Here is a 57,157-nt window from a genome sequence, read left to right on the forward strand (position 1 = left end):
ACGCCTATCTGAAAGACGTCCTCACGCGACTGCCGACCCACAAGGCGGCCGACATCGCCGAACTGCTCCCGCATCGCTGGACGCCCAGCGCCACCTAGCTGGCAAGACGGGTTCACCGGGTGCTTACCGTGAACGCACTGCAACTCTTCGTCATCCTGGCCGGCTTGACCGGTCAGCTCCTTATTGCGAGGAAGGATCCGCGCGGCTATCTCGCTTGGATCGCCGGTAACATCGGACTGGTGTTCGTCTACTTGGAGACCAAGCAATTTGCCTTGATTGCACTGCAATTCATCAATACAGCAATCCAGGTTGCCGCCCTGATCGCTTGGGGACGGGGGAGGCGGCGCAGCGACACCAGCCCCGCACGACCGAGTGAGTCGTAACGGGGCCGAAGTGAACGAACGAAAGTCCTAACTGCCTGTGAGCCACTTGCTGCGCGCAATGATGACGCGCACACCCTTAGCGTCGGGCACATCCGGCAGCAGAACGCCCAAATCGACCGAAGTACTCTGCATTGCTTCGATGAACGTCCATGCTTGCGTCCCAGTCCCCGCCGAAAAAGCGACGGTTTCACCGGATTCGACGTTGATGTATTTCATTCCTGGCTTAACTGTCAAAGTGCGTGCAGCCAGCGACACTGGCGCGGGCGAGCCGAAGAGCAACGCCGTCCTGTTCACATCCGGTTGAGTTGCTGACGGGCTTTGCCGCACATGTTCGATCCAATTGTCCCCGCCGTCGCCACGGAATTTGTCTGAGGCCCATGCCGCCGAACTGCCTGCGAAGAGGACTGCGAGCATGAGCGGAACAAGTCGATTGCGATTCATCGTTTTCTCCTGGAACGTGACTGATGTCAAGCATTCTAGAGAGGCAATCCTCTCGCTTCGATGACCCGCAAATTACGTCTTGGTAAGACGTTCATGCCGACGGCGCGATCGGGAAACCGCGATGCTGAGCTATATAGCAAAGCGCCCAGAGCGCAGCCTGACAGGCTCCTGGTTCAAAACCACCATCGTATTCCAGCCACGATCTGCTTGTTTACGGCGTCTTGCCCCGCCGCTCGCGCAAACTCTGCGCTCCTTCCCAGTTTCCTGCTCCAAACCACGCCAATGTACGGAGCGAAGTCGCGCCGAAGTTCGTATCGCAGTCGCAAGCCGAGGCGAACATCGGCCAGCCCGCGGCCAATCTCGCGCGCCTGGTCGGTCTTCGAGTAGACGTTGGCTTCGATTTCGGGAGTGAGGGCACTTCGCTGCGAGAGGCGGACATCGTAGGTAGCACGCACACGGGCCGCAAGACGCCCGCCATTACTGACGTACAGGGTCGCTTCGACATCGAACCAGTATGGCGCGAGCCCTTGCACTCCAAAGGCAGCCCACGTACGTGTTGGTCCACCACCGAAGTCGCGGCGAACGCCTGCCTGCCAATCCCAAAATGTGGCAAATGCATGACCCCACAACGCTTCAACTTTGGCGTCTGCGGTTTGACCGAACAGTCGCTCGCCCTCGGTCTTCAACCATAGTCGGTCAAGATCCTTACCGAACCAGCCTTGCATGTCCCATGCCCATCCCGTCGCGTCGCGAGTGCGTACCGTCTCGAGCCGATCGAGCAGAAACTGATGATAGACATCGTTGTCGACCATGGTGTCGCCCGGCACGGCGATGCCTCGGCTGGGATTCTGCATTGGCACGCGGGGTTCGTCACTGGGGGTGATCACATTGACGCCTTCCTCTTGGGAAGGTAAGTCGGGCTTTTGTGTTGCAAGTACCTGCGCTTCTTGCCCATGGGCCTGAGACGGTGTGCCGTGTGGCGTCTGCGGCATGCCTGGCGTGGGCGCCTCAGACGTGTGGGCGCCTGCAAGCCGCACGGTGAGCAATAAGGCTGCGGCAACCAAACGCAGCCGTCCCTTCACTCCTGGCAACATGACGCGCTCCTTTGTCCAAGGGTCAGGCCACAACCACCTTGCGGAACATACCGGCTTCCATGTGGTACAGCAGATGACAATGAAATGCCCACTGGCCCGGGGCATCCGCAGTTACGAGGAAACTGATCTGCTTGGATGGTTGAACGTTGATGGTGTGCTTACGGACGAGCGCTTGACGCTCCGTGTTTTCAAGCTCGCTGAACATCCCGTGCAGGTGCATAGGGTGATTCATCATGGTGTCATTAACGAGAGTGATCCGCAGCCGTTCGCCGTAGTACAGACGGATCGGCTCGGCCTCCGAGAACCTTTTGCCATCGAATCCCCAGATGAACCGTCGCATGTTGCCGGTCAGATGCAACACGATCTCGCGGCCCGGAGGCCGATCGTCATAGGGCTGGCCCAGCGTTCGCAAGTCTGCGTAGGTCAAAACCCTCCGGCCATTTTGGCGCAATCTCGGCCCAGGGTCTGCGAGCGACTTGGAAGGGTTCATCGACCGCATGTCGACTTCGGGGCCGCCGTGCATACCCAGCATCGTCATTGGGTGGGAATGCTCGGGCTTACCATCGTGGGACATCGACATGGAGGGTTTCATGCCGGCCATGCCTTCATCGCCGGACTGCAGTCGCATGCCTGGCATGGCGTCGGCCGCGGTTTCGCCCCCCGCCTGCATAGAGTGGCCGAGGGGGGAATGGATGCCGTTGTCCTGAGTTTCCATCGTTTCATTGGGTGGCCCGCTGGTCATAGACATTCCGTTCATGTTCATGTCCATGCCCATGTCAGCCATGGTCAGCCAGGTTTTGGGGTCCATAATAGGAATCGCGGCCCGCATGCCGTGCTTCGGCGCGAGGGTGGCACGTGCATATCCGCTGCGGTCCATCGCCTGTGCAAATATGGTGTATGCCTCATTCCGGGGCATCTGCACCAACACATCGTAGGTCTCCGCTACACCAATCCGAAACTCGTCGACGTTCACGGGTTCGACATCTTGTCCGTCCGCCGCACAAACTCGCATGGTCAGGCCCGGGATGCGAACATCAAACGTTGTGGTGGCCGATCCATTGATGAAGCGCAAACGTACGTATTCGCCTGCCTCCGCGATAGCTGTCCAGTTAGTGAAGGGTGTGGCGCCATTGACCAAGTAGCAGTAGGTTGCAGCAGAGACATCGGCGAGGTCCGTGGGATTCATGCGCATCTGGTTCCACATACGCCGTCGAGCCAGTGCTTTTGAGAGGCCCGCCGCCCTGACGTCGGCCACAAAATCAGTGACCGTCGGTAATTGGAAATTGTAAAAATCACTCGACTGCTTCAAGTGAAGGAAGACGTTTTCAGGATCTTCGTCAGTCCAATCACTCAGCATAACGACGTAGTCCCTGTCGCTAGGTATGGGGGCCGGCCTTTGTGGCTCGATCACCAATGGGCCATAGAGGCCGAGTTGCTCCTGAAAGCGGGTGTGGCTGTGGTACCAGTATGTACCGGCCTGTCGGACCTTGAATTTGTAGACGAAGGTCTGGTGAGCAGGAATGCCGGGAAAGGACACGCCAGGCACGCCATCCATGGCAAACGGAACGAGGATGCCATGCCAGTGGATCGAAGTTTGCGTGGCCAGTGTGTTGGTGACCCGCAGCGTTACCTCGGAACCTTGTTTCCAACGCAGGATGGGCGCAGGAATTGATCCGTTTACCGTAAGCGCGTACCGTAAATGCCCCGTGAAATTGACGGGTGTGCGCCCAATTGTCAGAGCGAATTCGGTTCCGGACAGGTCAGTTGAACGATCCTGGCTTTGCAGCCCCGAAGCAGGCGTGCCGATACCGGCCCCCGTTGCCGCCAAGCCCGCCCCAGCCATTTGGCGTAGAAATTTGCGCCGCAGCGCCAAGTCGATTGAAGTGTTGTCGCCCACGATCCTTGCTCCCGTTGGAAGGTTGTGCCCCTGCGTCACGAACGCGAGGAGGACCTCCATAGCAATCCCCGGGGAGTCGTTCAGCATGAGACAGTCGTTCAGCATGAGACGTGCCCGGAATTCGCATGGACCTGCACCGCAGACCAAGCTCGTGGCCACAGAAGCACGTCCCTTGTGAATCCATTGATACCGTCATTGCGGACCGTTGTCCTCGGGGTGGTTGATCGCTATGCTGACCACGACACTGCCACGTGCCAGTTTTTTCCAACAGGATGCCGAGCATGAGCCGCCAGCACAGCCACAGAGAAGCCGCCTCCCCGCGACAAAGCGCCGATACGGCGCACGACCACAATGAGCCCACGCAACCCCACGCACACCACTGCAATGTGCATGGTCACCATGCTCACTCGGCAGGCGCGCCGCGGGCTGTCCCGGGCGACGAGGCAAGTGTTTCACCACCGGCATCCGCGTCCACGATTTACACCTGTCCAATGCATCCTGAGATCCGCCAGGATCATCCCGGCACGTGTCCTAAATGCGGCATGACGCTGGAGCCGATCATGCCGGCGGGGGAGGAGGAAGAGAATGCGGAGCTCATGGATTTCCGGCGACGCTTCTGGATAAGCTTGCCATTGACCGCGATGGTCTTTGTGCTGGCCATGGCTGGATATCGTCTCATTCCCCTAAATCCAGCATGGAAGAACTGGCTCGAGTTGGTGCTTGCCACGCCGGCCGTGCTTTGGGCTGGCTTGCCATTCTTCGAGCGCTGTGTGCAATCCTTCTTGCACCGCAGCCCGAACATGTGGACGCTTATCGGGCTGGGGACGAGCGCGGCCTATCTCTATAGCGTAGTCGCGACAGTCGCACCGGACGTATTCCCCTCGACCTTCGCGGCGAGCGGCCGGGTGGAAGTGTATTTTGAAGCGGCAGCCGTAATCATTTCGCTGACCCTGCTGGGGCAAATGCTCGAGCTGAAGGCCCGCTCACAGACATCGGCCGCCATCAAGTCCCTACTGGGCCTTGCCCCCAAAACAGCCAGGCGCATCGACGCGGACGGCAGTGAAGAAGATGTTCCGATTGCCCATGTCCATGTGGGCGATTTGCTGCGTGTGCGGCCCGGTGAAAAGGTGCCCGTGGATGGTGTCGTGGTCGAGGGCGCGAGCGCGCTCGACGAGTCGATGATCACCGGTGAGCCGATTCCAGTCTCCAAACGCGCGGGTGACCACGTCATCGGTGCAACCCTGAACACCTCGGGTGCGCTTGTGGTCCGGTCCGAGAAAGTGGGCGCGCAGACCGTTTTGTCGCAGATCGTGCAAATGGTCGCGCAAGCGCAGCGCTCCAAGGCGCCGATGCAGCGAATGGCGGACAAGGTGGCAGGCGTCTTCGTCATCGGCGTGGTCGCCATCGCTGTCATGACGCTCGTCGCCTGGGGGATCTGGGGCCCCCAGCCAAGCTGGGCCCACGGCTTGATCAACGCGGTTGCTGTGCTGATCATCGCGTGCCCGTGCGCGCTCGGGCTGGCCACACCCATGTCCATCATGGTGGCCAGCGGCAAAGGGGCCGAACACGGCATTCTTTTTCGGGATGCCGCAGCAATCGAGAACCTGCGCAAGGTCGACACGCTTATTGTGGACAAGACAGGCACGTTGACCGAAGGGCGCCCCTCATTCGATCGGGCCATTGGCCTCAATGGATTTTCCGACATGGACGTCTTGCGCTTGGCGGCCAGTCTGGACCAAGGTAGTGAGCACCCCTTGGCCGCTGCGATCGTGGCGCAAGCGCGCGAACAGGGGCTCGCGCTCGAGCGGCCGGAAGATTTTGAATCCGCGTCAGGGATCGGCGTGAGAGGACACGTCGCTGGGCGAAGCCTGGCGCTCGGCAACACCTCGCTGATGCAGGCGCACGCGGTTGCTGTCGATGCCGCCTCCACCGAGGCAGACGCCATGCGAGCCCGAGGCGCCAGTGTGATGTACCTGGCGGTCGATGGGGTCCTTGCTGGCCTGCTGTCGGTTTCCGATCGCGTGAAGACGACAACACCGCAGGCCCTGACCCAACTCAGAGCCGATGGGCTTCGGATCGTGATGGCTACCGGCGACGGAAACGTGACCGCCCAATCCGTCGCAAAACAACTTGGCATTGTTGAGTTTCGCGGCGAGGTCAAGCCTGCGGATAAGCTGGCGTTGGTCGCCACACTTCAAGAACGAGGCTTGGTTGTAGCGATGGCAGGCGACGGCATCAATGATGCACCGGCGCTCGCCAAAGCCGACGTGGGTATTGCGATGGGTACCGGTACCGATGTCGCGATGAACAGCGCCCAGGTTACCCTCGTGAAAGGCGACCTGCGGGGCATTGCCCGTGCCCGCGCCTTATCCGAGGCAACGATTGCCAACATGAAGCAAAACCTCGGCTTCGCCTTCCTTTACAACGCACTGGGTGTGCCATTGGCTGCCGGCGTGCTCTATCCTTTTACCGGACTTCTGTTATCACCCATGATTGCCGCATTGGCGATGAGCTTGAGTTCGGCATCGGTGGTCGCCAATGCGCTGCGACTCCGTGCGACCCGACTCTGATCCCAGCATTCGCCGCTTCACGAGGCTATTGCGAACAATTCTCATTCTCCCTTACAATCTCCTTATTTCGGAAGGGGAGTCAAATGCAAGGTGCTACAAAAAGCACGCATTGGGGGAAGGTTTGGCTTGCTGGGGCGCTTGCCTGGCTGTGTTCCACAACTGCGCTTGCCGGCGAATCGCCGTTCGGGTGGATTTACACGGCCGACGTTATGCCCAAAGGCCGCTTCGAATTCGAGCACCAGTCTTTCCTGCAGCGGGGCCAGTCCCAAGGATCCTATAGCGGATTGCTCAACCGCGAAGAAGTCGAGTACGGCGTGACGGACAAATTCCAATTGGCCGGCTATTTCAACTGGAGCTACGTGAACGCCAATCGGAATGGTCTTGATGGCACCACGCGTGGGCCGCTGACAGATCTCGGTCCCAATGACGATCCGACTGGGCGTTACCGCAAGACTCGCTTCGAGACTGTTTCACTCGAAGCGATCTACCAACTCATGAACCCAGTGACTGATCCGATCGGCTTGGCACTGTACATCGAGCCAGAACTGGGGCCCCGTGAGCGCGATCTCGAATGGCGCATCATCTTGCAGAAGAACTGGTTGGATGATCGGCTCATTTTTGCCGCCAATATTCTCGGTGCCCATGAGCGCGACAAAACCGCCATGGGTGATATTGAGCGTGCTTCCATGCTTGATCTGACCGCCGGCGTGTCCTATCGCTTGACCGACAACCTGAGCCTGGGCATGGAGGCGCGCAACCATCGTGAATTCCAGGGGTATCGCTATAACCGTCGTGATCACTCCGCGTGGTTTCTTGGCCCCAATTTGCACTACGCCACCAAACACTGGTGGGTAACGGCCGCGTGGCGCCACCAATTGCCCGTAGTCAAAACCTACAACGAGGACCAGGCGGACGTAGTGGCAGGCAACCGTATCTTCGGTGACGAGCATGCGCGCAACGAGTTCATGGTCAAGGTGGGGTTCCCATTTTGAAGCGCGTCCATTGATACGGAGACAGACATGAAGTGGACTCCCATGGCGGCAGTGCCGCTTGCGGTGCTGGTCGTGCCCGTCCAAGCGACGGAATACCTGACAGTTCAACAGGCTCAGGCGCAGATGTTTCCTGGCGCGAGTTTTCAGGCCGTGCCTCTCCAGATTACGGACCAGATTCGCGAAACATTGAACGAGCGCTCCGGGGTACACGAGCCATTCAATGACAAGGGGGTCTGGAAAGTGTCGACTGGCGGCTGGTTCATCGTGGATCGCGTGGTGGGCAAGCATGAAAAAATCACGTATGCCGTGGCGCTCGACGCCAAGGGAGCCGTGCGCGCCGTCGATATCCTGACGTACCAGGAAACGTATGGCTATGAGGTGCGCAATGCCGACTGGCGTGCCCAGTTTGTTGGTAAGACCGCGCAGGATGCTGTGCAGCTTGGTAAAGACATCCGTAACATCAGTGGCGCGACGCTCTCATGCAAACACATCACCCAGGGAGTCAAGCGGGTGCTGGCTGTGTATGACCTCTTACTAGCCAAGATGTGATTCGTCGCTCCAAACCGCTATTGGGGACTTTCGTTGAAGTTCGCATTGACGATGTGTATCCCCAGGACTGCGCTCACTTGGCAGAAACCGCCATCGCAGCGGCGTTCTCCGTAATCGAGCAAGCCGAGGCGTTGATGAGCTTCCAGCGCTCGGATAGCGACTTGTCACGTCTGCATGCGGCGTCGGTAGGCGAAGCGGTCCGCGTTCACCCTTGGACCATGCGTGTGCTGCGCGAGGCCCAGCGCATGCACGAGCGTACCGGCGGCGTGTTCGACCCCACCGTGGCCCGCATGTTGGTGGCACACAAAATTTTGCCCCGCCCAGCGGGGCCGACGGCGGAAGTCGACGTGCGGTTTGCGGATGTAGTGATGCTCGATGAAAATCGCATTAGTAAGCGGCGCGCACTATGGTTGGATCTCGGTGGCATCGCCAAAGGCTTTGCCGTGGACATGGCTATCCTAAGTCTGCGGCGCCACAACGTTCGCAGTGGCGCCGTTTCGGCCGGAGGGGACCTGCGCGTCTTTGGCAAGCATGCACAGCCCATCCACGTACGCAGTGCCAACGCGCCCGGTCGGCTAGAACTACTCGGTCGGCTCACCAACGGGGCCGTGGCCACCAGCGGTCACTATTTCGCAGAAAGCTTCGGACTGCCCCCTGGTACAGCATCCATCCGGTCGCAACAAGCGCCGATGGAAGCGCCTTGCGCAGAGCGAACGGTCACCGTCATTGCCCCCCGCTGTATCTGGGCGGACGCACTGACCAAGGTCGCCATGCTTGCCGGTACGACGGCGCCCGCCACGGTCCGCGCGCTATCAAGCTATCACGCACACGTTGTTGCATCATGACGCAATCCTCGCATCGACATCCCCTGAAAGGGACAGGCATTCGTCTGCATCCGTATCACTATTGGGTTGCTCTCGCCGTATTGCTAGCGGTAGCGGTGTCTGGGCTGATATGGACGGTTTTGCACGATTTGCTTCAATGGGAGGACGCACCGATCGTCCGCCAGATTCTGCAGTTGCATGGCGCCTTTGCGTTCTGCAGCCTGATTCTCTTGGGTTCCATGCTGCCGCAACACATTCGCTTCGCGTGGGTTGCGCGCCGAAACCTCGTGACCGGTACGTTGACGGGAATCGTGTTCTTGTTGCTGACCATCACCGCTTATGGGCTGTATTACGGGCCCGAAGATTGGAGTGGTCTTACGAAGACTGTGCACCTTGTTCTGGGCATTGCTGCTGTTGCGGCCGTGCCCCTCCACATGTTCATTGGACGGAAGCGACACAACGGCTACCGTGCCCCCGCGAGCAAGAATGTACGGCACGAAAAAACCTGAAGCGAATCGACGAGGCAATCGTACAAGCCTGCGCAGCAAACCGCTCGGCGCGCGGGAAAGAGCCCCGGGGGAGTAACCCCCCGGGGAGGGGGAAGCCCGGAAAGGGGGGGGGCCGGGATTGAGCTTTGGTTTATTGGTGGCCACCATCCGTGTAAGGGTCACGGGTGCCCATCGAATGCGCGCCATCGGTGTAGATGTCACGCGCTGCGCGCCCACCATCGGTGTAGGGATCGCGCTTGCCCATCGCGTTAGCGCCATCGGTATATGGGTCGCGCGCGCCAGTAGCGGTCGCCGCGTTGGCGACGTTGACACCGAGGGCCAGCAACGCTGCCCCCACCAATGCGGATTTTTTCAGGATGTTCATCGCGTTTTCCTTCTTCAAGTTGAAACAAGACACTGCTATGCCAATGCAGTGTAGAAGGCTGGGGCTGACAGAAACGTGACCCTCGTATTACAAGTGCGACAGATCAGCGAGATTGATCCGGTATGCCACCTTCAATGCACGGCACGACAGGCGTCGGCGCATGTCTCGCAGGCACGCGCGCACTGCTGACAGTGCTCGTGGGAGTGCTTGGCACACTCGGCGGCGCAGGCTTGACAGATTTTCGCGCACAGCTCGCATATTGCAGTGGCTTGGGCGCTGCCTCGCGCCATCACGCCCACGGCGGCTTCGCAGATCTCAGCGCAATCGAGATCCAGCCGAATACAGGTGCTCAATGTCAGAACGTCCTTCTCGGTCAAGCAGGCGGTGGCGCAGTGCAGGCACGCCACGCGACACGCGGCGCATTCGTCGATGCAGGCTTGGAAGTGTTGGTGAGGCATTTGGGTTCTCCTTGATTGCCGACGTGCCGGAATGGCACGCTGCATGTACAGCAAGGAAAAAGCCTGGGCCTGGCCCCTGACGGGGAAGCGTTATCGCCATGTTGTGATGCACGCACAACCTTTCAAAGGCGTCATGCTCACGCAAGACTTCGGGCAGCTTGCACGACACATTGGCCGCCATAGGGGCCGACCTGACGGATGATGTCAGCGAGCGTGCCCCCCCAAAGTTCAGCAGCGGATCGGCAGCCGGACGGTGAATCGAGTGCGATCGTGCACGCGTGTGGCAGAAATGGTTCCCCCATGGGCGAGAACGATTGCTTTGGTGATGGCCAGGCCGAGCCCCGCTCCGTCCGATTCGGGGCGTGCGCGTGACTTGTCTGCGCGGAAGAAGCGTTCGAAGAGGAAGGGCAATACGTCAGGAGCAATCGCTTCGCCGTCGTTGTCAATCGTCACCGCGAGATCTTCCTCGATTGGCGTGATGGAAACAGTCACGCAACCGTGCCTGGGCGTGTGCCGTATTGCATTCGACAACAGATTGCTAAAGGCCCGTCTAAGCATGAGTCGATCACCACGCACCTGCGCTTGTCCTTGCAATTGCAGCCGCACGGCTTTGTCCTCCGCAAACGCGTCGTAAAACTCAAAGAGGGCACGCACCTCGTCGGCTAGCTCGATTACCTCGATACTCGGCAGCGTCAGGTTGTGCTCCATCTTGGCCAAATAGAGCATGTCCGACACCATCCGAGCCAGACGCTGCAGCTCTTCCACATTTGAAGCCAGGACATCCCGATATTTCGCGGGTTCGCGAGTTTGCGAGAGTGCCACTTCAGTTTGCGTCAGCAGGTTGGTAATCGGTGTGCGTAGCTCGTGTGCGATATCGGTCGAGAAATCTGTGAGTCGCTGGAAATCGCCCTGCAGGCGCGCGAGCATGCCGTTCAACGTTACGCCGAGATCGGCGACTTCAACCGGCACCATATCGACCGGCATCCGTTCGCTCAACCGATCCGCGGTAACAGACTTCACTCGTGAAGCCATTGCGCGCAGTGGCAACAGCCCGCGCCGGGCTGCCCACCATCCGAATAGGCCGCTCGCCAAGGCGGCCAATGCGATATAGAGCGTCAACGTTTTCCGAAACGAGCGTAGGAAATGCGCATGGATCTCCGTGTTGATGCCCGCCAACACATCAAGCGCATCGCCGTCGCGCAGTGGCACTTGCATATGCACCCCTCGGTATTGCTCGTCGCCCTGCTGCCAAACGAGGGCCCCGGAATGCCGGCCTGCCTTGCGCAGCACGCCCAACACCTCCGCGAAGTCAAAGTTGGGGGTAGCAAACAGGGCCTGACCCTGTGGCGCCTGTACCCGCACAACCAGGTCCGTGCGGTGCTGCAACACGTCGTTGAGCCGAGTAGAGACCTCGGTCGCAGAGCTACTCTCAACCACGCGGCGAATGACGTTCACGTTCTCGCCCAGCGCCGTAAAGTCTTCCACGGCAAAGTGTTCCTCCATCGCCAGGGCAATCAGAATGCCAAGGCCTAACAACACGGCCGCTGACGACAAGGAGAAATACGCGGTCAGCCGCGCTGTCAATGAAAGGCGCTGCATCACTCCCCGTCCTCCGGACCTTCGAGGACATAGCCCATGCCACGGACGGTATGGATCAATTTGGGTTCGAAGTTATCGTCGATTTTGGCGCGCAGGCGTCGAATGGCGACGTCGATTACATTGGTGTCGCTGTCGAAGTTCATGTCCCAGACTTGGGACGCGATCAGGGATCGGGGCAGCACCTCGCCATGACGGCGGGCTAGCAGTTCGAGCAGCGAGAACTCCTTGCTGGTCAACGCGATTAGCTGACCGCCACGTGAAGCGCGGCGGCGGGTCAGATCCAGCACCAGATCGGCCACCTGGATGCGTTCTGCAAGCGACGGCGCACTGCCTCGTCGAAGCAAGGTCCGCACGCGCGCGAGCAATTCCGCGAATGCAAAAGGTTTCACCAAGTAGTCGTCCGCGCCCAACTCCAAGCCCTTGACCCGATCGGCGACGCTATCGCGCGCGGTTAGAAACAGCACCGGCACGGACAGTTCAGCGGAGCGCAGCGCGTGCAGGATCTGCCACCCCTCAAGATCGGGCAACATCACGTCAAGGATCACGAGGTCATAGTCGCCTGTCATTGCAAGGTGACGGCCGTCCATCCCGTTACGGGCGAGGTCAACAACAAAGCCGGCTTCCGACAGCCCCTGCTGCAAATATTCGCCGGTCTTGGATTCATCTTCGACAACAAGGAGCTTCATGTCTGTCTCTTTATTACTTATGGCGCACGAAAAGTGCGATCGGTACCTTGTAGCGTACATGGGGCAGCCTGGTTGCTGACCAACCTGACCAATATGTAATGTTTCAGTCAGGTTAAGGTAACCTTGGAGTGATTAGTCTGCTCCTGCCGTACAAATCTCATCAGGGACTTACGCAAGGGATTAAGAGATGCGCAGCAATCGTGCAATGGGCGTGGTACTTCCGAACCTTCCTCGGAGGCGATTTGTGCAAGGCTTGGCCGCTGGAGGGGTGATCGCCGGCCTGGGCTTGGGCGGGATACCCGCCCGGGCGTCGCAGGCCCCGGGCACTGCTTTTGGCTCCGCGCCAGTGCTGCGAGGCACGGAATTCGATCTGGTGATCGCCGAGACCCCGGTGAACTTTACCGGCAAGCCTGGCATGGCCACGACCATCAATGGCATGCTGCCCGGCCCGACATTGCGTTGGCGGGAAGGTGACACGGTCACGATCCGGGTCACGAACCGTCTGCCGGAGCCCACCTCAATTCACTGGCACGGCATCATCCTGCCGTTCCAGATGGACGGCGTGCCCGGGATCAGCTTTTCCGGCATCGCCCCGGGTGAGACATTTGCGTACCGCTTCAAGGTCCAGCAGAGCGGCAGTTACTGGTACCACTCGCATTCTGGCTTCCAGGAAATGACGGGGCTGTATGGCGGCATCGTCATCGATCCCGCAGGCGAGGACCGCGTGCGGGCTGATCGCGACTACACCGTCCTGCTTTCTGACTGGACGGACGAGGACCCGATGCGCGTCCTCACCAAACTCAAGATTCAAGGCGACTACTACAACTACACCCAGCCGACTGTGGTCGACTTCTTTCGCGACGTTTCGCGTGAAGGATGGACATCTGCCATGGACAAGCGGCGGATGTGGAACCAGATGCGGATGAACCCGACGGATCTGGCTGATCTCTCCAGCGCAACATTGACCTACCTGATGAATGGCGTAACGCCTGCGGGCAACTGGACGGGGCTGTTCTCCCGAGGCCAGACTGTACGGCTGCGTTTCGTCAACGGGGCTGGCAACACTTTCTATGACGTCCGTATTCCCGGCGTGAAGATGAAGGTGGTTCAAGTTGACGGACAGGACATTGAGCCGGTATCGGTCGATGAGTTCCGCTTTGGCCCAGGCGAAACGTGCGATGTGGTGGTTACCCCTACGGACGACGCCCACACGATCTTCGCTCAAACGATGGACCGTACAGGCTACGCTCTTGGAACCTTGGCTGTGCGCCAAGGTTTGCAAGCTACCGTGCCATCGGTAGACAAGGCCGAGTGGCTGACAATGGCTGACATGATGGGCGACATGGGTGGGATGTCCGGGATGTCCGGGATGTCCGGGATGTCCGGGATGTCCGGGATGTCCGGGATGTCCGGGATGTCCGGGATGTCCGGGATGTCCGGGATGTCCGGGATGGACCACGGTCAGCATGGGGCGATGCACGACAGCGCTGCGAGTTCCCTAAAGGTTCCGAGCAAGAAGGCGCGCCACGCGCGCACAGAGTATGGTCCAAGCACCGACATGCATGTCGATATGGCGCGGACTAACCTCGACGATCCCGGTATCGGCCTGCGTAACAATGGGCGACGCGTGTTAGTCCTACAGGACATGCATACCATCGGCGGCCCGATGGATTCGCGCGGCCCGCAGCGTGAAGTCGAACTGCATCTGACCGGCAATATGGAGCGGTACGCATGGTCGTTCGATGGTGTTGAGTTTGGCAAATCTACCCCTGTTCACTTCCGCTACGGGGAGCGTCTTCGTGTCATTCTTCATAACGACACGATGATGACGCATCCGATGCATATGCACGGGATGTGGAGCGAACTCGAAGCACCGGACGGAACCTTCTTGGCGCGCAGGCATACGATTCCGGTGCAACCAGCGCAGCGTATTAGCTTCCTTGTCACGGCTGACGCCTTGGGACGATGGGCTTGGCACTGCCATCTCATGCTGCATATGGACGCGGGCATGTTCCGCGAAGTGATCGTCGCCTAAGTCCACAAAAGATCATGCAAAAGCACGCTAAAGCAGCATTGACAATTGCCTTGACCGTCGTCGGCACCAGCGCCGCGTTGGCACAGGAATCCACGACTTCCTACGACACCATGGCGCCAAGCTCGAGCGCTGGAACGCAGCCAAAGGACCACAGCTCGATGCAGGGTATGGACCACGGCTCGATGCAGGGTATGGACCACGGCTCGATGCAGGGTATGGACCACGGCTCGATGCAGGGCATGGACCACGGCTCGATGCAGGGCATGGACCACGGCTCGATGCAGGGCATGGACCACTGCTCGATGCAGGGCATGGATCACGGCTCGATGCAAATGCAAGGCGGCTCTCCGCCACCTGATGCACGGGATCCGAATGCATACTCGGGTGGATATCAACTGGGGGTTGGAAAGTACGCGCTGGGCAATACCCGCCAGCTCATGATGGCCGATGAACACAATTTTGGATCGTTCTTGATTGATCGCCTGGAGTGGGTGCGCGGGACTAACTCCAACGCCGCGTCTTACGAGGCCCAAGCGTGGTACGGAAGCACTTACAACAAGGTTGTGCTGAAGGCGGAAGGCGATGTGAAAAAAGGTCGACTCGAGAAGGCGCGCACCGAGTTGCTGTGGGGGCACGCGATCACGACGTTCTGGGACACCCAGCTTGGGATCCGAAACGACGTCGGCTCGGGGCGTCCAGCGCGGAACTGGGCGGCTTTTGGCGTGCAAGGTCTGGCGCCATACTGGTTCAACATCCAGGCCACGGCATACGTTGGTAACAGTGGTCGTACTGCGCTGCGGCTGTCCACGGAGTATGAATTGCTGCTGACCCAGCGCCTCATCCTACAACCGCGCGTGGAGGCGAACCTCTATGGGAAAAATGATCCGGTTCTGGAGATCGGCAGTGGCCTGTCTAGCGCTAGCGTCGGACTGCGTTTGCGTTACGAATTCAGCCGGCAATTCGCGCCTTACATCGGCGTTGAGCGGTACCAGACGTTTGGCAACACGGCCAATATGATCAGGGCTGATGGAGGCCGCAGTGGCGAGACTCGGTTTGTCGCAGGCCTGCGAGTTTGGTACTAGTCGTTTTCTTTTTCACCACCAGTGGAGGTATTGATATGTTGAACCATCGTTACATTGCCAGCATTGTTGTCGCGGCCTCGGCCATTCTCGCCAGCACGGCTGCATTTGCGCATCCCAAGCTGTTGTCTTCCACGCCCGCCGACAAAGCCGAAGTAGCCGCGCCGGCAAAGATCGAGCTCAAGTTCTCGGAGAGTCTCTCGACGCAATTCTCGGGGGCAAATCTGGTGATGACGGAAATGCCCGGCATGTCGGGGCAAGATGCCATGAAGGTTGCTGCAAACGTCTCAGCAGGCGACGACCCCAAGACAATGGTCATCACGCCTGCCAAGCCCTTGATGACCGGGACGTACAAAGTCGAATGGCGCGCAGTTTCATCGGACACTCACCCCATGACGGGGAATATTTCGTTTAAGGTCAAGTAAAACCATGGCAGACGATTGGCTCAATATCGCCTTGCGGTTTGCGCTGTATCTGGATTTGACGATCCTGTTCGGTGTCTCGCTGTTCGGCGTGCAAGCGTTGCGGCCCGATCACCGAGCATCGGCGATTGCGCGTCGATACGTCTGCACCGTTGGAACCACTGCCGCCTTGGGCATCCTCCTGTCGCTGTGGAGCATCGTGGTGATGGCCAAAGCCATGACCGGTGCCACCGAGTATGGCGCCCTAACTAGCCATATCTTCGGCATGATCCTGACCACCACTACGGTCGGACTGGCCTGGATTGCGCGCTTGGTGGCGCTAGTGAGCTGCCTGGTCGTCGTTGCTTGGTTGGCAAAACGCCCGATACCTCATTTTGGGTTGTGTGCCGGCCTGGGCGCCGTGGCGCTCGTCACCGTCACTTGGGCTGGGCACGGGGCGATGCACGATGGTGCGACGGGATATCTTCATCTTGCATCCGATATTGCCCACGTCCTGGCCGCTGGGGCATGGGTCGGCGCATTAGCAGCGTTTGTGCTCCTGGCTTCCATGCGGCACGCGGCCTCAACGGAAGCGGTCGAGATTCTGAGCCATACGTCCAATGGCTTTGCCCGTCTTGGGACGTTGATTGTCGCCACTTTGCTCGCGACAGGGGTGTTCAACTATTGGCTGATCGTAGGCCCGACACTTGACGGACTCTTCTCTTCCCTTTATGGGCGTCTGTTGCTGCTCAAACTCGCCCTGTTTGGAGCGATGCTGGGCTTGGCAGCGGCCAATCGCTATCGATTGAGTCCACAGCTGGAGACGGCATTGGACGTAGGCGACCACTCTGACGCGGTTATAGCGCTGCGCCGAAGCCTTTGCATGGAGGCGGGACTCGCCGTAGTGATTCTCGCTGCGGTCGCTTGGCTTGGTGTGCTGTCGCCGCCGGGAACCTAGGCGATTTTGGCTGCACGAGAATAAGTACTATGACAAGACTATCGGGTATCAAGACTGTCTCAGCAATGAGGCGTTCCGTCATTGCAGGACTGGTGCTTTTGCCTGCCTTGGCTTGGGCACAAAAGACTGCATCCAAGACCCAGATTGAGGTCTGGAAGACACCAGCGTGTGGATGCTGCCGGGATTGGCTTTTGCATTTGCGGAACAACGGTTTCGAAGTGGTTGTACACGACGTCGAAGACACGGTCGAGGCAAGACAAAAAGTCCGCATGCCAGCGCGCTATGCCTCCTGTCACACCGGCCTTGTTCAAGGCTATGCGCTTGATGGCCATGTTCCGGCCCGTGAGATTCGGCGATTGCTGCGGGAGAGTCCATACGCGATTGGACTGGCGGTCCCTAGCATGCCAATTGGCGCGCCAGGTATGGACAGCCCTGCATATGACAATCGACACATGCCTTATAACGTCTTGCTGGTCGGCTTGGATGGCAACGCAACCGTATTCCAGCCGTATAAGTGAATGCGCAAAAAGCGTTTGGCGAAGTGCAGTCGGCTCCTTGCACATGTCGAGGAAATCTCCAGTCGAACCCTTGCGCAGTGAGGTGTTGCCCAATGGGTGGCACGCGTGAGAAACATGTCGGTTGCAGACCTTCCAGTCAACGTGCTGGCGACAATGGCGCTCGTCTTCGTAACATGGATTGCGCTGCTCATAGGCTTCGCCTGGTACTTGCGCAGAAAACGCGGAGCAAAGCATCCGTCAAATACACGTGCCGATGTCAATAGGCGCCGCCAAAACAAGAAATCCCGTTGTCGACGCTAACTACGCGATCATGGAGAAAAACGTCGACGTACCTAAGGACCCGCTTCAAAACTCTTTACGCGAGCGCTGGCGCATTGCGTTTGTCCATCGCAGCGAAGGCCTCGCCAGAAACTGTCGCCGAACTGGCTCGGAAGTTGGCCAGCGGCGTCCTCACAGCCTATCCGGTTCCTATGGCACCAAGCAAGGCGCCTGATTTGCAGAACGGGGCGAAGCTCTATCAAAGCCATTGTGCGTCCTGCCACGGCGTATCCGGTAACGCGGACGGCCCCCTCGCAGCGAAACTCAACCCGCCCCCGATTGCGCTGGCCGACCACGCGCGCGCGCAGGAACGCAGCGTCTTTGCCTTGCAACAGATCATCACGCGCGGCGTGGAGGGAACATCGATGCCGGGCTTTGCCCATCTCTCCGAAGACGACCGATGGGCTCTGGCCTATTTTGCTTCGACGCTGTCTTATTCAGATACTGACCGCCAGGCGGGCGCCAAGCTTTGGACTGCTGAACCGGGGCTGCGCGCGGCGGTTCCCACGCTCGACAAGCTTAGCCAGACCTCGGAGGCGGCACTTGCTAAATTCGTGGGTGCACAGACCTCTCGTGATGGTCTTGCATACCTGCGAAGCTCACCGGACGTACTGGCCGCATCGACCACCGATAGTCTCTCAATCGCCAAGGAAAAGCTGAAGGAAAGTGTCACTGCGCTTGACAAGGGAGACACGCGGGCCGCATCGCAACTGGCTTTGTCCGCATATCTTGATGGGTTCGAACCAGTTGAGCCTGCGTTGGCTGCCAAGAACCAGGCTCTCTTCCTGGACATCGAGAAGACGATGGGACTCTATCGAAATGCCGTCGCGAATGGCCAGGCAGAGCGCGCGCATGACATCGCAGCGCAACTGCAGTCAAGGCTGGACGAGGCGCAGGAAGCGCTCGCAGGCGCCAATGACGCATTCTCGACCTTCCTTGGCGCCTTTACGATCCTGCTTCGTGAAGGGCTTGAAGCGCTGTTGGTAGTCGTAGCCATGCTGGCGTTCCTCAAGAAGGCCAATCGCACTGACGTCCTTCCCTACGTTCACGCGGGTTGGGTCACTGCGCTGGGAGCCGGTGGATTGACGTGGGCGGTAGCTACCTACGTCGTTGATCTGAGCGGCGCTAGTCGCGAAATGACCGAAGGCTTCTCCGCGGTCTTCGCGGCGGTCGTCCTACTCGGCGTCGGCATGTGGATGCACCAGAAGAGTCTGGCGGGACGCTGGCAATCGTACGTGAAGGAAAAGCTGTCGTCGGCATTGAACAGGAAATCGGCGTTTATGCTCTTCCTGCTATCGTTCGTCACGGTCTACCGGGAAGTATTTGAGACCGTGCTCTTCTACGCGGCCCTGTGGTCCGATGGCAACGGTGCCTACATGCTCGCGGGACTCGGTTGCGGTATTGCTGTGCTGGCAGTGATTGCGTTTCTGCTCCTGCGATCGACGGCGCGTTTGCCGATTCGACAATTTTTCGCGTTCAGCTCCGCCTTGGTTGGCGTGCTTGCCGTGGTCCTGATTGGCAAGGGCGTGGCGGCACTGCAGAAAGTTGGCCTGTTGCAAGTGACGCCGCTCTCTATGCCGCGTATCGATGTCTTGGGCGTTTACCCCTCTGTGCAAACCATTGCCGCGCAAGTGGCTATTCTCCTCATCATCGTTGCCAGCGTGACCTATAACTTGCGATCGCAACGTACCGCGAGGGTGTGAGCCCCTGTCAGGCGCGAAGCTTTGTTCGTCGACCATTTCAAAGTCAGCGATTTGGCCCAAATGTGGCGGACTTTTTGCGACTACCTTCCATTCGCGGCAGGATCGATGGACGGCATGGACATGTAGGGCTGCCAAGGATGTCACGCAACTGTCGTGCTGTGCGGGCTGAGAAAAAGCCAACCTTCTGGAACTCGGCGATCGCCAAGCTGGCCAATTGGAATGCCGCCCTCGACCTGTTCCGCGAGGACTACCGGGTGCCGCTGGTGCCCTCGGAGTCTGCGGCCTGCCTGGCGGTGTCAATCGAGCTGACCGCCCCAGCTTTGCTGTTGCTGGGACTGGCGACCCGCGCCGTGGCGATGCGACAAGGCAACGCGCGCTGTCGCTACGGCCCATCATCCGCAAACGTGGCATCGACAAAGGCCCGCAACTGCGTCAGGTCGGTCCTGGCATAGGCCGCCGTGGTCTGCACCGAGGCGTGGCCGAGCAGCGCCTGGGCGGCCGGCAGCGGCACCTGGTGGTCGACCACCAGTGTGCGCGCATAGGCATGGCGCAGCCAGTGCGGGGAGGCCGCGCGCAGTAAGAGCGCCTGCGCCGGCTCGCGCGCCTGCAGACCATCGGCCACGGCCGCAAAGATCGCCTTGACCTCCCGGTACAGGCCTGCCGACTGTAGCGCTTCGCCCTTGTTGCCGTGGATTACAGGCAGCGCCTCGTGCGCCGGCGGCTCGGACGGCAGGCCGCGTGCTTGTCGGTAGGCGCGCAATACCGTCACGCACGGCACCGGCAGCGGAATGGCCCGTGCCTTGCGCCCCTTGCCGCAGACATAGAGCGTCCACCGCCCGGGCGCCTCGGCCTCCAGGCGGGGCAGTGCGATCTCTGTCGACCAGGCCAGTTCCGCCAGGCGCACGCCGGCGTAACGATACAGCGCCCAAATCGCGCGCCGCCGCTGCGCCGCCAGCGTGTTGGTCGTGTTGGCGGCGGCAAACTCCGGCGCCTCAAGCCAGGCATCGCACGCGGCCAGCAGCGCTGGCGGGATCAGCCGCGTCGGCGCGAAGCCGGCCCGGGTGCGGCTGCCGGCGGACAGGCCCGCGGCCGGATTGGCATGCAAGTAGCCGGTGTCGTACCAGTAGCCGTAGAGGCTTGCCACCACCGCCAGCGCGCGCGTGCGGGTCGCTTCTGACAAGGGCGGCGCGGCGTCCTCCCTGCCGGTCTCCCCGTGCTGCAGCGCGTGCCGGTAGCCGAGCAACCGCTGGCGCGTGAGGTCCGAGAGCGGCCCAAGCTCGTGCGCGCCGCACCAGCGCATCAGGCGGCGCAGTTCGGCGCCATAGGCGCGCAACGTGTGGGGCGAGCGCCCGGTTCGGTCGCGCAGGAAGAGCGCCAGCGCCTGTGCATCGTCGGCGGCGCCGAGCGTGTTGGCCGCCGCGTGCGGCTGGGCGAAGCGGCCGGCGCGCGTGAGCCACGCGTGGTCAGCAGGGCCGTAAGCGGCCAGCCACGGGTTCGCCGCGACAGCTCCCCTCGCTTCCGCGGCGGTCGGCACCGTTGCTTCGCTCGCTAAGGCGGCGGTGGACCGGATGCGGCGCCGGTGCGTGTGCAGCAGCCGCGCGAGGACCGTCTCCGGGCGGGGCGCCAGATCCGCCGTCACCGTGCGCAGGCGCCCGCGCTCCCAGTATTCGACTGCCCCATCGTGCGCCAGCAGCAGCTTGAGCACGGTCGGCTGCGCGGCCTTGGCGTCGGCCAGCGAGCCATAGCGGCGCTTGACGCGCGCCAGCGTCCAGTGCGCGTAGACCGGGTGCCCGAGTGCCTCCGCCAGGTAGGCGAGGGCCGCCGCGACGGTGGCCGGCAGTGGGCGCGGCGGCACCGCGCCCGTATCGATCCAGTCGGCCGGCTTCATGACTGGGCGGTCCGCTTGGCGGCCGCCTTGCCCGTCGATCTGGGCACGCGCGTCTTGGCCGCTGGTGGCGCCGCGGCCAGGGTCGCACGCAGCAGCTCGTCGAGCTGGGCGCGCTGGCTGGCGGTGACGGCCTTGAGTGCGCTCGCCTCGCCCGCGGCGGTCTGGCGCGCGGCCCGCTCGCTGGCCAGGTCGGCGTCGAGTCGTGCGCGCTCGTCTTCCAGCGCGGCGATGCGCCGCTCGGCGAATTTGAGTTGGGAGGCCAGTTGCGCGCGCTCGGCCCGCACCGCGTCGCGCTGGTGCGCGGTTTCCTGCAGGAGCTGCTTCGACAGCGCCTCGTAGCGCGCCTGGGTGGTGGCGATCGCCTCGGTGTGGGTGCGCTCGCCCGCCGTGGCGCGCTCCTGGGCGGTCGCCAGCGCCGCCTCGAGCTCGCCCCGGCGTGCGGCTTGCTCATCGGCGCGCGCGCACGCCGCCGCCTGGGCGGCGCACGCTACGGCCAGCGCGGTGTCGCGCGCGGCGAGCTGGCCGCGCACCTCGCTCAGTTCGGCCCGCAGCAGCTCGACCCGCAGTTCGGCCTCGGCGCGGGCGGCCTCGGCGGTGTCGGCTGTGGCTTGCGCCTCGCGCTTCAGGCGCACCACGTCGTCGAGCTGCACCGCGACCGCGGCCTGCCACAGCGCGCGCATCGCTTCGGCGATCTCGACCGGAATCTCGGGCAGGGCGAGGTCGGCCAGGCCCGAGCGCACCACCTCGGCCTCGATCGCGTTGAGCGTACGCGACAGCGTTGCAGGGTCACCGCCGCCCAGGCGGTCACGCAGCTTGCGCACCGACACCACGCGGCGAAAGCGTGCGGCCGTGGGCGGCGCCGCGTCGCCGGCCTCGGTGAGCATGGCCAGCACGGTGGCGCGGATCTGGTCGGGGGTGGCGGCGAGGCGGGGCATGGCAGTTTCCGGAGGCGCATTTCAGCCTATCTTACGCACATACCTAACGTTAGAAAAGCCATTTATGTGTTGCTTGGGAAAACCAAAGACGGATAAATCTAGTTATCTTGCGGAAACAATGGCTTCCAGCCACAGGGCGCGCTTGGCCGCGCGGCGGGGGCGGTCAACGTTCCAAAACCAAGGGGAAAAGGACCAGTCAGCAAGTGACTGATTTGACTAGGGTTTTAGGGTGGGCATCACCCTGGAACCCGCATGGCTGCTACGGGTGGCTACCCCGGTAAATTGCGGCGAAATCAAGGGGACCCCTGATCCAGACATTCGTCTATTCGCTGGCCTGGCCGCATATCCAGTGGGCGGCGATGCTGGTGGTGCGGCTGCGCCCGGGTGCGGGTAACTAGTCGCTGGACGAACTGTAGGGGGCGAGCACTAACCGTCTCGCGCGGCGGCTTGCGAACCATAGGTCGGCCCGCGGCCGGAAAAATGCTTGACCTTCCCTGCCGTGGGAACGTCCATATTAACCATGGGGGACAGAAGCCCCTGCGGCGTGGCAGGACCAAGTCGGCAGAGAGCATCGGATTTTCCGCCGGAGGTTAGTCAAATGGGCGTTCCGGGGCGCACGTTGTATGAAGAGGTCTTTGCGGTGTTCGAAAGGGCATGCCAGGAAAGCGATTTCGAGCTGGCCGAGGACCTCCTGCTCGCCCTAGAAGCGATGGATCGCCGGCAGGAAGCTCATCGGCAACTCGACCGCGCCTACCTGCTGCTAGCCGATCTCTGAGAACGGGAGTCCCCCGACTTTGGTTTCTACCTGCTTGCCATCGGCTGGCCAATGCCCCTGGGGACAGCAGTGGTCCTCTTCCATGCCTTAGCGTGCAATATTTTCCGTTTTCTGAAGTGACCCCTTCTTTACGGAGTCCCGCGTATACCAGTCGTTCTTCTCGACAACCGGCTCTTTGCGATAGTGCCGCATGACCCGAAGAAAGCACTCGAGAGGCTGTTCTTCTTTCGTAACCATCGGGCCTAACGTCGTCGGAGACAATTGCACGTTCCGGCTAATTCGAGAAACATCGTCTATTTTGCAGAAAGCGGCCGCTAACCGATCGAGCGGGGGAGTATCCGAAGGTCTTGCGAGCGCCGAGGCAATTTCTTCCATGTGCGCCGGGCTGCAAGGAAACTCATGTCGATCGGACAGTGCGCTCACTTTGGCTTGCAGAGCCGGGTTCGTGCCCTCGTGAAGGTACGCAAACAGGTTGTAATCCAGGTAAATTCTCATGCGATGGAGTTTGCGTATTGTTAAGCGCGCTCATACGTTTGGGAAATGCTGGCCGAACCTGAAGTTGGCGCATTCGCGCTGCACGTGGCTTGGGAGCAGTGGGAGTCTTACTTCTTCGACATTTGAAGGATTCTGAGCACGATGAGTGCGAAGGCAGTCGCGACGATGGCCGTCACCGCATGGCCCATGCCGGCGGCCACGCCGATCGCGGCAGCAATCCAGATGCTCGCGGCAGTTGTGAGCCCCCTGACGTGTGTCTCATTGTCCGGCTTCAGGATCGCCCCTGCACAAAGGAATCCGATGCCTGACGTGAGACCCTGAAGCACGCGGCTCATGTCGGCAAGCTGCACGCCCGCCTGGAGGGGAACCACGACAAAAACGCATGCCCCCAGCGCGACGAGCATGTGAGTGCGCACGCCTGCGGATTTTCCCGAGCTCTCCCGCTCGTACCCCAGCAAGCCCCCCAAAACGATAGAGACGGTCATTCGAACGACGGCACGTACTGCCTCGGCAGCATTAGCGAGATCGGAGAATTCCGAGCTCAATGTGCGGATGATGTCGTTCATTGCGGAGCGTCTCTGGGTGTGTCCTGAAAATGGCCAAGACAGTCTATGTCGCAGAAGATGACTGTCAGATTGCCGAGCTATGACACAACCGGATTCGCTGGCCCGGGGGCAAGATTAACAACGTATTACATTTCGGCAATAAAGCCTGACAACGGAAGGGCAACCTTAGAATGCCGGCCATTAGTGCTCGTTTTCGCGCCAGTGTGTCCACTCGAAGTGCGCGACATTCTCCTCCAGCCCCCGAACCGCATGACCGATTCTTCAATCTCCCCGTCCCAACCCGCTGGTCTCTCGAGGGCGCTGGACAATTTCCTGACACGCCACCGCATCGGCGTTTGGCGTGTTGTCGTAACGTTTGTCCTGGCAAGTCTGGTCTTTGGCCATTCTCGCTGGGACGGTACCTGGGTGTCGCCGCTGCTGCTGACGCTGGGGATGTTGGGGGTGAGCCTGGCCACGGTCGGGCGGCTCTGGTGCGCGTTGTACATTTCCGGGCGCAAGAACAATACCTTGGTGACCTCGGGTCCATATTCACTGTGTCGCCATCCGCTCTATGTCTGCAACTTGCTAGGCATTATCGGACTAGGGGCGATGACCGAGTCGCTGGCGGTTACCGCAGTCCTGGCGCTCGCATTTGCGCTGATGTACCCGGCTGTCATCCGGACGGAAGACCGCTTTCTGGCTTCCGCCTTCCCGGAATTCGCCGAATACGCACGCCGTACACCAGCGTTCTTTCCCCGTCTGTCGCTGTATAGGGGGGAGTCGACATGGACGGTCCATGTGTCTTCCTTTCAACGCAATATTGCGGACTCGGTCTGGTTTCTCGGCCTGTCGGTGGTCGTGGAGTCGTTTGATTTGTTCCATGACGCCGGCGTCCTCCGGGCGGTCGTGACGCTTGCCTGATGCGGGCAACTCCGCATACACGTACAGCCATGCACTACGCTCACGTCTCCGATTCTGTTGTCGAGAGCATGCTCGTGATGCTGGTCGGCCTGATCGTCCTGTATGTGGGGTTCGCTGTCTATTTGCGGTGGAAGCATGGGCCCGCCCCCAAGCGTAAGACTGATGAGGGGCGAAAGCGGCACCCCAAAACGAGCAGGCGAAAGCGATAATCGTAATCTGCTCTTAATGCTGGTGATCGAGGATTCATGTAAACTTCGGCGACGGCCCAGCCGTTAGTACTTCAACCCCAAGCCCCCCGCACAGTCTCCCAAGGAATGCGACGTTTCGTTCTGATCTTCGTGCTGCTCATTTTGCCGTTCCAGTTTTCCTGGGCGGCAGCGGCACGCTATTGTCAGCACGAGAAAGCCACGGCCACTTGGCACCTTGGGCACCACGAGCATCGTCATCAGCAGCCGGAAGGTAAAACGGATGCCGAGAAAAAGCCATTCGTGGATACAGACTGCGGGGTATGCCATCTGGTCTCCCTCCCGTTCGTCTATGGACAGACGCAGGACGTGTTGATAGCGAATCGGGTAGAAGTGACCGATACTCAACATGCGTCCGAGTTCTCGTCTCTGAATGCCAGGGCTCCCGACCGTCCTCAGTGGCAGCGTCTCGCTTGATCGGCGAGACGACGACTCTTTTTCTCCTTTCGTCTCTCGCCGAATTCTCCTGGTCACATACCTTGGTGCAATTCGATGCGAAGACTATTTCTGCCGCTCGGGCTGGCGGTAGCATTTCTCAGCCCAAACTTTGCCGTAGCGCAATCTGACACCGGCACGTCCATGGTGCCCGTCTTCCCAAGGGAAGCGGCGGGACCGTTGACCCTCGAGGCCGCGTTGTCGCTGGCGGCAGGAAGCAATTTCAACCTGTCCGCCGCCGCCAAGGAACTCGATTCCACAGAAGGTGGGATCATGCAGGCCCGGGTTATTCCGAACCCGGAACTCCAGACGCTGGTCGAGGACACGCGGAAATCCACCCGTACATCCACCGCCCAGATGAATATCCCCATCGAACTGGGCGGCAAGCGCTCGGCTCGTATCAATGCCGCGGAAAGGACGCGCGAACTGGCGCAGGCAACGCTGGCTGGCGTTCGCGGTGACATTCGGGCGCAGGTAATCGAGAGCTTTTTTTCCGTCTTGATCGCACAGGAACGCGTCAAGCTGGCAACTGGCTCCGCGGATATCGCTGCGAGGGGCGCGCAAGCCGCTTCACGCCGCGTCGCGGCCGGCAAGATCTCCCCGGTTGACGAAACTAAGGCACGTGTCGAACAGGCCAACGCCGAACTTGAATTGGCCGAAGCAACGGCGAGCCTGCAGTCCGCCCGTCAGGCGTTGACGGCGTTGTGGGGCAATGCATCGCCGCAGTTTACCGAAGCACAGGGCAATCTGGACGCGCTGCCATCCAGGCCGGCGCCTGAACTCCTTCTGAAGGAGCTGGAAAACTCACCGCTGGTGGCCGCAAGCCGCGCTGAACTTGACCGCCGCCAGGCATTGGTGGGCGTTGAGCGCAGCCGCCAGTATCCGGATCTGACAGTCAGTCTGGGTGCCAAGCGAGATACAGAAGCCAACCGCAACATGGCGGTGATCGGTGTGGCGATCCCGTTGCCGATTTTTGACCGGAATCAGGGCAACTTGTATTCGGCCATTCGCCAGGCGGACAAGGCCCAGGATGAATATCTGGCCAATCGCATCAGCCTGACCCGAAATCTCCTGATGGCATCGAACCAGCTGTCGGTATCGCGCGCCTCGGCACAAACGCTGAAGCAGACCGTCTTGCCAGGCGCCGAGCAAGCCTTCAACGCGGCGACCATTGGCTTCGAGGCCGGCAAGTTCAATTATCTGGACGTCCTGGATGCCCAGCGCACGCTGTTCCAGGCACGCATCCGCTATCTCGGCGTGCTTGGACAAACCTATCAGGCGGCGACCACGATCGATCGCATTCTGGGACGTTAAGACGGGATTCATAAAACATGGCTATTTCGAACAAACAAAAGGCTGCCATTGCGGCCATCGTACTGGTGGGCGGCGTCGCGACTGGTGGCGTTCTGCTGAGCGGGCGCTCTGCGCCGGAAGAGCAGGGTGGGCACTCGGAATCCAAGGGGCATGGCGACACCGAGCACCATGGCAAGCAGGCGGCGGAAGCCGACCACAAGGATGACAAGTCACACGGCGACGGCGAGCATCACGAGGTCAAGAAGGGCCCCAATGGTGGCGCGCTCTTTTCGCGTGATGGCTATGACGTCGAAATTGGCACGGCCGAATCCAAGGGCGAGGCCCGTATTCGGCTCTGGGTTAGCAAGTCTGGGAAGGCGGTGGCAAATGGCGTGGCAGCGACAGGCCAGCTCGTGCGGGCTACGGGCGAGTCTCAAGCGCTCAAGTTCGTGGTGTCTGGCGACGCGCTGGAAAGCCAACAGCCAGTTGCCGAGCCCCATGTCTTTGACGTGACCGCAAATGTGACCTTGCCCGGTTCGTCTTCGCCACTCGCCGTGCGGCTCTCGAAAGAGGAAGGCAAGATTGAGTTGACAGCGGACCAGCTGGCCAAGACAGGGGTAGTGGTTCAAACCGCGGGCTCGGCAAAGGTCCAGGCTGGCGTCCAGTTCCCCGGCGAAATCCGTTTCAACGAAGACAAGACAGCCCACGTGGTGCCGCGACTGGCTGGCGTCGTAGAGAGCGTTCCGGCCAATATTGGGCAACAGGTTAAGAAGGGACAGGTTCTCGCGGTCATCGCGAGCACCGGACTTTCTGACCAGCGCAGCGAACTGCTCGCAGCACAGAAACGTCTGGATCTGGCGCGTGTCACTTATGACCGCGAGAAGAAGCTCTGGGAACAGAAGATCTCTGCGGAGCAAGATTATCTGAGCGCCCGCAACGCGCTGCAGGAAGCGCAGATCAGTGTCCAGAACGCGCAGCAGAAGCTGACCGCCATTGGCGCCAGCAACAGCTCGACGGCACTCAATCGCTACGAGCTGCGCGCACCGTTCGACGGCATGATCGTTGAAAAGCATATCTCGCTTGGGGAAGCGGTGGCGGACAACGCCAACGTGTTCACGCTGTCGGATCTGTCGTCCGTCTGGGCCGAGTTCGTGGTGTCTGCCAAGGATGTCGAGCGGGTGCGCATCGGCGAAAAGGCGTCGATCAATTCGGCATCGTCCGATGTGAAGGCAGATGGCACCGTTTCATACGTGGGTTCGCTGCTGGGCGAGCAGACGCGGACGGCGAAGGCCCGCGTAACATTGACCAATCCACAGATGGCTTGGCGACCGGGTCTCTTCGTCACGGTCGACGTATTCGGTGCTGATGTCGAGGTGCCCGTTGCGGTGAAGACCGAGGCCGTCCAGGACGTCAATGGCGAGAGCGTAGTCTTTGTCGCGGTTCAAGGTGGATTCGTGCCGCAGCCGGTGAAGGTCGGCCGGACAAACGGCAAGGTCATCGAGATTGTCGAGGGCCTGAAGCCGGGCGCACGTTACGCCGCCGCCAACAGTTTTGTTCTGAAGGCCGAACTTGGCAAATCCAGCGCCGAACACGGCCATTGATACGGGGGAAACAGCAATGTTTGAACGTATCATTAGTTTCGCCATCCAGCAGCGATGGCTGGTCCTGCTCGCCGTGTTTGGAATGGCCGGGTTAGGGATTTTCAGCTACAACCGACTACCGATCGACGCGGTCCCTGACATTACCAACGTTCAGGTTCAGGTCAATACCTCGGCACCAGGCTATTCACCGCTCGAAACCGAACAGCGTGTTACGTATCCGATCGAGGTCGTGATGGCCGGCCTGCCGGGACTCGAACAGACGCGTTCCCTGTCCCGCTATGGCTTGTCGCAGGTGACGGTCATCTTCAAGGATGGCACGGACGTCTATTTCGCGCGCCAACTCGTCAACCAGCGCATCCAGGAAGCCAAGGACAATCTGCCTGAAGGCGTTGTGCCGGCGATGGGGCCTATTTCGACCGGCCTCGGGGAGATCTATCTATGGACCGTTGAAGCCGAAGAGGGTGCTCGCAAAGCTGACGGGACTGCCTATACGCCGACAGATTTGCGCGAAATCCAGGATTGGGTGGTACGGCCGCAACTGCGTAACGTGCCCGGTGTCACCGAGATCAATACTATCGGTGGTTTCAACAAGCAGTACCTGGTCGCGCCGAGTCTTGAACGGCTAGCGTCGTACGGGCTGACGCTGACCGACGTCGTCAATGCGCTGAACAAGAACAACGACAACGTGGGTGCGGGCTACATCGAGCGTAGGGGCGAGCAGTATCTGGTTCGTGCGCCGGGTCAGGTTGCGTCCGAAGACGACATCCGCAACATTATTGTCGGTACAGCGCAGGGGCAGCCGATCCGCATTCGCGACATCGGGGATGTGGAGATTGGCAAGGAACTGCGTACCGGTGCGGCAACCGAGAATGGCAAGGAAGTTGTGCTGGGCACGGTATTCATGCTCATCGGCGAAAACAGCCGGGCTGTGTCAAAAGCGGTCGATGAAAAGGTCGCTTCCATTAACCGTACGATGCCGGAAGGTGTGAAGATCGTAACGGTATACGACCGGACACGTCTGGTCGACAAGGCCATTGCGACCGTCAAGAAGAACCTTCTTGAAGGCGCGGTGCTCGTCATCGTAATTCTGTTCCTTTTCCTGGGTAACATCCGCGCGGCGCTGATTACCGCGACGATCATTCCGCTGGCGATGTTGTTCACCTTCACGGGGATGGTGAACTACAAGATCAGTGCGAACCTGATGAGCTTGGGCGCGCTCGACTTCGGCATCATCATCGATGGCGCGGTGGTGATTGTCGAAAACTGTGTGAGGCGACTGGCGCATGCGCAGGAACACCATGGCCGGCCATTGACGCGCTCCGAGCGGTTCCATGAGGTGTTTGCCGCAGCGAAGGAGGCGCGTCGCCCACTGATCTTCGGTCAGCTCATCATTATGATCGTCTACCTGCCGATCTTTGCGCTGACGGGGGTGGAAGGCAAGATGTTCCACCCGATGGCGTTCACGGTCGTCCTGGCGCTGCTGGGCGCGATGATTCTGTCCGTGACGTTCGTTCCGGCTGCGGTCGCCTTGTTCATCGGCGAACGGGTGGCCGAGAAAGAAAATCGTCTCATGCTCTGGGCGAAGCGTCGCTACGAGCCGCTGCTGGAAAAGTCGCTCGCGAACACGGCCGTTGTATTGACGTTTGCCGCGGTGTCAATTGTTCTGTGCGTGGCCATTGCGGCCCGCCTGGGCAGCGAGTTCATCCCCAATCTGAACGAAGGCGACATTGCCATCCAGGCGCTGCGCATTCCTGGCACGAGCCTGTCGCAGTCCGTGGAGATGCAGAAGACGATCGAGACGACCCTCAAGGCAAAATTCCCCGAAATCGAGCGCGTGTTTGCGCGGACAGGTACGGCGGAGATTGCATCCGATCCGATGCCGCCGAATATTTCGGATGGCTACATCATGCTCAAGCCTGAGAAGGATTGGCCAGAGCCGAAGAAAACACATGCCGAACTGCTGTCCGCCATCCAGGAGGAAGCCGGCAAGATCCCCGGGAACAACTACGAGTTCTCCCAACCGATCCAGCTGCGGTTCAACGAGCTGATCTCCGGGGTCCGCTCGGACGTCGCAGTCAAGATCTTCGGCGATGACAACAACGTGCTCAGCGAGACGGCGAAGAAGGTATCGGCCGTGCTGCAGGGCATCCCCGGCGCGCAGGAGGTGAAGGTAGAACAGACCACCGGCTTGCCGATGCTGACGGTCAAGATCGATCGGGAGAAGGCGGCGCGATACGGGCTTAACATGAGCGACGTGCAAGACGCGGTGGCAACGGGCGTCGGAGGCCGTGATTCCGGAACCTTCTTCCAGGGCGATCGTCGTTTCGATATCGTGGTCCGCCTGCCCGAAGCTGTGCGCGGCGAGGTCGAGGCTCTGCGCCGATTGCCGATTCCGTTGCCAAAAGGAGTGGACGCGAGAACGACGTTTATCCCATTGAGCGAGGTGGCGACGCTGGAAATGGCGCCCGGCCCGAACCAGATCTCGCGCGAGAACGGCAAGCGCCGCATCGTGATCAGTGCCAACGTTCGTGGACGTGATATTGGTTCATTCGTGCCCGAGGCGGAAGCGGCTATCCAAAGCCAGGTCAAGATCCCGGCTGGCTACTGGATGACATGGGGTGGCACCTTTGAGCAACTGCAGTCCGCCACCACCCGCCTGCAGGTGGTAGTGCCGGTGGCGCTGTTGCTGGTCTTCGTACTGTTGTTTGCGATGTTCAACAACATCAAGGATGGCTTGCTAGTCTTCACGGGCATTCCCTTTGCGCTGACTGGCGGGATTCTTGCCCTGTGGATACGCGGCATTCCGATGTCCATTACTGCAGCGGTGGGCTTCATCGCGCTGTGCGGGGTGGCGGTGCTCAATGGTCTGGTGATGCTGTCGTTTATCCGATCGCTGCGCGAAGAAGGGCATTCCCTCGACAGCGCGGTCCGAGTTGGCGCCCTGACGCGACTGCGTCCGGTGCTGATGACGGCCCTGGTGGCATCCCTGGGTTTCGTGCCGATGGCCATCGCCACCGGTACGGGCGCTGAGGTGCAACGTCCCCTCGCAACGGTGGTAATCGGTGGCATCTTGTCGTCCACGGCGCTGACCCTACTGGTGTTGCCGGTGCTCTATCGACTTGCTCACCGCAAGGATGAGGACGCGGAAGATACTCGCGAGCCAGTCACTCAGACGCATCAACCGGATCAAGGCCGCCAGCCTGCATGACGTAAATCCTTGGGCGGTCATCGTACCGCCCAATTTTTATAGGAGTTTCTATGGGCGCAGGTCACTCACACGACCATCCCGGTGGCAACGAGCGATCGCTCAAGATCGCCCTTGCGCTGACCGGTACGTTCCTGATTGCCGAAGTGGTCGGTGGTGTCATGACGAAGAGCCTGGCGTTGATCTCCGACGCCGCGCACATGCTCACGGACACCGTCGCACTGGCCATCGCACTGGCTGCTATTGCGATCGCCAAGCGACCCGCGGACAAGAAGCGGACATTTGGCTACTACCGTTTTGAGATTCTTGCCGCGGCCTTTAACGCATTGCTGCTGTTCGGTGTGGCTATCTACATCCTGTACGAAGCCTACCTGCGGCTGAAATCGCCACCTCAGATTGAGTCAACCGGCATGTTCGTCGTGGCTGTGCTGGGCCTGATCATCAATCTCATCAGCATGCGCATGCTGTCCTCCGGGCAAAGCAGCAGCCTGAACGTGAAGGGTGCTTATCTGGAAGTCTGGAGCGATCTGCTCGGGTCGGTTGGCGTCATCGCCGGTGCGATCATCATCCGCTTCACGGGCTGGGCGTGGGTCGACTCCGCCATTGCGGTGCTGATCGGCCTCTGGGTACTGCCTCGCACGTGGATCCTGCTGAAGTCGAGCCTGAATGTGCTGCTCGAAGGCGTACCCGATGACGTGGATCTGGCAGAGGTTGAGAAGCAAATTCTGGCGACGCCCGGGGTAAAAAGCTTCCATGACCTCCACATCTGGGCACTTACCAGCGGCAAGGCGAGCTTGACGGTTCATGTCGTGAATGACACGGCCGTCAACCCGGAAATGGAAGTGCTACCGGAATTGAAGCAGATGCTGGCTGACAAATTCGATATCACGCACGTGACCATTCAGTTCGAACTGGCACCATGCGAACAAGCGGATGCAGCTCAGCATTTCAATGCATCGCCAGCACTGGTCGGATCGAAGTCGCTTGCTGCAGGAGGAAACTAAGGTGCGGGTACTTGTTGTAGAAGACGAACCGCGTACTGCGGAGTATTTGCAGAAGGGATTGTCGGAGTCGGGTTTCGTGGTCGACATCGCGAACAATGGTGGCGATGGGCTCCACATGGCGGAAGAGACCGACTACGACGTCATCATCCTGGACGTCATGCTGCCAGGTATGGACGGGTGGACGGTCATCAAGTCCATTCGATCCAAGTCCGAGACACCCGTACTGTTTCTGACGGCGCTGGATGATGTGGCGGATCGTGTCAGAGGCTTCGAGTTGGGGGCAGACGATTACCTGGTCAAGCCCTTCGCCTTTGCCGAGCTCCTTGCCCGTATCCGGCGTTGCTTGCGCCAAAGCACCTCGAAGGAGTCCGAGCGATTGCGCATTGCCGATCTGGGGTAACCGTCCTTTTTGTGCAAAATCTGGCGGTTTCTCCGAAAAGCCTTTATTCATAAGGCTCCCAGGTCTTTGCCGACAATTGTCTGCTGCCCCCGTGTGACTTCAGGAGTACGATGTTCGCCCGCGATTTCGGATCGCGCCACCTTGGCGGGGGCAGAAGATGCCGGGCTTGGAATTTCGCTATGTGGGAAAGGACTCCTTGCCCACGCGGTTGTCAGAGTTCGATGTCGACCGCTACTTCGCGCTGACCGAGAGCGACATTGCCGCGATCAACCAGAAATTCCGGCGTGACGGCCGCGCCGGAGCCGCCATCCAACTCGTCTTTCTTCGCGCCGCCGGTCATACCCTCGACCAGCTCAACACCCTGCCACGACAGTTGCTGCGCTACATCGGCGCACGGTTGGGCGTGCCGACGCCTACCATCGCTTCGCTGCGCACGATTTATCAGCGATACAAGACCCTTTACGAGCATCAGGTTTGGGCATGCGACTACCTTGGCCTGACGCGACTTGATGGAGACCAGTGGACTGGGCTGGAAGCCTGGATGCGGCAGGACGCCGCCGAGTCGCTGACAATCGAGGAGCTGCTCCAGCATGCCTACTTCTGGCTGTACGAGCGAAGGATTCTGATCCCTTCCACGCGCGCACTGCAGGATATTGCCCGGTCCATTTGGACCGGCATCGAGCGCGAATTGCTGGCCATGATTGAGGCAGTTGTCCCGCTGGCGCAGATCACACAGGCGGAAGCCGCTGTGTTCGCTCAGCACGCAACATCGGGCACGACCGTGCTCGAATGGCTCAAGACTCCGCCAGCCCGGCATAGCCCGTCGACTATGACCGAGACGCTGGCCAAGATCCACTTCCTGAAGGCGCTCGGCGCGGATCGCTGGGCGTTCGATGCGATCCCCATTGAAAAGCAGCGCGCCTACGGCCAGCGTATCCAGGCACGCCGCCCCGCCAAAGTCCGCGAACTGAAGACCTCCACGCGCACGATCGAGCTGGTGTTCTTCCTGCGCGTGACCTTGCTGGAACTGACGGACGCGATGGCTTACCAATCTGGGCGGCGCGTGTCCGACCTGGTCCGGCGGGCATACAACAAGACCACGGCCAAGCAAGTGCGCTCGGCGGTCGAATACCGGCAGCAGTTGGTCGACATCAAGGCGCTGGTTGACGATACCCGCCGCTCGGCGGAAGCCCGGCTGGCCGACATCGGTAAGCTGCTGCAGGGCTTCTCAGCCAAACCTCCCGCGAGCCACGCAGCCAGCGTGCGCGAGATGCTCACGGAAGACCAACACCGTATCCGCAATCTCCTGACTGCCCTACGGGGATTGGAATTTGCCAGCAACGGCTCCGATCCTGCCGTGCAGCAACTTGAATTCATCGGCAGCTTGCACGATCAAGGGGCGACAGAGTTGCCGCGCGACTGCCAGGTGCCGGTCAGTGCCAGTTGGCGTGACATGGTCAATGGCGAAGACCGCAAGCGTGCGATGCGCGCCATGGAGGCCTGCGCGATGATGGGCTTGCGCAGGGGGCTGCGCCGCGGCACGGTGTGGATCAACCACAGCCTGTCGTTCCGGGAGCGCGACCAGTTGCTGATCGCGCCAGCGCAGTGGGACACCGAACGTGACCGGTATCTGTCCTCGCTCGGCTTGCCGAACCAGGCGGACACCTATCTCAACCGGCTGATGGACCACCTGAAAGCGGGTCTCGCTGGACTGGACGAGGCCCGCGAAGCGGGCCATTTCACCATTGACGCAGACGGCGTGCTGCACCAGTCGCAGCTCGAAGCGGCGGACACCGACGGCATCCCCACCCGCACACGGGACCTGCTCTTCAGGGATATCGGCAACGCGCAGTTCGCCGACATGATCCTGGAGATGGATGCGCGTACCAATTTCAGCGAAGTGCTGTTGGCCCGCAAGGCCAGAGACTCGCACGAGTTGATCGCGCTCTACGCCGGGCTCATTGCCCATGGCACCGAGCTGGATGCCAAAGGTGTCGCGGCCATGATCCCGCAACTGGACCCCGCGCACGTCTCCACCGCGATGCGCGCCCTGGAGATGCCTGGGCGGCTGCGCCGTGCGAACGAACGGGTGGTGGAATTCCAGCGCACGCACCCGATCACCGAACTGTGGGGGACGGGCCAACTGGCGTCGAGCGATTCGATGAGCCTGGATACCTCGCCGCACCTGTTCTACGCCCGCGCCGACCCACGCCGCCGCACCCATGCGGTTGGCATCTATACGCACGTGCTGGATCAGCACGGGATCGTCTACAACCAGCCCATGGTGCTCAACGAGCGCCAGACTGGCGTCGCGATCGAAGGTGTGATGCGCCACAACGAAACCCGTACCGACGGCGGGTTGCTCCGTCTTGCCGTGGATACCCATGGATACACGAACGTGGGGATGGCGGTGGCCAAATTGCTTGGCTTTGACCTGTGCCCATGGTTGCGCAACCTGTCGGAGCGCAAGCTCTACTTGCCGCGAAGTCTGCAGGTGCCAGACGGTTTGGCGGGGGCCGTCTCGCCCGACATCTCGCTCAAGGCGATCCGTGAGGGCTGGGACGGTTTGCTGCGCCTGGTGGCCTCCATTCACTCGGGGCGCGTGAGCGCAATCGTGGCGCTGCAGCGATTTGGCAGCGCGGCCCAAGGCGACCCGATCCACCGGGCAACTGATCACCTGGGCAAGCTGCTGCGCACGCTGTTTCTGTGCGATTTTTTCAGCAACACCGAGTTTCGGCGGGAGCTGCGCACGCTGCTCAACCGGGGCGAATCGGTGCACCAGCTCCAGCGGGCCATCTACTCCAGCAAGATGCAGCACGATCGTGGGCGGCGTCAGGACGAGATGATTGCGATTTCCGGGTCGCTGACGCTGCTGACGAACTTGGTGATTGGCTGGAACACGCAGCGCATGCAAATCACGGTCGATGCCTGGCGTGGCAAGGGGCAGCGGATCGACGATGACTGGCTACGCCGGATGGGACCGGCGCACTTCGCGCACGTGAATTTCCGGGGTATCTTGAGCTTTCCGATTCACTTGTACCAGGACGCGCTGCTTGAGGTGCCCCAGCGGCGCGCAGCATCGTAACCTCAGCCGACCCAGCGCTGCCCGTCCACGCCAACGGGAGCGCATACCGTCGCGCGCGGTCAGCTCCAATAGGTGTCGGTCAGCGGATCGTGCAGCGTCACCTCGATAAAGCAGTTGCAGAGGTCCGCGTTCTCATGCATCTCCGCGATCAGCTCCTCGATAGCTTGCTCCAACTCGGGGCCGGCGGCGAACGGCATGACGATTTCGTAGCGGGGGCGGCGTTTCTCGAACACGCGCATCTGGTACTGGGACAGGCAGAACTGCTCGATCCACCGGCGGGCCTTGGACATGCCGCGCACGAATTTGCTGTTGCGCTCGATGTAGATGTCCACCGTCAACCGCGTTTCCTGCGCGTCGGTGGTGGTGCCACCGACAGCGCCGTTTCAATGCGGTGCTGCGCGAATGGGTCGGCCGCGTCGATGTAGCGCATGGCTGAGCGCACGTCCTTCCAGCCGACGTATTCCATCAGCATCTTGAGATCCCACTGGTTCGCGTTGGCCCAGGTCGCGAAGCCGCGCCGCAACGAGTGGCTGCTGTAGCTGTCGGGCGCGGGCAATTCCGCTGCACCGAAAAGCGCGCGCAGCAACGGCACGAAGCTGCCGGCGTGGAGCGCTTCGTCCCCAACATTCCCCCACCGGTCGATCCGGCGGAATACCGGCCCGTCGGTCATTCCTGACGCCGCAATCCACGCCTCGAAGGCAGCCACCGGGCATAGGCGCGAGAGCGCCGGCGCCTTGAATGTGGTGCCGTGCTGGGCGCGATCTGCCTTGGTACGCGGCAGAAACACGGTCATGCCGCGGCCGGTTTCGACCTCGATGTGTTCAACGCGCATCCGGCCCAGTTCGTCGGACCGAAAACCCCGCCAGAAGCCGATGAGCACGAGCGCCTTGTCGCGGGCGTGTGTGGCATAGGTCCGCACGTCGCCGGTAGCGCTGGCATGCGCAAGCCGCGCGTCCAGCCAGGCGACCAGTTGCTCAAGCTGCGTGAGCTGCAGGGGCTTGGCGCGCTTCTCGGTTGCGGGGTGCAGTGCGGCTATGCCCTTGAGCACCTTGCGCACGTGCGGCGCCTTGGTCGGGTCGGGAAATCCCTGGCTCTGGTGCCATTGCCCGAGCGCCGCCAAGCGCGTCCGCAACGTGTTGAGTGACAGCGTATCGGCGTGTTTGGCGAGGTAGCGTGCGATCGCGTCGGCGCTGGCCGGCAGAAAGCCACCCCATTCGACTTCGAAATGCCGGATCGCCGATTGGTAGCTGCGCCGCGTGTTGTCGCGGGTGGCAGCTTCAAGATAGCGATCGACGTCAGACATCGCGAATCAATGCGTGTGGCGGTGGTGGATATCCGGGTAATGCGGATGCTTGTGGGCCAGCACCTCATGCCGGTGGGCGTGGACATGCGGCTCCTTGCCATCCCAGGGAAAGTCGTGCTCGTGTTGATGGTGTTCGTCGTGTCGATGCGCGTGCATGTGCTCCATCGGCTCGTGCATGTGTTCGTGCTCGTGCCGCTCGCGCAGGTGGAGCCAAACACCGATCGCCATCAGCACCCCGGCAATCCAGAACGACGCGCCCGGAACCTCCGGCCAGATGACAAACGAAATGACGACGCCGAACAGCGGCGCTACCGAAAAATACGCCCCCGTGCGCGCGGTCCCCAGGTGCCGCAATGCGATCACGAACAACGCCAAGCTCACACCATAGCCAGCGAAGCCGATCAGCATGGCCGAAACCAGAGGCCATGCGGCCGGCAACGCATGGCCTGCGGCCAGCGCGAATCCTGTATTGCAAGTGCCGGCCACCAGGCCCTTCAGGCACGCAACCAGTACCGCGTCGTTCGAGGAGACGTTGCGCGTCAGGTTGTTGTCGATAGCCCAGCAGGCGCAGGCCGCCACGATCAGCAGCGCGCTCGGCGACAGGCTGGCCGCATCCGGCTGCCACGACAGCAGCACCCCGCCCGCGACGATGGCAACCATGCCCAGCACGATCTGCCGATCCGCGTTTTCCTTGAAGACGATCCACGCGATCAGCGCGGTGAAGACGCCTTCGACGTTCAGCAGCAGCGATGCCGGGGCGGCGCTGGTATCTGGAATCCACCATGGACATTCCGGAGCCGCACGCCTTTACGGTCGAGCTCACCATCAGCGGGCAAGCGTACAGCGTGGTATTCGAGGAACACGAACACACCGAGGCGCACACGGGGCACGCGGCCCACCACCGCGACCACAACATGCGCGCCGCCTACGTGCACGTGCTGGCGGACGCCTTCGTCTCGGTGCTGGCCATCATCGGCCTGCTCCTGGCCAAGGCGTTCGGCTGGCTGTGGATGGACCCGCTGGCAGGCGTGGTTGGCGCGCTCGTGATTGCCAACTGGTCGTACGGGTTGATCCGCGATACCGGCGGCATCCTGGTTGACATGAACCCGGACAAGAACATCGGCGGCCGAATCAAGGCGGCACTGGAAGCCAACGGCGACACCTTGCTCGACCTACATGTCTGGCGCATCGGCCCTGGCCACCTTGGCGCCATCGTGTCGGTGGCGACACCGCAGGCGCAACGGGAGGCGCAGTTTTATCATGCGCTGCTGTGCCGGTTCCAGGCGTTGTCGCACATCACTGTAGAGGTTCACCCCTTGTCGGCTGGGTGACATCGTAACAACCCCGAGTGTGCAAGTTGCATCGCCCGCAAAACGCGGGCGATGCGAGATTGCGGCCTCTTCTTTCTATATTCAGCGGCAGCCTCTGCTGCGTTGAAACAAGATACGTCCGCGCATCGGCATATGCATGCCGGGCACCAAAATCATCATGCTTCCCTTGCCCACATTCGCTTGCATTCGCACAGCGGCGCTCGTGCTCGCCATGTCCGCCCCCATCACGTCGCATGCGCACGGCATTGCCGGTAACCGCTTCTTTCCGGGAACCCTGAATTTCGACGACCCCGCTGTCGCCGATGAGCTTTCGCTGACAACCGGTTTGGTGCAACAGCCAGTCGATAGCACCACCGTCACCAATCGAGGCGCCACGGTATCGTTCGCCCGGCTGCTGACACCCACCGTCTCCATCGGCTTTGACAGCGGCTTCATCCGGCGCAATTGGGACAACGCCCGACAATCTGGCGCCACGGGCACCAATCTGACACTCAAATCCAGGATCTACGAAGGCGATTTGAACGAAACCCTCGTCGCGGCCTCGTTGACCTACGGCTTGCCGCAGACCGGCGCCAAGCGTGTCGGCGCCAGCACCGCCGCAACGATCGCTCCCAACCTCTACGTGGGACAAGGATTCGGCGCCTTGCCGGATAGTCTGTCATGGCTACGACCTTTCGGGATCACGGCGGGCGTCAGTGTTGCCGTTCCCACCAGCAAAGCCTCTGACAACCTCAGCTATGACCCAGTAGCCCGGCAGTTCAACAATGTCAGGACATCCAACGTCACCACCGTGCATTGGGGCTTCGCGCTGGAATACAGCACGCTCTATCTGACGGATCGATTTGTCCCTGGTGTGCTCCCCAAGGAAGAGCCATTGCACCAATTCATCCCGCTGGTCGAATTCGCTTTTGACTCACCGCGGGGGCAAAAGACGCGAGGGACGGTCAACCCTGGCATCGCCTATGTCAAGGACACCTGGCAGGTTGCAGCCGAGCTCGTGCTGCCGCTGACGCATGGTTCCACCCGAGGGGTGGGTGCGAACATCCAGGTGCTGTTCTTCTTGGATGACTTCATGCCTGCGCTATTTGGAAAGCCGCTGCTGGCTCACTAGGCAACACCGATTCAAGGGCTGGTCGTAGAGGGGGTCATGCCAAGATGAGGCCAGTTCGCTATCATAAGCCTTCAAGTAATGAAGGCGGCGCGAATCATACGTTTCAGTAATTAAGGATCACGGCGCTTTCGTCCGCTGGCCAACGCGTCCTGGTGTTGCCTTCTTCAACTCGCTCACCAGCCGGCGCGTTGTTTCCGCTTCGGTTTCGGCGCGCTCAGCCCGCCGTAGCGCCTCCTCCAGCAACGACTGGGTCTGCACCAGTTCTTCGGCCGTTTCACGCTGCCGCGTGGCGGCTCCCTCCGCCTGCTGCCGCACTGCGCCCAGTTCCATGCGCAACGTGCCGATCGCATTGGCATGTGTCACGGCGCTTTCTTGCATCGCGGTACGCGCGGCCACAACCTGCGCACGTAGCTCATCGGCCAGCTTGTCGCTTTTCTGACGGGCGGTGCGCTCCTGGTCGATCTCGCGCAACGCACGTTTCTCGTGGCTGGCGGCACGCTCTTCTGCTGCATCCGCGCGGGCCCGCTCACGATCGAGCTGCGCGCCAAATTCAACCCGAGCCTGTGTGAGCTGCTGTGCCGCCTCGTCCAACTGCCGGCGGGTCTCCTGCAGACGCGCTTCGGTTGCTGCGTGGCCCTGGCGCTCAGCAGACAGCATTTCTTGAAGCGCGGCAAGCTGCCCGCGCACCGAGTCCAGCTGTGCCTGAATGACCGCGGTCGCTTGTCGCGCGGTTTCGCTTTCCGCAGTGGCTTGGTCGCGCGCGGCTTCGGCGGCGTGCGCCTGGTGGCGCGCTTCGGCCCGCAGTGCGGCCAGTTCGGTGGCCGCCGCGGACGAGGCCGCTTGCCAGATGGCCAACACTGCCTCGGCGGCAACCTGCTTCAAGGCCTCGGGGAGATCTGGGTGGTCGATCGTCACCCGTGTTTTGTCGCGCAGGTCCTGCCAGAACCGGTTCAGCACGTGGGAAGGTGTGCTCATGCTGCCCTTGCGCACCAGACTGTAGAGCTTGTTGGCCGTCGGTGTGACGCCATAGCGGAAAAACAGCAGCGCGCAGACTTCGCGGTACAGCTCCCGCGTCTCGGTGAAACGGCCGCGCAGCGCCGCGATATCGGCCTGCAGCGCTTGGTCTTCGGCGGTGGATGCGGGGTCAAGCGTCATGACGGGCCTGGATTTCAGTTCGAATGAGTCAATAATATGCCGTAAACCGCGTGATTTCATAATTTCAAGTACAAACTTGAGACATAAGTACGCTTCTGTCTAGACTATACTGCGCACTGGCCCCGCACAATACGCCTCGCCCGAGGTGACCTCGCAGGCGGTTGATTGTCCTACGTTGAATCACTATGATTGGTTTCTAATCGACATGATTGGATGACGCCGAACCTCATGAATCTCTCCGATATGCCCTCCACCGGTACCGGCTGGGATCGCCTTGAAGCCGCCTTCAAGGAGGAGCGTCCCCTGCAGCCGATCCGCAAGATCGTCGTCAAAGGCTCGGTCGACATGGTGTTCCGGCGCGCGGACACGCCAACGCTGGTCGTTGCCGGCGAAACGGCGGATGCGGTGACCTCGGTCCGGACCGCCTACAAAGGCGACAAACTGGTGATCGAGCGCGAAGGCGTGTCGATCCGCTTCGGCAGCAGCCACATGACCTTCCACGGCACGGTCGGCTCGGTGGTCTTGGGCGACATCGTGAACGGCAAGCCCACCGGGCCGGCCATTTCCCTGCACCAGCCGCGCGCGGTGGTCGGCATCGCGCTGCCCGAGTTCCCGGCGATCAAGATCAAGGGCAGCGGCGATGTCACCTTGCTCGATCTGCAGCAAGACGCCTTGGACCTGGAAATCCCGGGTTCGGGCGATATCACCGCCAGCGGCCACGTCGCCCGCTTGCACGTGCAGGTCGTGGGCTCTGGCGATGTCGATGCCAGTGCGCTGATCGCCGAGTCGGCCGACCTGTCGGTGGCGGGTTCCGGCGACATTGACGCCTTCGTGCGGACCGAGGTGCGCGCCCGCGTGGCCGGCTCGGGTGACATCGTCGTGCGGGGCAACCCGCTGCGCTGGGACGACCACGTGGCTGGCTCCGGCACGATCAAGTTTCGTTGACGGCGGCAGGCCCAGCACTCCGCTGCATTGACCCGATTTCAGGAGGACGCCATGTCCAAAGCCGAAACCCGCGTATTGACCGCACATGTCCCAGTGCCGCTGGCCGAGAAGGTGGACCAGTTGGCCGACCGCCTCGAACGCTCGCGCGGCTGGATCATGAAACAGGCACTGTCGGCCTGGATCGCCCAGGAAGAGGAGCGCGACCGCCTCACCCGCGAGGCGCTGGCCGACGTGGACGCCGGCCGCGTCATTGGCCACCAGGCCGTGCAGGCCTGGGCGGACAGCCTGGGTGCCGGTGAGCCGGTGCCGCGCTGATGGAACTGCAGTGGACCAGCAAGGCGCAGGAAGACCTCACGCGCCTGTATGAGTTTCTCGCGCCGGTGAACAGGCCGGCCGCCGCGCGCGCGGTGCAGGCTTTGGTCAAGGCGCCAGAAATCCTGCTGACCAACCCGCGCGTGGGCGAGCAACTGTTCCAGTTCGAACCGCGCGAAGTGCGGCGCATGCTCGTCGGCCAGTATGAAATGCGCTACGAGATCCGGGGCGAGAGCATTTACCTGCTGCGGCTGTGGCACACCCGCGAAGACCGATAACAGGGAGCAAGACCATGCTGGAGTACCGACTGACGCCGAACCATGCCGGCGTCGCATTGTGGTGGGATTTCGCGGCGCTGGAGCGCCTGCACGGCTTCATCCACTACGTCGTGCAGGAAAGCGTCTACATCGAGGACAAGGAAGGCTTCGTGCTCGGCTTGGCGTACGACGTGCGCAAAGCCTATTCGGGGCAGCGCAGCGTGGACCAACGCGGCGATACCAAGGACGACCGTTGCCGTATCTACGGCGTCGAAGTCCTGTGGCCCGTACTCCTGACGCAAGTCGGGGTGCTGCGCCAGGCCATGGCCTTCATCCCGACCAACAAGCTGGACCAGTCGATCATGTTCGAGCTGGAGCACGTGGTCGAATCGGCGGTGCGCGCCGCCACGCCGGTGTTGGCCGATGAAGTCATCCACCGCACGCGGTCCGCTGCGAGCGCCACCTATGTCCACCTAGACAGCGTGCTCGATAGCCGCTGCCGGTACTTCATTGCACTGCCGCCCAAACAGCGCCTCAAGATGCTGCCCAAGGTGATGGCGACGTTCGACCCGATGTACGGGATCTTGGCCAAGTCGGATATCACGTTGCGCCCCGATGTCATCCCACCCACCGCCTTCGTCGACAGCGACGAAGACTGGCCGGACTTCGAGTGGTGAAACGCCCGCACGCTAGGACGGCGGCCCTGCATCGATGACCCATCCCGTTCCATCGTTCAACGGTCCCGCGGTGGCCATCGAGCAGTTGCGCATCCCGCCAGCGCTCTCGGGCCTTCACGGCGCCAACCGCGCACGCGAAGCGAGCCGCCAAATCACGGCGGATGACGACCTGGCCGCCGTGGCTGCGTGGCTCGCCCGCTATGCCGGCGTGCCCGGCACGGTCGCCACCTACCGCAAGGAAGCCGAACGCCTGATACTGTGGGCGATTCTCCAGCACGGCAAGCCGCTGTCTTCACTCACCCACGAGGACCTGCTGCTCTACGAGCGCTTCCTGGCCGACCCGCAGCCAGCTTGGCGTTGGGTGATGGCCTCACGCAAGAAGCTGGCGAGAAGCTCGCCCGACTGGCGCCCCTTCGCCGGTCCACTGTCGCCCACGAGCGTGCGGCATGCGATGACGATCCTCAACGCGCTCTTCGCCTGGCTGGTGCAAGCCGGATACCTCGCCGGGAATCCGCTCTCGCTCGCGCGCCGTCGCAGCGCCAAGACAGCCCCGCGCGTGACGCGCTACCTCACGCATGCGCATTGGGACATCGTCAAAGCCACGATCGAAACCCTGCCCGTCGCGACGGAACGCGACCGGCTGCACGCGGCCCGTTGCCGGTGGTTGTTCTCCGTGCTGTATTTGGCCGGCCTGCGCTTAGCGGAAATCGCCTCCACGCGCATGGGCGCCGTGTTCTCTCGCCGGGACGCGGCGGGCGTCGAGCGCTGGTGGATCGAGGTGCACGGCAAAGGCGGCAAGACGCGCCTGGTGCCCGCCACCGATGAACTGATCGCGGAGCTGGCGCGCTATCGGCGCATCTGCGGCCTGCCGCCGTCACCGCAGATCGGCGAAACACGCCCTTTGCTGCTGCCCGTGATCGGCCCGGAAAAGCCGTTATCGCGCGCGGCGATTCACCTGATCGTCAAGGAGGTGTTCAAGCTCGCGGCCGACCGCGTGCGTGCACAGGGTCCCGAGTTTGGCGCGCAGGCTGACGTGCTCGCCAGCGCATCGTCCCACTGGCTGCGCCACACGGCCGGCTCGCACATGTCCGACCAACAGGTGGACCTGCGCTTCGTGCGTGACAACTTCGGCCATGCGTCGCTCGCCACGACGAGTGTCTACCTCCACGCGGAAGATGACGCACGCCACCAGGCAACGCAAGCCAGCCACCGGCTTGGCTGGAACTGAGCGTACCCAATTCTCGATGGCATGCTCCACGCGCGGCGGCTGCCGGCATCACCCACGAAAACGGGCAAATCGCCATGGCAGCCAGCGCATCGAAGGCGCCACCATGAGCTGGCCAACGAAGCGTGGCGACGCCTTCTACGTTGGCTTTCGGGCCGAATGGCTCGGCTAGTCGGCTGGGCTCAGGTGTTCCAGTGGCTCCAATGATTGGCGCATCCGCTCCAGTGCCGCGAGCCAGTCGCCAAGCTCCATCAGCACCGCGTCGACTTGTTCAACCAGTGTCGGTCCATCCGTGCTGTAGGCTAGGCTCGCGTCGTTAATCACGGTATGAGCCATGCCGTGCAGGCGCAGCAGATCGTCGCGCAACCCGTCCGGCGCGCATCGTGCTCGAATCCCATCGAGCAACTCCACCGCATGCAGAATGGTGCGGGTATCGAACGACTGCCGGAGCCCCTGCAATGCTTCGCTGTCGACATCCCCGTAGGGGGTCTTGGTCTCAGGCATGGCGAGCCCTGCGGACAGCGCGGGCGGGTCCCGCGAACAACCCATCGCGAATCCAGGCCTCCGGTACGCGCTCTAGGTGCAGCTTGTAGTCACCAAAGCGCTTGATGTTGTGGGTCAGATAAGGACTCAGGAATTCGATGTCGGCGACGTTCACTTTGATGCCCTCGCTGACCATCGTGCGTAGGGCCTGCATCAGGTCTGCGGTGTTCTGGAGGATCACGGCCGAGGCGATCAGGTCGTTGTAGCGCAGGCGTTTCTGCTGCTCCTCGGGCTCGTTTTCCGCGATCACGTCACCACCGAACGAGAACCACTTCGCAAAGCCGTTGTACGACTCGATCTTGTTGGTGGTGGCGGTCACTTCCTGGCGCAGCTCGCGACTGCCGACCCATTCGAGCAGGTACACGGTGCGCACGACGTTGCCCAGTTCTCGCGCGGCCAGGTAGAGGCGGTTCTTGCGGCTCTCCGAGCCCAATCTGCGCAGCAGCAGCGGCGAAGAGATGGTGCCGGCCTGGATCGACAGCGCCACCTGCATCAGGTCCTGCCAGTGAAAAGCGATCAGATCCCAGTCGACCACCGCCGAGAACAACGAATCGATGTGCTTGTATTTGACGCCGGCATCGGGCTTGTACAGATCCAGTTCCTTCCAGTTGCGAATGCGGGGCATCAGATTGATGCCAAGCAAGTGGGTGAAAGCGAAGACCGCCGCCGACTGCCCCTGCGTGTCGGCGTGCACGGTGTCGGCCTCGACGCTCAGGTTGGCCTTGAGCAGCCCTTCGATGACATAGATGGCTTCCCACACACCAGGCGGGATGAAGTGCCGAAACACCGCGATGTAATTGTCGGCCACATGCCGGTAAGCCACGGCGCCCATCTTGTGGTAACGAAAATGATAGCCGGCCAGCAGATTGTTGTCGTAGAAGTCGTATTGGGTACCGTCGGCGGCCACCGTTTTGCCGTCGCCCCAGTGTTTAGGCAAATCCAGGCGCAGGTACAGCTCGATCAGCTCGCGCTGCGCGGTCTCCAGCTTCTCCAGGCTCATGTGCCGCCGGTTGACGAACGACATCATATGGGGGGTGACGCGATCGCCCATATGGCGCGCAGCTTGAGTGGGTCCGAGATTGCAACCCATCGCGAAGATCGTCAGCAGATAGCGTTCGGCGGCGTTGCGGATCTTAGGATCGTTGCCGGAGAGCGGCCCGAAGTGCCGGGTGAACTGGGTCCAGTGCTCGATATTGGCCAGCACGTCGAGCAGGTTGCGCGTCGGCATGCGGCGGATCAGCGCCTGCTGCAAGGCAACGGCCGAGGGCGGAGTTTCGCGCGCAGCGGTGCGCTTGAGTAAGGGTTCGCCGTCAGCGCTGATGGTGACGTGCTGGCGCTTGTCCGGAAAACTTTTGTCCAGCGTCTGCGCGGCGTCGGCCAGCCACTGCTTGAGGTGCGCGACGAACTCCTGCGCGTTGGCCGGCAGATCCAGCTTGGCGCAGTACTCTGGCAAGCGCCGCTCGCACTCGCGCCACGGCAACAGGTGGCCCCGGTAGTCGGCAAAGGCGTCTGACCCCACCACGCACAGATCACCCGAGCGCAACTCGTTGACCATGTGGGACAGCACGCACAACTCCAAGTAGCGCCGGTTGGTGGGCGGACCCTCGTGGTGCGCTCGCCGGACCAGCTTGCGCCAGCGCTCGGAGGCAAAACTGAGATCGACTTCAGCAGCGATCCACTCCCGGTGCAGTGATTCGTTTTCCAGCGCGACCTCCAGCCCGGCTAACAACGTGCGTGATTGGCTGGTCGACTCCCACTCCAACACGCGGGCGAGGCGCAACATCACCGAACGGTGGGCGCGGAAGTGCCGCCACAACAGCGGCAGATAGTTGTTGCCGCTGAAAGCCCGCACTTCGGCGCAGCGCTCGCGCAGGGGCTCCAGGTCGCCATTGGGAGCCAACAGCTTGCGCACCTGCGCGCCGATTCGGGCATCGTCACCGCCATCGGCGACGATATCGACGACACCGTCCAGCACGGTGACAAGGCCTTCGAGCTTGGCGCGCTGGCGAGACTGGATGTATTCCAGTTCGTCCTGGGCCCGCTTGTGGATCGCGCCCATACGCCGGATAAACATTTCGGCGAGATCGTCGCGACTGCGCACGCGCATGTGAGCAAGCAAGGCCACGATCAACGTATAGCGCTTCTCAGGCAGCGTTTCCTTGAGGTTGGCTGCGTCCAGGCCCATGGCCTGGTTGGCCAGCGAACGTAGCTTGGTGGCAGGCACGCCTTCCAGGACGCCGGATAGGTCGCCAAAAGAATCCAACCACTCCAGATGCTCGATCAGCAGGTTCAGGTGTTTGCGCGAGGGCCGCCGGGCATGTCGCTTGATGTTGTTGTAGGCGGTCTGCCGGTTGGCGAATTCGCGCGTGAGAAGCTTGTCCAGGCGCTGCCGATCCTCTTCAGAGAGCCGGCGTGCGACCCGCCTGAACATTGCGTTTTGGGTGCGGGCATGGATTTGCTCGACGATGGTGTCGAGCGTTGAGAACGCAGGCAGTTCAACCTGCTGCAAGATCAGCGCATCAATAGTCGCGTTGATAATGTCCACCGGCTGATCCATCGTCTCGGCCGCTTCACGTGCAGCGCGGATGGTGACCTCATTGGCGTCGGTGCCAATGTAGGGTTGCACGCCGAGGAATTGCCGCACGACGACGTAATGCCGGAACAGCGTGGGAGAGACTTTGCGGTCGTAACCGAACGGCGTATCGGGGTCCAACCCCGCGCAAACTCGCACGTGATCGACTACGGCGGTGGGAATCGCATCAAGATAGGGGAAATAGTGCAGTTGCTGGAAGATCTTGAGCAGCACCAAGAGACCTAGGCGCGGACTCTGGCCGCGGGTCGAGCGGGTTGCCCAGTCCAACTCCTCAGCGGTCGGCGTGTAGCAGGCCTGCAGCTCTTTCGTGGAGAAGACCTTTGGGAAACGCGGGTAGGCAGTGCGCTCGACGGTGGCCATACAGGGATCTCCACAATCGCTGAAGGGCCGGCCAGTCTAGCCGACGGCAAAGGCGGAAATCCAGAGGCTCTTTATAACCAAGAGGCATGCATGCAAACTTCTACATAACTGGCGGGCTTATGATAGCGAATTGGCCTTATCTTGGCATGACCCCGTGACCGGGCACTTTGGTCGCATTGGGAAGTTCGCACCGGGCCGTTACTTAACATAATACTTGTTATGTGATCCATAGTGCACAAATGCGGTTTCATTGCGAATGCTGCGTCCACGTGACGCGCGGCCGCAATCTGTGCTTGAATCGGCACCTGATTGCCCAGGAACCGACCTTCCATGACCAGCTACAAAGACATCGTCAAACAGATTGCCGCCCTCCAGAAGGAAGCTGACGCTCTCAGGCAGCAGGAAATGCAAGCGGCAATCGTGGATATTCGCGAGAAGATCGATCTGTACGGGCTCACGGCATTGGATCTCGGCTTCAAGGGCGATGGCACGGCGAGAAGCAAGCCCCCGGCCAAATACCGGGATGAGGCGGGTAATTCCTGGACGGGACGTGGCAAGAGGCCGGGATGGCTGGTTGCCCATCTGAGTGCTGGCCGCCAGATCGAAGAGTTTCTGACCGCCTAATGTGATCTGGCTGCCGAATGACGTGGGCGCCGGCACCGCCTTCTCGTTGACAAGGGCTTCTTCGCGGCTAGCTTGGTCCAAGAAGACATATGCCCTCCCCTGTGGAGGCGGGGTTTCGGCGAAGCCGAGATGTGGTCGAAGCTGTACTTCAGTATATAGCAGGCCGTAAATTGCGATGGACACACTTTGGCTGAACAATCCGGAACGCGCTTACGCTGATTGGCAGGAGCGGGAGGCCGAAGGCGTCGACGGCCAGCACTTCTCTGCACGCTCGCGTGCCCAGCATCAGGCGATGTTCGAGAAGTTCCTGCGCTACCTTCGCGAGACGGGCCGCGACCTGGCCAACTACGGAGATGAGCACGTAGCGGCATTTTGTGAATCGGTCGGCGCCCGATCGGCCGCGACAAGGATGCCGGACTGGCGCCTTTGCGCACCATGGCCTCGCGGGCGCGCACGGTGACTGCCGACAAGCTCGATGAACGCATGCCTGTTGATACCGTGCCAGTCGAAGTGGCGGACCTTGCCGCGACCCTGAACGGCATGTTGGAGCGCCTGCAGAACGATTTCCGCCGCTTGTCGGACTTCTCGACCGACATCGCCCATGAACTGCGTACGCCTATCACGAACCTGCTCACGCAGACGGAGGTCGTGCTATCCCAGCCGCGCGAGGCCACGAAGTATCGCGATGTGCTGACCTCCAATGCGGAGGAACTGCAGCGCCTGGCACGCATGGTGTCCGACATGCTGTACCTCGCCAAGATGGAGCACAGCCTGACGCTGCCAAGCGCCGAAGACATCCGCATCGCTGACGAAATCCGCGCGTTGTTCGATTTCTATGACGCGCTTGCAGAAGACAAGGCTGTCCTGCTCGAAACGCGGGGCGATGGACACGTCACAGGAGACCGGCTCATGCTGCGCCGTGCGTTGAGCAACCTGCTCTCCAACGCCATCCGGCACACCCCGCGACATGGCCGCGTGGTCGTCTCGGTCAGTGATGATCGCGACGGCATGACGGTTTCGGTAGACAACGACGGCAGCGAGATCGCGCCGCAGCTGCTGCCATTTATCTTCGAGCGCTTTTTCCGGGCGGACAAATCGCGCGCGCGGCCCGAGTCGGAAAGTGCCGGCCTTGGCTTGGCCATCACCAAAGCGATCGTTGCGGCGCACGGCGGCACCATCACCGTTGCGCGCATTGACGGGCGCACACGGTTCTCTATCCGCCTACCGCGTTGCATCGATGCCGCAATATTGTCTGTATAGTTCTTTGCACACTGCGGCGACTACTGCCAAGCCGGGCTTGGCGGGCATTTTGGGTCGCAAACCGAAACAGCCGCCGGTTTCGCGCGCCACTCCGATGGACTCAAACGATGAGGATCGGCGCTTCATCGTACTCGGAATACGATCCTGCCATTGACAGGATGCCCATCGGATGAGACCGCTTGCCAGTCAACGCGATAGGAACCAGCCATGAGAGGTTGAGTCGGCTGAATAACGACCGTCTTGGCGTCTCCGCCACGCGATACTTCAGCCGGAATCTTCATCGGCCCGTGAAGCGCCCGGCCCGGCAGCCACGCCATAACTAGATTACCTCCCGAAGGCGGGAATACAAGTTCCTCTGAAAATCTCAATTCGATTCGCTTTGGGGCGGCCACTTCAGAATTGTTCGCTGGTCTCGATGAAACCAGCTTTGGATGGCCGAGAGCGATCTCGCTCAGAATCGCGAACAGGACGGTGACTGAGCCTCGCAATGCGCGGCGACTTGCGGACATGGCGCACCTCCGTTTCTTGGGAATGTGCATTTAGCTTAAGTCGTTGCACACGGAGCCTGTTGATGCAGGTCAGACCACCCACGAGCAACTAGCGTGCGATGAGATGGTAATCGGTGTCCCAAAACAGCACGATATGGCAATGCGTACCGAAGTTGTTGGTGCGCGCGGTAGCGCCCGCTGGGTGATGTCACGACGCATAGAGGTGTACGGGTTCGGCACCGGCTCGACACCGTCCACCAGAGGCTAGTTCTAGACCACTTTGCTGTGGCGCTGCTACGTTGGTGATTTGCTGCCCAATGCGATCCGGCACACCCCCGCGACATGGCCTTGTGGTCGTCGTGGCGCACGCGCGTCTCCACGTGCCGACCGCATTCCGCCGAGAGCGCGAACACTTCGGTTCACCATGGGCCACTGGCGGAAAGCGCACATGACCGCCACATGGCGGTCCGATTACGGTTCGGACAGATCTGGCCATTTGCGACTCAACGTGCCCCGCCTCTTTGGCACAAGGCGCCGTCCTTGCTTTCTCGTGGGTGCGCATGCCATGTCGGTACGCCAACCACCCAGGAGAACGACGATGTCTCACCAAACCTATCAAGAATGTCTCGACGCCTGTAACGCGTGTCAGGTCACATGCTTGCACTGTGCTGTGGCTTGCCTCAACGAGCCAAGCCCGGCGGAACTTGCCGACTGTATTCGCCTGGATCTCGATTGCGCGGAGTTGTGCCAGACTGCCGTTGGTTATATGGCACGCGGCAGCAGCCAAGCCAAAGCCGTTTGCGTATTATGCGCAACCATCTGTCAGAAATGCGGCGCAGAGTGCGCGAAGCATGCACACGACCACTGTCAAACTTGCGCACGTGCGTGTGAGGAATGCGCGCAAGCCTGTCGAGCTATGCAATAACGGCTTTGAACCCCAGTTCAATTGGAAGGAGCAAATGGCGCTGATAGGTCACATCCGCCGTCACGTGTTACACCATCCACGAATTGCCGGTTCGGTGCGCTGCCATTGGAAAGCGGCCTCAAAAGCACAATGCGCGCACATAGCACGAGGAATTTTCATTGTTGTTCATGCGCCCCGCCCTTCCCTCGTCTGCCTTTCTCCTTCTGCTTGAAAGCTGCGCTGCTCTGGCTGACGTTCAGCCTGCCGCGCCGCGCCCCACCAACGCAGTGCAGCCACACTACCAAGCAGCAACACAGCCGCCGCTGCCCAAAATGGAGCGAACGTATTCCATCCAAACAGGGTACCGGCACTCACCGAACCTAGTGCCTGCCCCAGGTTGCCTGCGGCTGCCTGCCTTGCCAACAGCGACCCAGCGAAACTACGGTCACCTTCCAGCAACTCATAAGACAGCACCGGTCCAATCATGCCGACGCCGGTAGCCACCACGGCGATTAGCAGCCCAAGCGCGGCGGCATCGGGCACCAGTGCGGCAAAGCCCAGTGCCACCGCTGAGCCGGCAAATGCGCCGGCAACCCAGCGATGGTCGATATGCTTGCGCACTGCCGGAAGCAGCAGCAAAGCCTGCGCGGCGAGCATCGCCAGGCTGCACGTGACAAACATCACCGCAATCATCGAGTTGGGTAGGCGCAGTGTCTGGCCACCAAACAGGCTGAAGCCGACTTCGAAGGTACCTGCGGCAAAGGACGCCAGCAGGGCTAACAGCATCGATACAGCAACGAAGCGCTTGCGCTGCCGGGTCATCTGCACCGAGCCGCTGTCGAGCAAGATCGGCTTGGTCGTGCTCAGGCAGCGGCGAACCGCCAACAGAAGTGGCAGTCCGACCGATGCGACCACCAACGCGGGCCAGTTGACCATACTGGGCATCTGGCCTGCAGGCATGCCCATCAGCGGCCCGGCAAGCCAACTACCGAACGCGGGGCCCGCGAGAAAGCCAACGAACGATGCACTACCGATCAGCACAAAGCGCCGACTCCTGTCCTCGGTATTGCTGATGTCGGTCACATAGGCCTGGGCACCGGGCACGATAGCCGCTGCCCCCGCCCCGGCGATCAATCGACCGCCATAGATCGCCATGAGACTGGGTATTAGCGCGACCATCGCGGTTCCCAGCACAAACATAGCGAAGCCGGTAGTCAGCGCCGCCGCCCGCCCACGATGATCCGACTGGCGGCCCCACCACGGCGCAAAGATGAACAGCGCGAGCGTGTAGATTCCTCCCAGCATGCCAACGTGCCACGCCAGCGTTTGCCGCGTCGCACCAGGCAGGTACTGCGCCAGATACAACTGCAGCAACGGCAGCCCGACTCCATAGCCGAGAGAGACAACAAATACCAGAGCAAGCAGCACGACCAACGCTGGCCTGACGGCCCGCGCATCGAGGGGTGCGGGAGTGGCGGACGATTGATTAAGCATGATGCCTTCAGCCCGCGCCGTGAGCGGCCACCGGAGCGGTCACGCCGTTGTGGACCGTCGCCGCGCTTGCGCGTCGGATTCCAGTCAGCCGGGTTCGCTTGAGCATTAGCGCGTTAATCGCCACTAGCGCAGAGCTGCCCGACATGGTAATCGCCGCCACCTCGGGGCTGATCGTGAATGGGTAGAGTACGCCGGCCGCCAACGGGAACGCCACTACGTTATAGGCGACCGCCCACCACAGGTTCTGATGCATCTTTCGCAAGGTCGCGCGGGACAGTTCAATCGCACCGACCACATCCAGCGGATCGCTTTTCATCAGGACCACATCGGCACTCTCCATCGCGACATCGGTGCCCGCACCGATCGCGAAGCCCACGTCGGCTTGCGTCAGCGCCGGAGCATCATTGACGCCATCGCCCACCATGCCGACCTTCTTGCCCTGCCCCTGCAGTTCCTTGACCTTTGCGGCCTTGTCGCCCGGCAGCACGTCGGCCAGCACGATGTCGATGCCCAATTCCTTCGCAATGCGCTCAGCGGTCGAACGGTTGTCACCGGTTAGCATTGCGACCTGCACCCCGCGGCCATGCAGTGCCTTGATCGTCTCGGCCGAAGACGGCCTCACTGCGTCGGCGATCGCGATCAAACCGATCAGGCGACCGCCGTGTGCGACGTGCACCACGGTGCGGCCTTGGCCCTGCAGACGGTCGGCATCTGCCTTGAGCGCGCCAAGGTCAACGCCATTGGCCTCCATCAACCGCCGATTACCGAGCAGGGCCAGCCGACCGGCCACCACCGCCTGCGTGCCCTGCCCATCGATGTTGGTGAAATCCGTCACCGCTTCGGAGGCCAGTGCGCCGGCACGCTTGAGGATCGCGACCGCAAGCGGGTGTTCGGAGAGCTTTTCGACCGAGCCTGAAACGCGCAGCAGGTCGTCTGGCGTTACGTCCCGGGCCACCGCTATATCGACCACTTCCGGCTCGCCAAGCGTCAGGGTGCCGGTCTTGTCGAAGATCACCACATTTAGCCGTGTCGCGTCCTCCAGCGCCGCAGCATTCTTGAACAAGATGCCGTTCATCGCGCCCAGGCCGGTACCCACCATCACCGCCATCGGCGTCGCCAACCCCAGTGCATCTGGGCAGGCAATCACAAACACCGTGATCGTGAGTGTCAGTGCCAGCAGTACCGGCTGCCCGAGCACGAAGTACCAGACAGCGAAAGTGGCCACACCGATCAGGAAGGCGATCACGACCAGCCATTGTGAGGCCTGGTCGGCCAGCAACTGCGCTGGCGCTTTGGAATTCTGCGCCTCCTGCACCAGTTTGACGATCTGCGCCAACGCGGTGTCGGCACCCACCTTGGTCGCACGATAACGGAAGCTGCCGCTCTTGTTGATCGTCGCGCCAATCACCTTGTCGCCCACCATCTTCTTCACCGGCATCGACTCGCCGGTGAGCATCGATTCGTCCACCTGAGAACCGCCCTCGAGCACCTCGCCGTCAACCGGAATCTTGTCGCCAGGACGCACCAGGACGATGTCGTCGAGCAGCACTTCGGCGGTCGCCACAGTCACTTCCTTGCCGGCGCGCAAGACAGTGGCCTTTGGCGGGGCCAAATCCATCAGCGCGCGGATGGCTTCCGACGCTCCTGCGCGCGCGCGCATCTCCAGCCAGTGGCCCAGCAGAATGAACACCAGCAACACCGACACAGCCTCATAGAACTGCGCACCGCCGAAAATGAAGGTGCTGCCGACACTGAAGACGTAGCCGGTGCCGACGCTCAGCACCACCAACACCGCCATGTTGAGCACGCCATTGCGCAACGCACGCGCGGCGGCGACGAAGAACGGCCACGCGGGGTAGATCACCGCAGCGGTGGCGAGCAGGAACAGCCACAGCCCCAAATCCAAGCCGAACGGTGGCTTCAGCTTGATGAAATCCATGCCCATCGGGGCATACAGGAAGATCGGCACCGTAAACGCCAGGCAGACCCAGAAACGGTTGCGCATGTCGCGCGCCATCCCCTTGGCATCCATACCGGGGCCATGGCCCATCTCGTGGGCCATTGCATCCATGCCACCGTGAGCCATCGCGGCGTGGTCGTGCGCGACGGGCGCCTCCGCTGTGGCCGGCCCACCAGCGGCATGTACGTGCCGCTCAGGATGCTCGTGCTGAATATGGCCGTGCGCGTGTGCCGGCGCCACAGCATGCTCCATCGGCCCGCACATGTGCCGGGGCAACATTTCGCCCGCACAGTGGTACCCGCAGTCCTGGATTGCCGCCCGGATGCGTTCCGGATCAATGCGCCCCTGGTCGTACGTCACCGTGGCCGATCCGGCCACCGCGTTGACCGAGACATGCTCAATGCCCGGCATCTGCGCTAGGTGCTTTTCGACGCCGCGCGCTGCCAGCGGCGATAGTAGCCCTGCCACCTCGAATGTGTTGGTTGTGCTCATGAGGGAATCCGTTGTTGGGGAATCGAACGCAGTGCGATGAAGTGCAGTGCGACAGCGCCACTCAGCAGCGCGGCGAAGAAGCACCACACCGAAATGAACCAATGGGCATAGAAAACGTAGGCGGTGAACGAAGCGGCCAGCGTGAGCGCCCCGAACACCTTGACCCAAACATGGCTGGAGAGCAACAGGCTCACCGTCGTGGAAAGCAGGTACAGCGTCATCGACGCGACAATGTAGAAATGCGGGGACTGGTAGTCCACATGGCCTGCCATCGGGCGCGCCTGAATCGGGTTGACCACCAGGCTGTACAACAGGTATGCACCCACAGCCAGACCCATAACCACAAAGGCCAACAACCCTCGGCGGCGCGGACCCCGGGGCTCTAGCAGCCATGCCGCTAAGGGGACGTACACCGGCCACAGTACGTGGGAGAAAAATGAGTACACCTGCGTAGCAACAAAGTTAAGCCAAGCGGGGCCACCAAAACTGAGCCAGACCACCCCCTCGACAAGCTGCTGGATCGCAAACAGCAATGGGATGGCGGCATAAGGGCGCTCCGCCGGGCAGCGCGCCATACGCAGCGTCACGGTGCCGATTGCCAGCAGTAGCGTGCCGGAGCCAAAGCTGGCCGTCGCGGAAAAGCACATAGCGCTAGTTCCCCCAATCCCAATGCGGTCGACTGCGGTACAGATCACGCCGTGTCATCGGCACAGGCCATTTACCCGGGTGGCGATTGGACGCCAGGATTTGATAGATGCCGGAGCCACCGGCCTCGAACTCCAACGCGCAGGCCGCCATGTACAGGCGCCAGACGCGATAGGCGGCTTCTCCAACTTCAGCGATCGCCGCATCGCGCTGAGCCTCCAGGCGATGCACCCAGTGCCGTAAGGTCATCGCGTAGTGCGGGCGCAGTCCCTCGACGTCATGGATCTCAAAGCCCGCGCGCTCCATGCCGAGTTGGATGTTGCTGATGCAATCAAGCTCGCCGTCGGGAAATACATAGCGATTGATGAACTCGGTGGCAGCTGTCTTGTTCCACCCTTCCTCGTCGTGCGTGATGCCGTGGTTCAAGAATAGGCCGCCCGGCTTGAGCATCCGACGCACCACCGCATAGTAGGCCGGCAGGTTGCGCAGGCCGACGTGCTCGAACATCCCGATGCTGGAAACCTTGTCGTAGACACCCTCGCCTTCCAGATCACGGTAATCGCGCAACTCCACCGTGACGCGATCCTGTAACCCTTCGATCCGAATGCGCTCGCGGGCGTATTCGAGCTGTCGCTCGCTTAGGGTGATGCCGTGGGCGTGCACACCGTGCTCGCGCGCGGCCCAACATACGAGCGCCCCCCAGCCGCAGCCGATATCCAGCAGCCGTTCGCCGGGCCGCAGGCGCAGCTTGCGGCAAACGTGCTCAAGCTTGTTGCGCTGCGCCGTGTCCAGCGAATCGGAGGGCTGCTCGAAGTAGGCGCAGGAGTACACCCGCTCCTCGTCCAGCCACAACCCATAGAACTTGTTGGACACGTCATAGTGGAACGAGATCGCGGCGCGATCGCTGTGGCGCGAATGCCGGTGCGCGAAGCGCCGGGCGACCCGGGATGCGAAGCCCGCATCCGGTTTGATCTCACCCAGGTCCGGAGCGGGCAGCATTAACGCGTCCTTTAACAGCGCGAGCTTGTCGCGCCACGACAACTGGATCGACTCGAAATGGTTCTTCAACCGGAGCGCGCCGTACAGGTCTCCCTCGATGTCGAGCACGCCCCGAAAGTACGCGTCAGCCAATAAAAGGGGACTGCGCGCCACCACCAACTGACGCAACAGGCTGGGGTCCCGCACCACCAACGTGAAATCGACCGCCGTATCGTGCCCGTGCAGCGTGTCGTTCCACAGCCGCAGTGCGGGCGGCTTCTCCATCCCAGCGAGC

General features: G+C 61.4%; 49 protein-coding genes and 5 pseudogenes (1 of these 54 cut by a window edge). 33 read left to right on the forward strand and 21 right to left on the reverse strand.

The features are described from left to right. Positions 1 to 8 precede the first annotated feature (8 nt). A complete protein-coding gene (locus CFE42_RS21800; RefSeq protein ID WP_296159608.1) occupies positions 9 to 98 on the forward strand; it encodes a hypothetical protein in 90 nt (29 codons plus the stop codon). Between the two features lie 30 nt (positions 99 to 128). Next, positions 129 to 383 carry a nicotinamide mononucleotide transporter gene (locus tag CFE42_RS21805; RefSeq protein ID WP_004635277.1) on the forward strand — a complete coding sequence of 85 codons (255 nt, stop codon included), beginning with the start codon at positions 129 to 131 and terminating at the stop codon, positions 381 to 383. A gap of 27 nt (positions 384 to 410) precedes the next feature. Here CFE42_RS21805 and CFE42_RS21810 read toward each other — a convergent pair whose 3' ends face one another. From CFE42_RS21810 to CFE42_RS21820, 3 genes are all read right to left on the reverse strand, one after another. Then, on the reverse strand, positions 411 to 824 hold the full coding sequence (locus CFE42_RS21810; RefSeq protein WP_004635279.1) for a CzcE family metal-binding protein: 414 nt from the start codon (positions 822 to 824) through the stop codon (positions 411 to 413). 173 nt (positions 825 to 997) lie between these two features. Beyond that, positions 998 to 1,918 carry a copper resistance protein B gene (locus tag CFE42_RS21815; protein WP_004635281.1) on the reverse strand — a complete coding sequence of 307 codons (921 nt, stop codon included), beginning with the start codon at positions 1,916 to 1,918 and terminating at the stop codon, positions 998 to 1,000. Between the two features lie 22 nt (positions 1,919 to 1,940). Next, positions 1,941 to 3,920, reverse strand: a complete 1,980-nt coding sequence (locus tag CFE42_RS21820; protein WP_004635283.1) for a copper resistance system multicopper oxidase — start codon at positions 3,918 to 3,920, stop codon at positions 1,941 to 1,943. Positions 3,921 to 4,096: 176 nt separating this feature from the next. Here CFE42_RS21820 and CFE42_RS21825 point away from each other — a divergent pair, with 176 nt between their 5' ends. The 5 genes from CFE42_RS21825 to CFE42_RS21845 all read left to right on the forward strand — a co-directional run bounded on the left by CFE42_RS21825 (position 4,097) and on the right by CFE42_RS21845 (position 9,259). Then, the gene (locus CFE42_RS21825) at positions 4,097 to 6,385 is read left to right on the forward strand and encodes a copper-translocating P-type ATPase (protein WP_012435844.1); all 2,289 of its coding nucleotides are present in this window, start codon (positions 4,097 to 4,099) and stop codon (positions 6,383 to 6,385) included. Between the two features lie 83 nt (positions 6,386 to 6,468). After that, the gene (locus CFE42_RS21830; protein WP_004635287.1) at positions 6,469 to 7,377 is read left to right on the forward strand and encodes a DUF6662 family protein; all 909 of its coding nucleotides are present in this window, start codon (positions 6,469 to 6,471) and stop codon (positions 7,375 to 7,377) included. A 27-nt stretch (positions 7,378 to 7,404) separates the two neighbouring features. Then, complete coding sequence (locus tag CFE42_RS21835) at positions 7,405 to 7,926, forward strand: FMN-binding protein (RefSeq protein ID WP_004635288.1); 522 nt, start codon at positions 7,405 to 7,407, stop codon at positions 7,924 to 7,926. Next, positions 7,923 to 8,771 (forward strand): FAD:protein FMN transferase, encoded by an 849-nt coding sequence (locus CFE42_RS21840; RefSeq protein ID WP_012435843.1) that lies wholly within the window; start codon positions 7,923 to 7,925, stop codon positions 8,769 to 8,771. Before CFE42_RS21835 ends, CFE42_RS21840 begins: the two co-directional genes overlap by 4 nt. Continuing rightward, positions 8,768 to 9,259, forward strand: a complete 492-nt coding sequence (locus tag CFE42_RS21845) for a hypothetical protein (RefSeq protein ID WP_004635293.1) — start codon at positions 8,768 to 8,770, stop codon at positions 9,257 to 9,259. Before CFE42_RS21840 ends, CFE42_RS21845 begins: the two co-directional genes overlap by 4 nt. Positions 9,260 to 9,389: 130 nt before the next feature. On the opposite strand, the gene CFE42_RS21850 is transcribed toward CFE42_RS21845, so the two are convergent. From CFE42_RS21850 to CFE42_RS21865, 4 genes are all read right to left on the reverse strand, one after another. Next, positions 9,390 to 9,623 (reverse strand): hypothetical protein, encoded by a 234-nt coding sequence (locus tag CFE42_RS21850; protein WP_004635296.1) that lies wholly within the window; start codon positions 9,621 to 9,623, stop codon positions 9,390 to 9,392. 131 nt (positions 9,624 to 9,754) lie between these two features. Beyond that, on the reverse strand, positions 9,755 to 10,081 hold the full coding sequence (locus CFE42_RS21855; protein ID WP_004635299.1) for a four-helix bundle copper-binding protein: 327 nt from the start codon (positions 10,079 to 10,081) through the stop codon (positions 9,755 to 9,757). Between the two features lie 228 nt (positions 10,082 to 10,309). Continuing rightward, the gene (locus tag CFE42_RS21860) at positions 10,310 to 11,680 is read right to left on the reverse strand and encodes a heavy metal sensor histidine kinase (protein ID WP_004635301.1); all 1,371 of its coding nucleotides are present in this window, start codon (positions 11,678 to 11,680) and stop codon (positions 10,310 to 10,312) included. Beyond that, complete coding sequence (locus CFE42_RS21865; protein WP_004635303.1) at positions 11,680 to 12,366, reverse strand: heavy metal response regulator transcription factor; 687 nt, start codon at positions 12,364 to 12,366, stop codon at positions 11,680 to 11,682. The genes CFE42_RS21860 and CFE42_RS21865 overlap by 1 nt, the downstream gene beginning before the upstream one ends. A 187-nt stretch (positions 12,367 to 12,553) precedes the next feature. Between CFE42_RS21865 and CFE42_RS21870 the strand changes: the two genes are divergently transcribed. From CFE42_RS21870 to CFE42_RS21900, 7 genes and pseudogenes are all read left to right on the forward strand, one after another. Next, a complete protein-coding gene (locus tag CFE42_RS21870; RefSeq protein WP_296159542.1) occupies positions 12,554 to 14,401 on the forward strand; it encodes a copper resistance system multicopper oxidase in 1,848 nt (615 codons plus the stop codon). Positions 14,402 to 14,415: 14 nt separating this feature from the next. Beyond that, a complete protein-coding gene (locus tag CFE42_RS21875) occupies positions 14,416 to 15,483 on the forward strand; it encodes a copper resistance protein B (protein ID WP_296159545.1) in 1,068 nt (355 codons plus the stop codon). Between the two features lie 35 nt (positions 15,484 to 15,518). Further along, positions 15,519 to 15,905, forward strand: coding sequence for a copper homeostasis periplasmic binding protein CopC (copC, locus tag CFE42_RS21880; RefSeq protein WP_004635311.1), 387 nt, complete (start codon positions 15,519 to 15,521; stop codon positions 15,903 to 15,905). A 4-nt stretch (positions 15,906 to 15,909) separates the two neighbouring features. Further along, the gene (gene copD / locus CFE42_RS21885; protein WP_004635312.1) at positions 15,910 to 16,839 is read left to right on the forward strand and encodes a copper homeostasis membrane protein CopD; all 930 of its coding nucleotides are present in this window, start codon (positions 15,910 to 15,912) and stop codon (positions 16,837 to 16,839) included. A gap of 29 nt (positions 16,840 to 16,868) precedes the next feature. After that, entirely contained in the window at positions 16,869 to 17,357 is a 489-nt protein-coding gene (locus CFE42_RS21890; protein WP_080633406.1) for a DUF411 domain-containing protein, read from the forward strand. 380 nt (positions 17,358 to 17,737) lie between these two features. Further along, positions 17,738 to 19,378 carry a cytochrome c/FTR1 family iron permease gene (locus tag CFE42_RS21895; protein WP_238563843.1) on the forward strand — a complete coding sequence of 547 codons (1,641 nt, stop codon included), beginning with the start codon at positions 17,738 to 17,740 and terminating at the stop codon, positions 19,376 to 19,378. Between the two features lie 182 nt (positions 19,379 to 19,560). Continuing rightward, positions 19,561 to 19,737: pseudogene (locus tag CFE42_RS21900) on the forward strand (DoxX family membrane protein); the annotation flags it as partial. 23 nt (positions 19,738 to 19,760) lie between these two features. Here CFE42_RS21900 and CFE42_RS21905 read toward each other — a convergent pair. Together CFE42_RS21905 and CFE42_RS21910 are read right to left on the reverse strand one after the other, a co-directional pair. Continuing rightward, the gene (locus tag CFE42_RS21905; protein WP_004635319.1) at positions 19,761 to 21,266 is read right to left on the reverse strand and encodes a tyrosine-type recombinase/integrase; all 1,506 of its coding nucleotides are present in this window, start codon (positions 21,264 to 21,266) and stop codon (positions 19,761 to 19,763) included. After that, positions 21,263 to 22,201, reverse strand: a complete 939-nt coding sequence (locus tag CFE42_RS21910; protein ID WP_004635320.1) for a DNA-binding protein — start codon at positions 22,199 to 22,201, stop codon at positions 21,263 to 21,265. The genes CFE42_RS21905 and CFE42_RS21910 overlap by 4 nt, the downstream gene beginning before the upstream one ends. A 598-nt stretch (positions 22,202 to 22,799) precedes the next feature. Here CFE42_RS21910 and CFE42_RS21915 point away from each other — a divergent pair. Continuing rightward, positions 22,800 to 22,976, forward strand: a complete 177-nt coding sequence (locus CFE42_RS21915) for a hypothetical protein (RefSeq protein ID WP_004635326.1) — start codon at positions 22,800 to 22,802, stop codon at positions 22,974 to 22,976. 602 nt (positions 22,977 to 23,578) lie between these two features. Here the strand turns inward: CFE42_RS21915 and CFE42_RS21920 are convergent. Next, entirely contained in the window at positions 23,579 to 24,037 is a 459-nt protein-coding gene (locus CFE42_RS21920; protein WP_004635330.1) for an MgtC/SapB family protein, read from the reverse strand. A 249-nt stretch (positions 24,038 to 24,286) separates the two neighbouring features. Between CFE42_RS21920 and czcN the strand changes: the two genes are divergently transcribed. The 8 genes and pseudogenes from czcN to CFE42_RS21960 all read left to right on the forward strand — a co-directional run bounded on the left by czcN (position 24,287) and on the right by CFE42_RS21960 (position 36,205). Next, positions 24,287 to 24,937, forward strand: coding sequence for a heavy metal efflux RND transporter CzcN (czcN, locus tag CFE42_RS21925; RefSeq protein WP_020206397.1), 651 nt, complete (start codon positions 24,287 to 24,289; stop codon positions 24,935 to 24,937). Positions 24,938 to 25,251: 314 nt separating this feature from the next. Continuing rightward, the gene (gene czcI, locus CFE42_RS21930; protein WP_137924345.1) at positions 25,252 to 25,599 is read left to right on the forward strand and encodes a CDF family cobalt-zinc-cadmium transporter CzcI; all 348 of its coding nucleotides are present in this window, start codon (positions 25,252 to 25,254) and stop codon (positions 25,597 to 25,599) included. Positions 25,600 to 25,674: 75 nt separating this feature from the next. Continuing rightward, entirely contained in the window at positions 25,675 to 26,931 is a 1,257-nt protein-coding gene (gene czcC, locus CFE42_RS21935; protein WP_004635338.1) for a heavy metal efflux RND transporter CzcC, read from the forward strand. A 17-nt stretch (positions 26,932 to 26,948) separates the two neighbouring features. Then, entirely contained in the window at positions 26,949 to 28,511 is a 1,563-nt protein-coding gene (czcB, locus tag CFE42_RS21940) for a heavy metal efflux RND transporter CzcB (RefSeq protein ID WP_004635340.1), read from the forward strand. A gap of 16 nt (positions 28,512 to 28,527) precedes the next feature. Beyond that, entirely contained in the window at positions 28,528 to 31,719 is a 3,192-nt protein-coding gene (czcA, locus tag CFE42_RS21945; protein WP_004635342.1) for a heavy metal efflux RND transporter CzcA, read from the forward strand. Positions 31,720 to 31,769: 50 nt separating this feature from the next. Continuing rightward, complete coding sequence (locus tag CFE42_RS21950) at positions 31,770 to 32,720, forward strand: cation diffusion facilitator family transporter (protein ID WP_004635344.1); 951 nt, start codon at positions 31,770 to 31,772, stop codon at positions 32,718 to 32,720. Between the two features lies 1 nt (position 32,721). Then, positions 32,722 to 33,114 (forward strand): annotated as a pseudogene (gene czcR / locus CFE42_RS21955) (heavy metal homeostasis two-component system response regulator CzcR); the annotation flags it as partial. A gap of 163 nt (positions 33,115 to 33,277) precedes the next feature. Further along, positions 33,278 to 36,205 carry a Tn3 family transposase gene (locus tag CFE42_RS21960; protein ID WP_004635349.1) on the forward strand — a complete coding sequence of 976 codons (2,928 nt, stop codon included), beginning with the start codon at positions 33,278 to 33,280 and terminating at the stop codon, positions 36,203 to 36,205. 59 nt (positions 36,206 to 36,264) lie between these two features. Here CFE42_RS21960 and CFE42_RS21965 read toward each other — a convergent pair whose 3' ends face one another. From CFE42_RS21965 to CFE42_RS21975, 3 genes and pseudogenes are all read right to left on the reverse strand, one after another. Next, a complete protein-coding gene (locus tag CFE42_RS21965; protein WP_004635352.1) occupies positions 36,265 to 36,543 on the reverse strand; it encodes a hypothetical protein in 279 nt (92 codons plus the stop codon). After that, positions 36,540 to 37,508 carry a site-specific integrase gene (locus CFE42_RS21970; RefSeq protein ID WP_004635353.1) on the reverse strand — a complete coding sequence of 323 codons (969 nt, stop codon included), beginning with the start codon at positions 37,506 to 37,508 and terminating at the stop codon, positions 36,540 to 36,542. Before CFE42_RS21970 ends, CFE42_RS21965 begins: the two co-directional genes overlap by 4 nt. Before the next feature lie 6 nt (positions 37,509 to 37,514). Further along, positions 37,515 to 38,276, reverse strand: a pseudogene (locus CFE42_RS21975) (DMT family transporter); the annotation flags it as partial. On the opposite strand from CFE42_RS21975, the pseudogene CFE42_RS21980 reads away from it, so the two are divergent. Further along, positions 38,276 to 38,839, forward strand: a pseudogene (locus CFE42_RS21980) (cation diffusion facilitator family transporter); the annotation flags it as partial. The pseudogenes CFE42_RS21975 and CFE42_RS21980 sit on opposite strands and share 1 nt — an antisense overlap. A 136-nt stretch (positions 38,840 to 38,975) precedes the next feature. Further along, positions 38,976 to 39,950: a hypothetical protein gene (locus tag CFE42_RS21985; protein ID WP_004635358.1), complete on the forward strand. Its 975-nt coding sequence runs from the start codon at positions 38,976 to 38,978 to the stop codon at positions 39,948 to 39,950. Between the two features lie 117 nt (positions 39,951 to 40,067). Here the strand turns inward: CFE42_RS21985 and CFE42_RS21990 are convergent, their stop codons facing one another. Further along, positions 40,068 to 41,105 (reverse strand): DNA-binding protein, encoded by a 1,038-nt coding sequence (locus tag CFE42_RS21990; protein ID WP_004637342.1) that lies wholly within the window; start codon positions 41,103 to 41,105, stop codon positions 40,068 to 40,070. Positions 41,106 to 41,333: 228 nt separating this feature from the next. Here CFE42_RS21990 and CFE42_RS21995 point away from each other — a divergent pair, with 228 nt between their 5' ends. From CFE42_RS21995 to CFE42_RS22015, 5 genes are read left to right on the forward strand one after another with little or no spacing between them, the layout of a single operon-like run. Next, a complete protein-coding gene (locus tag CFE42_RS21995) occupies positions 41,334 to 42,050 on the forward strand; it encodes a head GIN domain-containing protein (protein ID WP_238563858.1) in 717 nt (238 codons plus the stop codon). A gap of 51 nt (positions 42,051 to 42,101) precedes the next feature. Then, positions 42,102 to 42,365, forward strand: a complete 264-nt coding sequence (locus tag CFE42_RS22000) for a ribbon-helix-helix domain-containing protein (RefSeq protein ID WP_004637345.1) — start codon at positions 42,102 to 42,104, stop codon at positions 42,363 to 42,365. Further along, complete coding sequence (locus CFE42_RS22005; protein ID WP_004637348.1) at positions 42,365 to 42,640, forward strand: type II toxin-antitoxin system RelE/ParE family toxin; 276 nt, start codon at positions 42,365 to 42,367, stop codon at positions 42,638 to 42,640. Before CFE42_RS22000 ends, CFE42_RS22005 begins: the two co-directional genes overlap by 1 nt. 14 nt (positions 42,641 to 42,654) lie before the next feature. Continuing rightward, positions 42,655 to 43,296 (forward strand): hypothetical protein, encoded by a 642-nt coding sequence (locus CFE42_RS22010; RefSeq protein WP_004637349.1) that lies wholly within the window; start codon positions 42,655 to 42,657, stop codon positions 43,294 to 43,296. Positions 43,297 to 43,330: 34 nt separating this feature from the next. Beyond that, entirely contained in the window at positions 43,331 to 44,524 is a 1,194-nt protein-coding gene (locus tag CFE42_RS22015) for a tyrosine-type recombinase/integrase (protein ID WP_004637351.1), read from the forward strand. Between the two features lie 165 nt (positions 44,525 to 44,689). Here CFE42_RS22015 and tnpC read toward each other — a convergent pair whose 3' ends face one another. Next, positions 44,690 to 45,025 carry a Tn3 family transposase post-transcriptional regulator TnpC gene (tnpC, locus tag CFE42_RS22020; protein ID WP_012430353.1) on the reverse strand — a complete coding sequence of 112 codons (336 nt, stop codon included), beginning with the start codon at positions 45,023 to 45,025 and terminating at the stop codon, positions 44,690 to 44,692. Further along, a complete protein-coding gene (locus tag CFE42_RS22025; protein WP_004637366.1) occupies positions 45,018 to 48,017 on the reverse strand; it encodes a Tn3 family transposase in 3,000 nt (999 codons plus the stop codon). Before CFE42_RS22025 ends, tnpC begins: the two co-directional genes overlap by 8 nt. Before the next feature lie 330 nt (positions 48,018 to 48,347). On the opposite strand from CFE42_RS22025, the gene CFE42_RS22030 reads away from it, so the two are divergent. Beyond that, positions 48,348 to 48,641: an H-NS histone family protein gene (locus tag CFE42_RS22030; protein ID WP_004635133.1), complete on the forward strand. Its 294-nt coding sequence runs from the start codon at positions 48,348 to 48,350 to the stop codon at positions 48,639 to 48,641. 397 nt (positions 48,642 to 49,038) lie between these two features. Continuing rightward, positions 49,039 to 49,901 (forward strand): annotated as a pseudogene (locus CFE42_RS22035) (heavy metal sensor histidine kinase); the annotation flags it as partial. A gap of 122 nt (positions 49,902 to 50,023) precedes the next feature. Here CFE42_RS22035 and copC (CFE42_RS22040) read toward each other — a convergent pair. Further along, positions 50,024 to 50,410, reverse strand: a complete 387-nt coding sequence (gene copC, locus CFE42_RS22040; RefSeq protein WP_009277764.1) for a copper homeostasis periplasmic binding protein CopC — start codon at positions 50,408 to 50,410, stop codon at positions 50,024 to 50,026. A gap of 577 nt (positions 50,411 to 50,987) precedes the next feature. Between copC (CFE42_RS22040) and CFE42_RS22045 the strand changes: the two genes are divergently transcribed. Further along, on the forward strand, positions 50,988 to 51,314 hold the full coding sequence (locus CFE42_RS22045; RefSeq protein WP_012435756.1) for a four-helix bundle copper-binding protein: 327 nt from the start codon (positions 50,988 to 50,990) through the stop codon (positions 51,312 to 51,314). Positions 51,315 to 51,479: 165 nt separating this feature from the next. Here CFE42_RS22045 and CFE42_RS22050 read toward each other — a convergent pair whose 3' ends face one another. The 4 genes in view from CFE42_RS22050 to CFE42_RS22065 are tightly spaced (at most 7 nt apart) and all read right to left on the reverse strand, a layout consistent with a single transcriptional unit that may run on beyond the window. Beyond that, complete coding sequence (locus CFE42_RS22050; protein WP_004635140.1) at positions 51,480 to 52,787, reverse strand: MFS transporter; 1,308 nt, start codon at positions 52,785 to 52,787, stop codon at positions 51,480 to 51,482. A 7-nt stretch (positions 52,788 to 52,794) separates the two neighbouring features. After that, the gene (locus CFE42_RS22055) at positions 52,795 to 55,239 is read right to left on the reverse strand and encodes a heavy metal translocating P-type ATPase (RefSeq protein ID WP_004635142.1); all 2,445 of its coding nucleotides are present in this window, start codon (positions 55,237 to 55,239) and stop codon (positions 52,795 to 52,797) included. Beyond that, complete coding sequence (locus CFE42_RS22060) at positions 55,236 to 55,886, reverse strand: DUF6629 family protein (RefSeq protein ID WP_004635145.1); 651 nt, start codon at positions 55,884 to 55,886, stop codon at positions 55,236 to 55,238. Before CFE42_RS22060 ends, CFE42_RS22055 begins: the two co-directional genes overlap by 4 nt. A 4-nt stretch (positions 55,887 to 55,890) precedes the next feature. After that, on the reverse strand, positions 55,891 to 57,157 hold the 3' portion of the coding sequence (locus CFE42_RS22065) for a cyclopropane-fatty-acyl-phospholipid synthase family protein (protein ID WP_009241691.1). Its footprint extends 77 nt past the window's final position; only the last 1,267 of its 1,344 coding nucleotides appear in the window; its start codon lies off the right edge, out of view; its stop codon occupies positions 55,891 to 55,893.

Origin of the sequence: Ralstonia sp. PBBBR1, assembly GCF_002256165.1 — a bacterium.
Taxonomy (GTDB): domain Bacteria; phylum Pseudomonadota; class Gammaproteobacteria; order Burkholderiales; family Burkholderiaceae; genus Ralstonia; species Ralstonia thomasii.

Excerpts from the sequence above, each read along its gene's own strand:
- CFE42_RS22000 (WP_004637345.1), top strand. The coding sequence starts at position 42,102 with ATGTCCAAAGCCGAAACCCGCGTATTGACCGCACATGTCCCAGTGCCG.
- czcB (WP_004635340.1), top strand. The coding sequence starts at position 26,949 with ATGGCTATTTCGAACAAACAAAAGGCTGCCATTGCGGCCATCGTACTG.
- CFE42_RS21865 (WP_004635303.1), bottom strand. The coding sequence starts at position 12,366 with ATGAAGCTCCTTGTTGTCGAAGATGAATCCAAGACCGGCGAATATTTG.
- czcC (WP_004635338.1), top strand. The coding sequence starts at position 25,675 with ATGCGAAGACTATTTCTGCCGCTCGGGCTGGCGGTAGCATTTCTCAGC.
- CFE42_RS21960 (WP_004635349.1), top strand. The coding sequence starts at position 33,278 with ATGCCGGGCTTGGAATTTCGCTATGTGGGAAAGGACTCCTTGCCCACG.
- CFE42_RS21855 (WP_004635299.1), bottom strand. The coding sequence starts at position 10,081 with ATGCCTCACCAACACTTCCAAGCCTGCATCGACGAATGCGCCGCGTGT.
- CFE42_RS21825 (WP_012435844.1), top strand. The coding sequence starts at position 4,097 with ATGAGCCGCCAGCACAGCCACAGAGAAGCCGCCTCCCCGCGACAAAGC.
- CFE42_RS21950 (WP_004635344.1), top strand. The coding sequence starts at position 31,770 with ATGGGCGCAGGTCACTCACACGACCATCCCGGTGGCAACGAGCGATCG.
- CFE42_RS22025 (WP_004637366.1), bottom strand. The coding sequence starts at position 48,017 with ATGGCCACCGTCGAGCGCACTGCCTACCCGCGTTTCCCAAAGGTCTTC.
- CFE42_RS21890 (WP_080633406.1), top strand. The coding sequence starts at position 16,869 with ATGACAAGACTATCGGGTATCAAGACTGTCTCAGCAATGAGGCGTTCC.
- CFE42_RS21990 (WP_004637342.1), bottom strand. The coding sequence starts at position 41,105 with ATGACGCTTGACCCCGCATCCACCGCCGAAGACCAAGCGCTGCAGGCC.
- czcI (WP_137924345.1), top strand. The coding sequence starts at position 25,252 with ATGCGACGTTTCGTTCTGATCTTCGTGCTGCTCATTTTGCCGTTCCAG.
- CFE42_RS21810 (WP_004635279.1), bottom strand. The coding sequence starts at position 824 with ATGAATCGCAATCGACTTGTTCCGCTCATGCTCGCAGTCCTCTTCGCA.
- CFE42_RS21815 (WP_004635281.1), bottom strand. The coding sequence starts at position 1,918 with ATGTTGCCAGGAGTGAAGGGACGGCTGCGTTTGGTTGCCGCAGCCTTA.
- CFE42_RS21985 (WP_004635358.1), top strand. The coding sequence starts at position 38,976 with ATGCCGGGCACCAAAATCATCATGCTTCCCTTGCCCACATTCGCTTGC.
- CFE42_RS21820 (WP_004635283.1), bottom strand. The coding sequence starts at position 3,920 with ATGCTGAACGACTGTCTCATGCTGAACGACTCCCCGGGGATTGCTATG.
- CFE42_RS21905 (WP_004635319.1), bottom strand. The coding sequence starts at position 21,266 with ATGAAGCCGGCCGACTGGATCGATACGGGCGCGGTGCCGCCGCGCCCA.
- CFE42_RS21860 (WP_004635301.1), bottom strand. The coding sequence starts at position 11,680 with ATGCAGCGCCTTTCATTGACAGCGCGGCTGACCGCGTATTTCTCCTTG.
- czcN (WP_020206397.1), top strand. The coding sequence starts at position 24,287 with ATGACCGATTCTTCAATCTCCCCGTCCCAACCCGCTGGTCTCTCGAGG.
- CFE42_RS22045 (WP_012435756.1), top strand. The coding sequence starts at position 50,988 with ATGTCTCACCAAACCTATCAAGAATGTCTCGACGCCTGTAACGCGTGT.
- copC (WP_009277764.1), bottom strand. The coding sequence starts at position 50,410 with ATGTCCGCAAGTCGCCGCGCATTGCGAGGCTCAGTCACCGTCCTGTTC.
- CFE42_RS22010 (WP_004637349.1), top strand. The coding sequence starts at position 42,655 with ATGCTGGAGTACCGACTGACGCCGAACCATGCCGGCGTCGCATTGTGG.
- CFE42_RS21910 (WP_004635320.1), bottom strand. The coding sequence starts at position 22,201 with ATGCCCCGCCTCGCCGCCACCCCCGACCAGATCCGCGCCACCGTGCTG.
- CFE42_RS21875 (WP_296159545.1), top strand. The coding sequence starts at position 14,416 with ATGCAAAAGCACGCTAAAGCAGCATTGACAATTGCCTTGACCGTCGTC.
- czcA (WP_004635342.1), top strand. The coding sequence starts at position 28,528 with ATGTTTGAACGTATCATTAGTTTCGCCATCCAGCAGCGATGGCTGGTC.
- CFE42_RS22015 (WP_004637351.1), top strand. The coding sequence starts at position 43,331 with ATGACCCATCCCGTTCCATCGTTCAACGGTCCCGCGGTGGCCATCGAG.
- CFE42_RS22055 (WP_004635142.1), bottom strand. The coding sequence starts at position 55,239 with ATGAGCACAACCAACACATTCGAGGTGGCAGGGCTACTATCGCCGCTG.
- copC (WP_004635311.1), top strand. The coding sequence starts at position 15,519 with ATGTTGAACCATCGTTACATTGCCAGCATTGTTGTCGCGGCCTCGGCC.
- CFE42_RS21915 (WP_004635326.1), top strand. The coding sequence starts at position 22,800 with ATGGGCGTTCCGGGGCGCACGTTGTATGAAGAGGTCTTTGCGGTGTTC.
- CFE42_RS22005 (WP_004637348.1), top strand. The coding sequence starts at position 42,365 with ATGGAACTGCAGTGGACCAGCAAGGCGCAGGAAGACCTCACGCGCCTG.
- CFE42_RS22050 (WP_004635140.1), bottom strand. The coding sequence starts at position 52,787 with ATGCTTAATCAATCGTCCGCCACTCCCGCACCCCTCGATGCGCGGGCC.
- CFE42_RS21845 (WP_004635293.1), top strand. The coding sequence starts at position 8,768 with ATGACGCAATCCTCGCATCGACATCCCCTGAAAGGGACAGGCATTCGT.
- CFE42_RS21995 (WP_238563858.1), top strand. The coding sequence starts at position 41,334 with ATGAATCTCTCCGATATGCCCTCCACCGGTACCGGCTGGGATCGCCTT.
- CFE42_RS21920 (WP_004635330.1), bottom strand. The coding sequence starts at position 24,037 with ATGAACGACATCATCCGCACATTGAGCTCGGAATTCTCCGATCTCGCT.
- CFE42_RS22060 (WP_004635145.1), bottom strand. The coding sequence starts at position 55,886 with ATGTGCTTTTCCGCGACGGCCAGCTTTGGCTCCGGCACGCTACTGCTG.
- copD (WP_004635312.1), top strand. The coding sequence starts at position 15,910 with ATGGCAGACGATTGGCTCAATATCGCCTTGCGGTTTGCGCTGTATCTG.
- CFE42_RS21870 (WP_296159542.1), top strand. The coding sequence starts at position 12,554 with ATGCGCAGCAATCGTGCAATGGGCGTGGTACTTCCGAACCTTCCTCGG.
- tnpC (WP_012430353.1), bottom strand. The coding sequence starts at position 45,025 with ATGCCTGAGACCAAGACCCCCTACGGGGATGTCGACAGCGAAGCATTG.
- CFE42_RS21830 (WP_004635287.1), top strand. The coding sequence starts at position 6,469 with ATGCAAGGTGCTACAAAAAGCACGCATTGGGGGAAGGTTTGGCTTGCT.
- CFE42_RS21850 (WP_004635296.1), bottom strand. The coding sequence starts at position 9,623 with ATGAACATCCTGAAAAAATCCGCATTGGTGGGGGCAGCGTTGCTGGCC.
- CFE42_RS21970 (WP_004635353.1), bottom strand. The coding sequence starts at position 37,508 with ATGTCTGACGTCGATCGCTATCTTGAAGCTGCCACCCGCGACAACACG.
- CFE42_RS22030 (WP_004635133.1), top strand. The coding sequence starts at position 48,348 with ATGACCAGCTACAAAGACATCGTCAAACAGATTGCCGCCCTCCAGAAG.
- CFE42_RS21835 (WP_004635288.1), top strand. The coding sequence starts at position 7,405 with ATGAAGTGGACTCCCATGGCGGCAGTGCCGCTTGCGGTGCTGGTCGTG.